The 46,586-nt window shown below is 66.1% G+C and carries 27 protein-coding genes and 1 pseudogene (1 of these 28 only partly in view); 11 read left to right on the forward strand and 17 right to left on the reverse strand.

Annotation, left to right across the window (positions count from 1 at the left end; genetic code table 11):
• From B0293_RS28705 to B0293_RS43235, 4 genes are all read left to right on the forward strand, one after another.
• Positions 1 to 2,147, forward strand: partial view of an aminotransferase class III-fold pyridoxal phosphate-dependent enzyme gene (locus B0293_RS28705; RefSeq protein ID WP_005164844.1) — the 3' portion only. Its footprint begins 475 nt before the window's first position; 2,147 of the gene's 2,622 nt are visible here — the last part of the coding sequence; the start codon falls outside the window, past its left edge; it ends in the stop codon at positions 2,145 to 2,147.
• 33 nt (positions 2,148 to 2,180) lie between these two features.
• The gene (locus B0293_RS28710) at positions 2,181 to 3,104 is read left to right on the forward strand and encodes an NAD(P)-binding domain-containing protein (protein WP_005164842.1); all 924 of its coding nucleotides are present in this window, start codon (positions 2,181 to 2,183) and stop codon (positions 3,102 to 3,104) included.
• Between the two features lie 68 nt (positions 3,105 to 3,172).
• Complete coding sequence (locus tag B0293_RS28715) at positions 3,173 to 4,000, forward strand: SAM-dependent methyltransferase (protein ID WP_005164840.1); 828 nt, start codon at positions 3,173 to 3,175, stop codon at positions 3,998 to 4,000.
• 424 nt (positions 4,001 to 4,424) lie between these two features.
• The gene (locus B0293_RS43235) at positions 4,425 to 4,955 is read left to right on the forward strand and encodes a hypothetical protein (protein ID WP_143254660.1); all 531 of its coding nucleotides are present in this window, start codon (positions 4,425 to 4,427) and stop codon (positions 4,953 to 4,955) included.
• Between the two features lie 351 nt (positions 4,956 to 5,306).
• Here B0293_RS43235 and B0293_RS28725 read toward each other — a convergent pair whose 3' ends face one another.
• The 3 genes from B0293_RS28725 to B0293_RS28745 all read right to left on the reverse strand — a co-directional run bounded on the left by B0293_RS28725 (position 5,307) and on the right by B0293_RS28745 (position 14,234).
• Positions 5,307 to 12,338: a type I polyketide synthase gene (locus tag B0293_RS28725; RefSeq protein ID WP_005164835.1), complete on the reverse strand. Its 7,032-nt coding sequence runs from the start codon at positions 12,336 to 12,338 to the stop codon at positions 5,307 to 5,309.
• A 1,115-nt stretch (positions 12,339 to 13,453) separates the two neighbouring features.
• The gene (locus tag B0293_RS28740; protein WP_039919300.1) at positions 13,454 to 14,002 is read right to left on the reverse strand and encodes a beta-ketoacyl synthase N-terminal-like domain-containing protein; all 549 of its coding nucleotides are present in this window, start codon (positions 14,000 to 14,002) and stop codon (positions 13,454 to 13,456) included.
• 31 nt (positions 14,003 to 14,033) lie between these two features.
• The gene (locus tag B0293_RS28745) at positions 14,034 to 14,234 is read right to left on the reverse strand and encodes a DUF5988 family protein (protein WP_005164829.1); all 201 of its coding nucleotides are present in this window, start codon (positions 14,232 to 14,234) and stop codon (positions 14,034 to 14,036) included.
• A 261-nt stretch (positions 14,235 to 14,495) separates the two neighbouring features.
• Here B0293_RS28745 and B0293_RS28750 point away from each other — a divergent pair, with 261 nt between their 5' ends.
• A complete protein-coding gene (locus B0293_RS28750; RefSeq protein ID WP_005164828.1) occupies positions 14,496 to 15,836 on the forward strand; it encodes a tetratricopeptide repeat protein in 1,341 nt (446 codons plus the stop codon).
• Here B0293_RS28750 and B0293_RS28755 read toward each other — a convergent pair.
• The 3 genes from B0293_RS28755 to B0293_RS43575 form a co-directional block, all read right to left on the reverse strand.
• On the reverse strand, positions 15,773 to 16,873 hold the full coding sequence (locus B0293_RS28755; RefSeq protein ID WP_052014561.1) for a hypothetical protein: 1,101 nt from the start codon (positions 16,871 to 16,873) through the stop codon (positions 15,773 to 15,775). The two genes, B0293_RS28750 and B0293_RS28755, sit on opposite strands and share 64 nt — an antisense overlap.
• A 1,411-nt stretch (positions 16,874 to 18,284) precedes the next feature.
• Positions 18,285 to 19,088, reverse strand: coding sequence for a class I SAM-dependent methyltransferase (locus B0293_RS28760; RefSeq protein WP_245192068.1), 804 nt, complete (start codon positions 19,086 to 19,088; stop codon positions 18,285 to 18,287).
• Positions 19,089 to 20,110: 1,022 nt separating this feature from the next.
• The gene (locus B0293_RS43575; protein WP_005164826.1) at positions 20,111 to 20,281 is read right to left on the reverse strand and encodes a hypothetical protein; all 171 of its coding nucleotides are present in this window, start codon (positions 20,279 to 20,281) and stop codon (positions 20,111 to 20,113) included.
• Between the two features lie 603 nt (positions 20,282 to 20,884).
• Here B0293_RS43575 and B0293_RS28765 point away from each other — a divergent pair.
• Positions 20,885 to 21,936, forward strand: a pseudogene (locus B0293_RS28765) (LLM class flavin-dependent oxidoreductase).
• A gap of 322 nt (positions 21,937 to 22,258) precedes the next feature.
• On the opposite strand, the gene B0293_RS28770 reads toward B0293_RS28765, so the two are convergent.
• From B0293_RS28770 to B0293_RS28785, 4 genes are all read right to left on the reverse strand, one after another.
• Entirely contained in the window at positions 22,259 to 23,566 is a 1,308-nt protein-coding gene (locus B0293_RS28770; RefSeq protein WP_052014560.1) for a lytic transglycosylase domain-containing protein, read from the reverse strand.
• Between the two features lie 112 nt (positions 23,567 to 23,678).
• A complete protein-coding gene (locus B0293_RS28775; RefSeq protein ID WP_143254661.1) occupies positions 23,679 to 27,305 on the reverse strand; it encodes a SpaA isopeptide-forming pilin-related protein in 3,627 nt (1,208 codons plus the stop codon).
• Between the two features lie 390 nt (positions 27,306 to 27,695).
• The gene (locus B0293_RS28780) at positions 27,696 to 28,421 is read right to left on the reverse strand and encodes a hypothetical protein (RefSeq protein WP_005164822.1); all 726 of its coding nucleotides are present in this window, start codon (positions 28,419 to 28,421) and stop codon (positions 27,696 to 27,698) included.
• A 28-nt stretch (positions 28,422 to 28,449) separates the two neighbouring features.
• Positions 28,450 to 29,616 carry a right-handed parallel beta-helix repeat-containing protein gene (locus tag B0293_RS28785; protein WP_143254662.1) on the reverse strand — a complete coding sequence of 389 codons (1,167 nt, stop codon included), beginning with the start codon at positions 29,614 to 29,616 and terminating at the stop codon, positions 28,450 to 28,452.
• A gap of 372 nt (positions 29,617 to 29,988) precedes the next feature.
• On the opposite strand from B0293_RS28785, the gene B0293_RS28790 reads away from it, so the two are divergent.
• On the forward strand, positions 29,989 to 31,044 hold the full coding sequence (locus tag B0293_RS28790; protein WP_077241413.1) for a Dyp-type peroxidase: 1,056 nt from the start codon (positions 29,989 to 29,991) through the stop codon (positions 31,042 to 31,044).
• A gap of 30 nt (positions 31,045 to 31,074) precedes the next feature.
• Here B0293_RS28790 and B0293_RS28795 read toward each other — a convergent pair whose 3' ends face one another.
• From B0293_RS28795 to fni, 4 genes are all read right to left on the reverse strand, one after another.
• Positions 31,075 to 32,196 (reverse strand): phosphomevalonate kinase, encoded by a 1,122-nt coding sequence (locus B0293_RS28795; protein ID WP_005164816.1) that lies wholly within the window; start codon positions 32,194 to 32,196, stop codon positions 31,075 to 31,077.
• Positions 32,193 to 33,164, reverse strand: a complete 972-nt coding sequence (gene mvaD / locus B0293_RS28800) for a diphosphomevalonate decarboxylase (RefSeq protein ID WP_005164814.1) — start codon at positions 33,162 to 33,164, stop codon at positions 32,193 to 32,195. The genes B0293_RS28795 and mvaD overlap by 4 nt, the downstream gene beginning before the upstream one ends.
• 7 nt (positions 33,165 to 33,171) lie before the next feature.
• A complete protein-coding gene (gene mvk / locus B0293_RS28805) occupies positions 33,172 to 34,176 on the reverse strand; it encodes a mevalonate kinase (RefSeq protein WP_209437340.1) in 1,005 nt (334 codons plus the stop codon).
• Positions 34,177 to 34,563: 387 nt separating this feature from the next.
• Positions 34,564 to 35,646, reverse strand: coding sequence for a type 2 isopentenyl-diphosphate Delta-isomerase (gene fni / locus B0293_RS28810; protein ID WP_005164810.1), 1,083 nt, complete (start codon positions 35,644 to 35,646; stop codon positions 34,564 to 34,566).
• A gap of 897 nt (positions 35,647 to 36,543) precedes the next feature.
• On the opposite strand from fni, the gene B0293_RS28815 reads away from it, so the two are divergent.
• The 4 genes from B0293_RS28815 (at position 36,544) to B0293_RS28830 (ending at position 40,793) form a co-directional block, all read left to right on the forward strand.
• Positions 36,544 to 37,422 carry a methyltransferase domain-containing protein gene (locus B0293_RS28815; protein WP_005164808.1) on the forward strand — a complete coding sequence of 293 codons (879 nt, stop codon included), beginning with the start codon at positions 36,544 to 36,546 and terminating at the stop codon, positions 37,420 to 37,422.
• Positions 37,423 to 37,637: 215 nt separating this feature from the next.
• Entirely contained in the window at positions 37,638 to 38,636 is a 999-nt protein-coding gene (locus B0293_RS28820; protein ID WP_157376435.1) for a terpene synthase family protein, read from the forward strand.
• Positions 38,637 to 38,671: 35 nt separating this feature from the next.
• Positions 38,672 to 39,739, forward strand: a complete 1,068-nt coding sequence (locus B0293_RS28825; protein WP_077241415.1) for a polyprenyl synthetase family protein — start codon at positions 38,672 to 38,674, stop codon at positions 39,737 to 39,739.
• The gene (locus tag B0293_RS28830; RefSeq protein WP_005164804.1) at positions 39,729 to 40,793 is read left to right on the forward strand and encodes a polyprenyl synthetase family protein; all 1,065 of its coding nucleotides are present in this window, start codon (positions 39,729 to 39,731) and stop codon (positions 40,791 to 40,793) included. The genes B0293_RS28825 and B0293_RS28830 overlap by 11 nt, the downstream gene beginning before the upstream one ends.
• A gap of 901 nt (positions 40,794 to 41,694) precedes the next feature.
• Here the strand turns inward: B0293_RS28830 and B0293_RS28835 are convergent.
• The 3 genes from B0293_RS28835 to B0293_RS28845 all read right to left on the reverse strand — a co-directional run bounded on the left by B0293_RS28835 (position 41,695) and on the right by B0293_RS28845 (position 45,720).
• Positions 41,695 to 43,044, reverse strand: coding sequence for a hypothetical protein (locus tag B0293_RS28835; protein WP_039919315.1), 1,350 nt, complete (start codon positions 43,042 to 43,044; stop codon positions 41,695 to 41,697).
• Positions 43,045 to 43,482: 438 nt separating this feature from the next.
• Entirely contained in the window at positions 43,483 to 44,655 is a 1,173-nt protein-coding gene (locus tag B0293_RS28840) for a hydroxymethylglutaryl-CoA synthase (protein WP_005164799.1), read from the reverse strand.
• A gap of 3 nt (positions 44,656 to 44,658) precedes the next feature.
• Positions 44,659 to 45,720: a hydroxymethylglutaryl-CoA reductase gene (locus B0293_RS28845; RefSeq protein WP_077241416.1), complete on the reverse strand. Its 1,062-nt coding sequence runs from the start codon at positions 45,718 to 45,720 to the stop codon at positions 44,659 to 44,661.
• Positions 45,721 to 46,586 lie beyond the last annotated feature (866 nt).

Here is a 46,586-nt window from a genome sequence, read left to right on the forward strand (position 1 = left end):
ACCTCGGAGTGCCATCGTCACGCGGCCTGGACCTGCCTCGGCGTTTCGATGAGCTGGCCCGGCTGCTCCGGCCCCAGGCCGACATGAAGCAGGAGGCCGGCCAGCAGCAGCGTTTCCACGCCACCTTCGCCGCGCATCCTTATGTGCGGGTCCCCGCAGTGCTGGCGGAGCTGGTCACCGACCGCATGCTGGTCATGGAGTTCATGGACGGCATCCCCGGCAAGCGCGCCGACGAGGTCGCCCTGCCGCGCCCACGACTGGCGCAACGGCTGCAGGACACCATCTACACCATGCTGTACATGCATGGGATCAGTCACGGTGACCCCCACCCGGGCAACATCATGTTCACCCCCGCCGGCGAGCTGATCCTTCTCGACTTCGGCATCACCGTGGAGCTGAGCGAGGACGAGAAGTGGGGCCTGTCCTCCTTCTACTACGCCTGCAGCCGCAAGCAGTGGGACACCGCGGTCGATCGCTTCACCCGCCACTTCGTGCTGGCCGGACCAGAACTCGATGCCCGTCGCGCCGAATACACCACTCAGATGACCCAGGTGCTGCGGCACCACTTCGACCTCAACTCCAGCCGGTGGTCCACCGTCGCCTACTTCAACGACGTGAACAAGGTCCTGCGCCGGTTCAATGCCCAGTACACCACCAACTTCACCAAGGTCGAGCTGGTGTTCCTGTCCGGCGAAGGCTTCGCGGCCCAGCTGGACCCCGACATGGACATCTGGAGCAACGCCCGGAAGTTCACCGACCGGTACTCGCCGTACATGAGCGAGGAGGTGGAGGACCAGTTCACCAAAGCGTTCACCCAGCAGATGCCCGCCTCACTGAAGATGCGTGACCGCGCCCGCGGAACTCTGGTGGCACCCACGCACATCGACCGCTATTTCTTTCCCAGTGTGTTCCCCGCCTTCGTCCGGGAGGCCTCCGGCGGCCGGCTGCGCGACTTCGATGGCAACGAATACATCGACCTCCACGGCGGATACGGCCCTCACCTGCTGGGCTACGCACACCCGGTGATCACGGCCGCGATCCACGATGCCGCCGACCGCGGTCTGGTCAACGGCATCGGCAATCACCACGAGGTGGAACTCGCCGAACGGCTCGTCGCCGCGTTCCCTGCCGCCGACAAGGCCGTGCTGTGCAACTCGGGCACCGAAGCCATCCTGCTCGCCCTTCGGATGTGCCGCGGCCGCCGACGCCGAGCCACGGTCGCGAAGTTCGAAGGCCACTACCACGGTTTCTCCGACCAAGGAATGGTCAGCTCCTGGTACCGCTTCTCCGGCGGGCGAGACCGTCCGACGCCCATCGCCGGAAGCCTCGGCGCCGACCCCGCCACGGTCGACGGCACGCTGGTGCTGCAATACGGCGACATCCCCGGCCTCGTACGACTGCGCGAGCACGCCGACGACCTGGCCTGCGTCCTGCTCGAACCGATGCCCACCTCCGTCGTCTCCCTCGACGTGCCCTTCCTGACCGAACTGCGGGCACTGTGCACCGAACTCGGAATACCCCTCGTCTTCGACGAAGTCGTCAGCGGATTCCGCGTCGCCTACGGCGGCGCCCAGATCACGGCCGCGGTCCACCCCGACCTCACCTGCCTGGGAAAAGTGATCGGCGGAGGCCTGCCCTGCGGCGCGATCGTGGGACGCGGCGAGCTGATCGACATGGCGAAGAGCACCCAGGACCCGTTCAGTGACTACGAGAACCGAGTCTTCGCCGGCGGAACCTTCAGTGGCAACTCCCTGACCTGCGCTGCAGGCGCGGCCACCCTACGACACCTGGACGAGAACCGGCACATTTACACCCAGCTGGACAACCACACCCAGCAGCTCGCCGACGTGATGCGCGCAGCGACCCGCAAGCGCGACATCGCCTGCCGGCTCAGCGCCAGCAACACGTTCTTCTCCCTCAACTTCAGCCATCGCGAGGCGGGGCTCTACCGCGACCGCATGGCAGGCAGCAACTTCAAAGCCACCATCGCACTCGCGTACTACATGCGCAGGCACAAGGTGTACCTGCCAGAGCTACACGGGTTCCTTCTCAGCGCCGCGCACACCCCTGAGGACCTGGACCAGATCGCGCACGCCTTCGAAGCCAGCCTCGACGACATGCTTGCCGACGGCCTCTTCGTCACCTGACCCGGCACACCACGCACCGAACGGCGGTTTGACGTGACACACACCAGCGACTCAGCCGGCAGCCACGACGTCGCGGTCATCGGCTGCGGTCTGATGGGCTCAGCCCTCATCCGCACCCTGGCCGCCCACGGGCACCCGGTCACGATCTGGAACCGCACTCCCCGACGTGCGCGCGACCTCGCCGGAGACTCCATCAGCCCGGTCTCCTCCGCCGACCAGGCCGTATGCTCCGCTCCCCTGGTCATCGCCTGCTTGGCCACCTACGAGGCCACCTTGCAAGTCCTCGAAACCGCCACCGACTGGAGCGGAACCACGCTCGTCGTCCTCGGCAGCGGCACCCCGGATCAAGCCACCCAGGCACAACAATGGGCTGCCGAACGCGGCGCCACATACCTCGACGGCGTCATCCTGTGCCACCCGCGGAGCATCGGCACGGCCGAGGCGGCCCTGGTCTATTCCGGCCCGGCCGACACCTGGGCGAAACACCGACAGACGCTCATGAGCCTGGCCGAAGCCTCATACCACGTGTCGGACCAGGCGGCCGCCGCGAACCTGCTCGACGTCGGACTGGCCGGCGGATTCTTCATCACCGCGCTGGCCGCCTACACCGAAGCAGCTGCCTACGTCCTGCAGAACGGAGTATCCGCCACCGTCGTGGACGATCTCACCGACCTGGCCATCGAAGTCCTCCGCAACGACACCAAGGCGATCACCAAGGCGATCACCACCGGAGAACACGAAACAGACCAGGCGACGCTCTCCACCCACGTCGCAGGAGCGCGCATCGCCCTGGCCGTGCTGCAAAAAGACGGATACCGCGGCACCATCCTCGCCGCCGCGGTCGACACCATGACAGCCGCCGAACAGGCAGGCCTGGGACACCTCGGGTTCGCCGCCCAAGCCGAGATCGTACGCCCCGCCGCCTCACCTGAAAGATCACCGTACTCAGCTGGATAGACCACCAGACCGCTGGAGAGAACACAAGAAGTTCAAAGAACACAGAGAAGAACAGCAGAAAGGCCCACATGGCAGACAACACCGATCACGCTACCGATGCGCTCGAACCGTTCTACGACGGCGCCGAAGCACTGCGCACCCTCGTCGGCGACAACTTCCACTTCGGCTACTGGGACGAGGATCAGCAGAGCCTGCCTCTCGACCAGGCCCAGAACCAGCTCACCGACCAGGTCGCCGCCGCCACCGGTCTGCACGAAGGACAACGGCTTCTCGACGTGGGATGCGGCACCGGCGCCCCCGGCTTTCACATCCTCTACAGCACCGGAGCCTCCGTAACGGGAATCGCGATCAGCGAGGAAGAAGTCCGGCTCGCCAACGCCGCCAGCCACACACAAGGCCTCGGCCGGCGCGCCGAGTTCCACGTCGCCGACGCGATCGACCTCCCCTTCCCGGACAAATCATTCGACGCGGCGATCGCCATCGAGAGCTTGCTGCACATCCCCGACAAACTCAAAGCCTTCAAAGAGATCCAGCGCGTACTCCGCCCCGGAGCACTACTGGTCATCTCCGATGGCGTCGCACGCGAGGACGCAGTGAACACCGGATCCGACATCAAGGCACTCGAAGCCGCCATGATCACCCGGGAGACCTACAAACAACTCGCCGCGGACGCGGGTTTCCACATCATCGACTTCGCAGACATAACTGAAAGGGTCAAGCCCACCTTCGGGCATGTCCTCCAACGCATCGACACCCACCGCGCCGACCTGATCGCCAAGGGAGCACAAGAACAAGTCGATGCCCTGGAGGAAATCCTCCGCTTCTACCAGGACGCACTCGAATCGGGCAGCCGAAGCTACCTCCACATCACCCTCCGCAAACCCACAGAAGAATAGTCCCCGAAACGCAATTCAACACCCCTGACATCAGTCGCTTGAAAAACTCTATATACGCTACCCTCCGTTCGCCGGAAACTGTGAGCGTTACCCTCAGATGACGGACTCGAGTATGCAAAGCCGGCGGCTTTTCGCCTGAAAGACTGTCGATCGTCTCGAAGGTTTATCCCGCGCATTCCGGGCTGTCGCGCTAGCCCGGGGCCAGCAAGACGGCCTGAGAGACCGCCAGGAGCTCGAAGTCAGCGAATCCTGCCCGCCTGCTGGATGGCCCAGGCCGACACGAACGAGAAGGGCTCGACAACGAAGCTGACCAGCACAGAGAAAAGGGAGCTTCCGAGCAGTGACAGACGCCAGGTGAAGCCAGGCCTGCCTCAACAGTGTCATCCCGCGTGCGACTCGGTCGTCTCCAGTGAACAATTACGGCGTGCTTGACACACTCGACGACATGCCCTCGGCGCTTACCAGACTCTCGATCTCCTTGCCAGGCGTCACCCCTTCACCGCATCCGATACTCGATGCCCTCTGGGACGGCCTCGGCCTGGCCCGAGCCTGCGGACTGGCCGCAGCGAGCGCCGATCCATCCGAATGGGTCAGCAGACAACGAAATGCCGACACCATCGAATACCTCCTCGCCAGGGAATTGATCCGGACCAACGCCGCCTGCGACCAGTCCCTGACACTCCGGCCCGTCACCTCGCCCGGTGAAGCCCGCAGTACCGCATGGGCCGCGACAGTCATCCAGACGATCCTCGACTTCACCAACACGGCACAGCCCATGGCACACGCCACCGCCGACACGGCCACACACCACGACGACCAGCACCATTTCAGAACGTCCGCGAACCTACTCGGAGAACTCGGCGCATGCTGGCGCGGTGAACGCCCCGCCTACCAGCTACACACCACCGACCGAACTTCCTCCCCCTGGTGGAATCACCACCCACACAACCTCTGAACGTGCCCTCACTGTCCTGGTCACACGAACCCGCAGCCGAGCCGCAGTCATTCGCGCCCGTTGATCACCGTGCCGCCGAGATTCCGCGTCGCCGTTTAAGTCATCCGTCCGAGAGGGCGGCCTGAGATCCTGATCTTCGAGCACGTCGGCGCCCTGACACGGGATGTCCTCCTGGCGTGATCGGCGGAGCCGGTCCACTGGCCCTCGTCTTGATCTACCCAAGCGAAGCGATCTCGCAGAATGTCACCACCTCGAAGGCACCGGGCGGTCATCCCTGGCCGGTGGCTGCTGGACGACGCGAGCCCCCACCCCCGGCCGTGTCCGGGGTGGGGGCGGTGACCACGTTTCCGGTTACGAGTCAGCACGAACGGTAGAGGGCAGGAGCTGTCCGTTCCGGCTCGCCGGTCGGGGCGTCCGCACGTCCGCCTCCGGGAGGTCGAGCCAGTCCCGGATTGACCGGACGGTTTCGGCGGCGTGTTCTTCGAGCATCGACAGGTGGGTGCCGGACACCTCCCGCATTTCGAGCCGACCCGACCAGAGTTCGTGGAGGCGACTGTCTTGGGGGTGCAGGAACAGCACCGGCACGTCCGGCCGTGGGTCCCTCTCGGCGTCAAGCAGTAGCTCGTATCTGCGGAACGCGGTTATCGCGGCCAGACTCACCGTGGCCGACGCCTGCGCCAGTCGGTCGAGGACCGTCCTGGCCACGTGCTCCGGCAGCGTGCTCGGAGTCGCGGCGTCGAGCAGGACCAGTCCCCGTACCGCCCTGCCCTGTCGACGCAGAGTTTCGGCGAGGTGGTGGGCAGGCAGGCATCCTGACGAGTGCCCGAGCAGGCACACCTCGCCATCGGGCACGGACTTCGCCCAAGCCTCGGCCAACTCGTCCAGGCTGTGCGGCACGGGCTCGCCTTCGACGGACCCGGGCAGCCGGGTCGTCCACACCTCGCACGAGCCCTCAAGCCCGTCTGCCAACGTGGCATACGGCGACACGGCGTCGGAGGCGATGATCGGCGGCACGCAGAGCAACCGGAGAGGTGCCGGAGTCGTGGTGAGCCGGTGCCATGTAGGCCTCGGCAGACCACCGGCAGCCCTGTCTCGTGCGGCTTCATCGAGCATGAGGCGTGCCCGCTGTGCGTCGCCGTCGCGCCAGGTGGTCAGGACTTCGGTCACGAACGACTGGGCTGCGTCCACCCCGGCATCGCCGTCGTCCACCGCGCCGTCGTCCACCGCGCCGTCGTCCACCGCGCCGTCGTCCACCGCGTCATCGAGCAGGGTGTCGACGTACCGGGCCAGCGCGACCGGAGTGGGGTGGTCGAGCAATACCGTGGCGGCGAGCGTGGTGCCGGTCGCGGCGGCGACCCTCGTGCGGAGTTCGACGGTGGACAGCGAGTCGAAGCCCGCACGTCGGAAGGGCTGATCGTGCGGGACGTCCTCGGGCCCCGAGTGACCGAGGACCGCCGCGGCGTGCCTGCGCACCAGGCTGGTGATCGCGTCGAGCCGCTGCCCCGCCGGACGGGCCAGCAGAGCCGCGCGCTCTCCGTCCCCGGCTGCCCTGTCGGGACCGCTCGGGCGGTGAGGAAGGTCGGCGAACAGGTCGGACGACTGGTCGTCGAGCACGGCCAGCGCGGTGACGGCCACGCTCGGCCGACCCAGTTCCAGAGCGGTGTCGAAGGCGCTCAGGGCCTGGGAGGTGGGTACGGGGAGGAATCCCTGCCGAGCGGCACGGGCCCGGTCCGCGCGGCCCATCCGCGCGGTCAGCGCACTGTCCTCCTGCCAGTACCCCCAGGCGACGGAGACCGCCGGCAAGCCGAGCCGGCACCGGTGGTGGGCCAGCGCGTCGAGGTAGGCGTTGGCAGCGGAGTAAGCGGCCTGCCCAGGAGAGCCGACCAGGCCGATCACGCTGGAGTAGAGGACGAACGCCCGCAGGTCCAGATCCGAGGTGAGGTCGTGCAGGTTGACCGCGGAGTCCACTTTGGACCGCAGCACGGTGTCCAGCCGTTCGGGTGTCAGGTCGGCGACCAGGCCGTCGTCCAGGACACCGGCGGCGTGCACGACGGCGGTCAACGGGTGTGTCTCGGGGACATCGGCGAGGACGGTCGCCAACGCGTCCCGGTCGGCGACGTCGCAGGCCGTCATCGTGACCGAGGCGCCGATGTCGGCCAGCCGCTTCCGCAACCGCGTCGCGCCAGGGGCCTGTTCGCCCTGTCGGCTCACCAGAAGCAGGTGGCGCACGCGGTGCGCGGTGGCGAGGTGGACGGCCAACAGCCCACCGAGGGTGCCGGTACCCCCGGTGATCAGGACCGTGCCCTCGGGGTCGAGCTCGCGAGGTGGTGTGAGCACGGCCTTGCCCGTGGTGTGCCCCTGGCCGAGCCGGCGCAGCACCTGGCGCGCCTGCCGGACACCCGACCACCGCACGGGCAACGGCCGGACCGTCCCGTCCTCGAACATCGGCAGGAGCGCGTCGAACGCCCGCCGGAACGTTCCCGCCGGCTCTTCGACCAGATTGAAGGCATGATAGGTGGTGCCGGGATACCGGGCGGCGACCTCCTCCGGATCGCGGACGTCCCGCAAGCCCAGCTCCAGGTAGCGGCCTCCTGGCCGCAGCAGCCGCAACGACGCGTCCACGAACTCCCCGGTGAGGCTGCCCAGGACGACGTCGAACCCGGTCCCGTCGGTGGCTTCGAGCAGACGGGGCTCGAAGGACGTTGACCGCGAATCGGCAATGTGCCCCGGTGGCACGCCCAGGTTCACGACCGTCGGGTGTTTTGTCGTGCCGGCGGTCGCGTAGACGTCCGCACCCCATGCCCGCAGGAGTTGAACCGCCGCCGTGCCGACCCCGCCTGCCGCGGCGTGCACGAGGACCTTTTCCCCCGGTCGCACGCGGCCGAGGACGTGCAGCGCGTGATAGGCGGTCACGAACGGGATGGTGATACCGGCGGCTTGGGCAGAGGTCCACCCGCGTGGCATCGGGAACACGTGCTCATGGTCGAGGTCCGCCATCGATGCGAAGCCACCGCCGTCCCCGGCGAAAGCCACCACCCGGTCGCCGGCCCGCGGTGCGGAGACCCCGGGGCCGGTCGCCACGACGGTGCCCGCCACCTCCCAGCCGATCCGGTCGCTTTCGAGCAGTCCGAGACAGATCATGGTGTCCCGGAAGTTCACGCCGGTCGCCTCGACCCTCAGCCGGACCCTGCCTTCCCCGACCGGTATGCGCAGGTCCTGCGCGACGCCGGCGGAGACATCCTCGAACGTTCCCGATGACCCGGGCGCCAGCCGCCACGGCGTTTCGCCTGCCGGCAGTTCCAGCGCCTCGTCACTCGAGCGGACGAGACGAGGTGCCAGGCATCTGCCGTCACGCAACGCGGCGTCCGGCTCACCCGCGGAAGCGGCGGCGGCGAGAACGGCGAGATCCGGCACGTCGTCGTCCAGGTCGACCACCCGCACCCGGTCGGGATACTCCTTGTGCACGGAACGGAGCAGCCCCGCGCAGGCAGCACCGGACAGGTCGTCGACGGGCTCGCCGAACGCGGTGCTCTGAGCGTGACGGGTGAGCAGCACGAGCCGGGATTGCCCCAGCTGGGTCTCGGCCAGGAACGCCTGCGTGTCGGCGAGCACGCGGTGCAGCCGTTCGCGGAGTCGCCCGGTTTCCGTGCCCTGGTTGACGCGCGGACGCTCCCGGCAGTCCAGCGCTACCACGTCGGGCGCCGGCCCGGCTGCCGACAACGTGGCGATCAGCTTCGCCATGCTGTCGTGGTTCGTCTCCACCGGCAGGTCGTCACAGTGGCTCACCGCGCTCCATCGGCCCGGCGGCGGGGTGGCCGGTTCGACGGCGCGCCACGCGGTGTCGAACGTGCTGGCGTCCCCTGCCGTGCGGGTGGCGCGCAGCGCGCGGGCGGTCGTGGGACGCAACCAGAGCCCTCGGATGTCGACCACAGGCCTCTCGGACGCGTCGGTGGCGTGCAGGTCCACCCGATCGGAGTCGCCGGTGATGGCCGCGCGCAACGTCGTTGCGCCCCGGCTGTGCACGGTGACGGAGTCGATCGCGCAAGGCAACAGGATCCGCCTGTCTTCCCCATCGAGCGGTACGCCGTGCAGGGCCGCGTCCAGCAGCGCCGGATGGACGCTGAAGCCCTGGTCCGCGGGCCGCGGTTCGATCACCGCCTCGAGATGGGAAATCCGTCCGTCCGTCCGCCAGGCGGCTTTCATGTTGCGGAACGCCGGCCCGTACAAGTACCCCTTCCCGGCCAGCTCTCGGTACCGCTCCTCGACGTCGACCGGTTCCGCGCCGGGAGGAGGCCACTCGACGGCGTTCACCGGTTCGGCGTCGTGGGGCTCGGTGACGACGGCGTCCGCGTGGTGCGTCCACGGAGCACCGGGCAGGCGGGCACGCGAGTACAACCTGACCGTGCGACGGCCGTTCTCGGCCGGTGGATCCGTATGCACTTGGACGTCCGCGCCGCTCTCGGTCAACGCGAGCGGCGAGTGCAGCATCACGTCCTCCAAGCGACCGGTTCCGGTGTCCGCGATACCGTGCAGCATGAGTTCCAGCATCCCGGTTGCCGGCAGCATCGCCGAGCCGAACACGGAGTGGTCGGCCAGCCACGGCTGAGCGATCGACGACAGGTGGGCGGTCCGCACCGTGACGCCGCCCGGCAGATCGGTCGACACGGCGAGCCACGGGTGCTGCACTTCCCGCACGCCTGCCGAAGACAGGTCGCGCAACCGCGACATGCCCGGGATCCAGTAGCGGTTGTGTTCGAACGAGTAGGTCGGCAGGTCGACCTGGACCGCGTGCGGGTACTGCCGGGACCAGTCCACCTCGATCCCGGCCACGTGTGCGCCGGCCAGCACGCGGGCGAACTCGCCGCGCCTGCGCCGCAACGTCGCCACGGCGAGTGCGTCGACCCCCAGGTCGGCCGCGATGTCCCGCACCGAGCCCGTCAGGACCGGGTGCGGTGAGACTTCGACGAACCGCCGGTACCCCTGCCCCATCGCCCGGCGCACGGCCTGTTCGAACAGGACCGACTGGCGGATTCCCTGGTACCAGTGGTCCGCGTCCAGGACGTCGCCGTCCACATTTCGCCCGGTCAGGGTGGAGAACATCGGGATGACCGGCGCGGTCGGCCGCAATCCCGCGAGCAGCATCGGGAATTCGTCGCGGACCGCCTCCATGTGGAAGCAGTGTGAGGCGTAGTCGACAGGCACCTTCCGGGACCAGATGCCCTCGGCCTCGCAGTGCCGGAGCAGTTCGTCCACGGCCTCGGTGTCCCCGGCGGCCGTGGTGGCGGCAGGACCGTTGACGGCGGCCACGTCGAGCCTGCCGCGCCAGCGGTCGATCAGTGCCCTGGCCCGCTCCTCGGACAGCCCCAGCGCCGCCATCGCGCCGTCCCGGGTGACCTTCCGGAGCGCTCGACAACGCCCCACCACCACCTGAGCCGCTTCCGGCAGGGTCAAGGCGCCGGCAACGTACGCGGCGGCGATCTCGCCCTGGCTGTGCCCGATCACCGCCGCAGGTCGCACGCCGTGCGACCGCCATACCTCGGCCAGGGACACATACATCGCGAACAGCGCGGGCTGGACCACCTCCGACTCTTCCAGCGGCGGCGTGCCGCTGACGCCCCGCACCACGTCGGCCACGTCGAAGTCGAGCCATTGCCCCAAGGCATGGGAACAGCGGCGCAACGCCTCGGCGAAGACCGGGGACTCGTCCCACAGGGCGGCACCCATGCCCGCCCACTGCGGGCCTTGCCCGGGGAAGACGAACACCGGCTGCGCCGAGAAGTCCGTCCGTGCCCGAGCGCCTGCCTCCTCGGACAACGTCCCGGTGTCGGCAAGGGTGTCCAGCCCGGTCAGCAGGGTCTCGACGTCCGCGCCCACCACGACGGCGCGTTCGGGCAACGAAGCGCGGGTGGTCGCCAGGGACCAGCCGATGTCCCCGGGATCGACGTCGGGGCGGTCACGCACCCAGTCGGCCATCGCCGCGGCCTGCCCGCGCAGCGACGGCACCGAGGCCGCGGACAACGGCCACAGCTTCAGCCCGGGCCTCTTCGCAGCCGGGCGGGCGCGGCGCGGGGCCGGCTCGGGCGGCTCTTCCAGCAGCACGTGCGCGTTCGTCCCGCTGATCCCGTAGGCCAGCACACCAGCGCGGCGCACCCGGTCGCCGCGCGGCCAATCCCGTGCCTCCCGCAGCAGCCGCACATTACCTGTCGACCAGTCCACTTCCGGAGTCGGATTGGCCACATGCAGCGTGGCGGGCATCCGTTCGCCCGCGAACGCCATGACGACCTTGGCCACCCCGGCGAGACCCGCGACCTCCTGCGTGTGGCCGAGATTGGACTTGACCGACCCCAGCCACACCGGCGACGCGGGATCCCTGGTGCCATAGGCGGCCTGGATCGACCGGGCCTCGATCGGGTCGCCGACCCTGGTCCCGGTGCCGTGCGCCTCCACCAGGTCGACCTGGTCCGGCCGCAGTGCGGCGTCGGCTAGCCCGTCCGCGATCAACGCCTCTTGAGCCGCACCGGACGGCACAGTCAACCCCGCCCCGGTACCGTCGTGGTTGACGGCGGTACCACGTACCACGGCCCAGACTGGCCGCCCGGTCTCCAATGCCCGGTCCAGCGGCATCAGCACCACCGACACGACGCCTTCCCCCGGAGCGAACCCGTCGGCTTCGGCGGCGAACGACTTACACCGGCCATCACTGGTCAACGCCCCCGCACGGCCGAACTCCACCAACAACTCCGGTGTGGACAACACGCACACCGCGGCAGCGATCGCCATGTCGCACTCGCCCATCCTCAGCGCCCGCACCGCCAAGTGCAGCGCCACCAAACCCGACGAGCACGCAGTGTCCGCCGACACGGCGGGACCGCTCAGGTTCAGCAAATACGAAAGCCGACCAGACGCCACGCTCATCGCGTCTCCGGTCAACAGGTCGGCTTCCGCGCCACTCCCCGCCTGCGGCGGCGTGCCCGCGGAGTGGTAGTTGGAATCACGGAGCCCAACGTAGACTCCGGTGCGCGACCCGCTCAGGGAATCAGCGGGGATGCGCGCACGTTCGATGGCCCGCCACGTGCTCTCCAACAGCAGCCGTTGTTGCGGGTCCATCAACGTCGCCTCACGCGGGCTGACGCGAAAGAGCCCGGCGTCGAAGGTGCTCACGTCGGCGAAGAAACTCCCTTGCCGCACAACGGTTTCACCCGTGGCCTTCGCGTTCGGGTCGCACAGCCATGCGAGATCCCATCCCCGGTCAGTGGGCAATGATGTAGAAAAGTGGCGTCCCGAGTCGAGCAGCCGCCAGTAATCCTCAGGAGTTTCCACCCCTCCAGGAAAACGGCATTCCATGCCGACGATCGCGATAGGCTGGTGTCGTTGTTCAGTCACAGTTCACCCTTCTTCGTACTCAATCGGAGGACGGGCTTCGAGAGCGGTGCAAACCCCAGCGGCCCGGGCTGTGTGGCACGCGATGGACCGTAGCGAGGGTTGGACATCGAGGACGTCGATCGTCCCGTGCGACGGAAACGGCGATCGACATCACCACCCGGCTGCGGAGCTGGGTGGTGAGCGCTGCCAAGTCGGTGAGCGGACCGCGTTGGATCTTCGTGTAGACGGCGAAGGCTGTCTCGTTGGCGAACACCCAGTCGGATCGGGGTTTCAGCGGCGCGTAGTCGATGGATGCCAATGCTCTCGGCTAGGTGTAAGCGAAGACGCTGTCGAAGAGCGGGCTCGCCGTCCACTCGACCAGATCGCTCATGGACACCACACTGCCGGACAGCCGGAGTCGGCCCAGGATGCCGATCGTGAGTGGATCGCAGAGTGCTTCCCGGCACCCACAAGCGCCGCTCGTCCGCGCTGAGTGGCCCCGCCGCACGGGATGTCGGCTGAGCTGCCGCGGGGCAACGATGTCCAGGCTTATTTGGTTCTGTGCCAGGTCAGCAAAAACTGCACGGGCCTGTCAGGGGCGCCGCTTAGCCGCAGCACATCGGCCGAACCGTCGCCCGGAATCAACGTGGCCCATCGCGTTTGCCTGCTTCCCGCGCCGAACGGCCAGGTCGCGACCAGCGTGTGATGAGTGATCACTCCTCGCTCCACCGTGTAGGAACCGGTGTAGCCCAAGGATTTGCCGAGCCTGGGCATTCCTCGGGAGGCGACGTGGACAATCGCCGAGAAGTGCCCGCTAGGCGTGTAGAGTAGCGTGCCCCGGCAGCGAGGACGCGCGCTCCTATCCCCGCACGAGAGGAACACCTCGTCCAATAGCCAAGCACCTACCAGATCTGCTGGTGTTACGGAGTGAGGACCATGGTCCAGTTCAGGGTCGACGGTTTTCATGAGTTACTCCTCCTGGTCGCACAGGCGAGCCGCTGACGGATGCTTCGGGGCGGTTTCCGGCGCGTGTTCTTCGATCATGGACAGGTGCGTACCGCCCACGGCGCTGGTGTCGTGCCTTCCTGGCCAGAGTTCGGGCAACCGGCTGTCACGCGGATGGATGAAGAGCGTGGTCACCTCCGGCACGGCGGGAATCCAGTCGCTGAGCAGCCGTTCATAGCGTAGGAAATACGTCCGGAGGCCACACTGATCGAACCGCGGGTCGCCAGATCCGTATTCGTCCCGCCGGGCCGGTGTTCCGGTTCTCCGATCGCGTGATAGTTGGAGTCGCTGATCCCCACATAGACACCGGTCGGCATCCCGCGCGGCGAGCACGGCGAAATCCGCGCGGATCCGGCTGCCCGCCACGCGAATTCCAGGAGAAGGCGTTGCCGAGGATCCAGCATCGTCGCTTCACGAGGCCCCATTCCGAAGAATCCGGCGTCGAAACCGCTCAGGTCTTCGAAAAGACCACCTCGGGATACCGGCGAATCGCCCGTGGCCGAGGATTCGGGGTCACGCAGCCATTCCAGATCCCAGCCGCGATTCGCGGGCAGGGGTGCGGAAAAATGAATTCCGGTGTCCAAGAGCGTCCAGTAGTCCTCGACGGATTTCACTCCTCCGGCGAATCGGCAGCCCACCCCGATGACGGCGATCGGGTCATGCCGTGGTTGATTCGCCACAGCGGCTCACTCCTCCTTGTGTCGGTGAAAACTATTCGGCGATCGCGGTGCGGTAGCTCCAGCGGAACACGCGGACCAGACCGCCTTTGGCGACGTCACGCACGTCGGTGCGTTCGAAATGCTCGTGCCACCTGCCGTGGTCCACGGACAACCGCTCCGGAAGGTGTTCCTCGGGCAGTTCGCGGACCGGGTCAAGCGAAGCCGGTCCCCCGGCCAACAGGATCGTCGTCATGAGACCTCCTCAGCTGCTGTGTGTAGTGCGGCAACGACTTGTCTATGAGTCGCGCCTCTTTCAAGTAAGCCCGCACCGGCCTCGCCAGCCAAGGTGTGTGCGACGTCCGAGTTGTTGCGGACCGGGGCACTGTTGAAAGCGACGGTCCGCTTCCGCGGCGGCTGATACCGCTTCGACGACGCACACCCGATTGGCGCAATTCAACCGGCGCGCCAGTGGGTAGTTCTCTTTGACGAGAGTCCGCCGAGGAAGGGGATCCGAGTGCCGCCGAACCACTTGCTGCGGAACCTGCTCGCCGAATCCGGCTGGACCGGCCAGAAACTGGCGGACCACACCAACAGGCTGGGCGCCGAGGCGGGACTGCGACTGCGTTACGACCGCACCAGCGTCGCGCACTGGATGTCCGGCACCCGCCCGCTCCCGCCGGTCCCGGAGCTAGTCGCCGAAGCGCTCACCCGCCGGCTGGGCCGTCGAGTCACGGCGGCGGCCACTGGGCTGGAGCGTGGCGCGACCGCCGCAGCCCCGCCATGGTGGCGGACTGACGCCACCGCCGAACTGACGAACCTATGCCGCGACGGCGCCGCCACCCGGCGCACGCTCTCCGGATGCGTCTTCAGCCTGGCGGCCTTGTCCGTTCCCGGCTGGGCCGATCTGGCGAGCGTCGTGGGCGCGGTACGCCCGGCAGAGAACGAGGGCAAGGTCGAACGCGCCGAACTCGACGCCGCCAAGGCGATGCTCGAACTGTTCTCCACCGCGGACCTGACCTTCGGCGGCGGGCACGTCCGCCCGGCGCTCGCCCGCTACCTGCACACCACGATCGCGCCGCAGCTGCGCTTGGAGGCGGCACCCGCCGTGCGGACCGACATGTTCAGCACGGCGGCACAGCTGTGCTACCTCTGCGGTTTCCTGTGCTTCGACGACGAACTGCACGGTGCCGCGCAACGGTACTACCTCATCGCTGCCCGCCTGTCCCGTGCCGCCGGGGACGCCGTGCACTACGCCATCTCGTTGCGGGCCTTGAGTGTGCAGGCCCGGATGCTCGGACACCGGATGGCGGCGGTCGATCTGGCCACCACGGCGGCCCGCGCGCTTCCCCGAAGCGCGCCCGCGCTCACTCGCGCGTTCCTGGTCGGTCAGGTCGCCGCCGCCGAAGCCGCCGCAGACGACCACCGCCACGCCGTGACCCACCTGCGCGCCGCCGAAAACTACCTCGATCACGCCCGCGATACCGCGTCCCCGGTGGGTACCTACCATCCTGCCGCCCTGTCCCACCACCACGCGGCCGTCCGCGCCTGCCTCGGCGAACGCCCCGCCGCAGTCTCCGCACTGACCCGCTCGTTGCGCCACCGGCCCCCGACCGAGCGCCGGGCCCGCACGATCACCCTGGCCCGGCTGGCCGAACTACACCTCGACGGCGGTGAGCTTGACCGCGCGTGCCAGACGTGGAACCAGTTCCTCGACGACTACCCCCACCTGCGTTCCCAGCGCGCCGACACCGCGCTGGAAACACTACGAGCACGTCTGCGGCCACACGTCGCCTATCCCCCCGCGCGCTCAGTGACACACAAGGCCGCCGAGGTATCCCTCGCCAAGGCGGCATGAAATGCCACGTCGTGAAACACGATCGTGTCGGTACCGTTCCGTGTCGTCCGAAATTGCCGGTACGGCTCGGTGACGACCCTGCGATGCAAGACCGCGAGCGGCCCCAGACCGGCCAAAACCGTCATCACGTCCTCGGCCACCGACGTCCCGGCCGGGCCGGACACGGCCAACCCCACGGTGGCAGCCCCAGCCAGCCACTCGACACGTAAGTCCGCGAGCCTGCCGACCCGATGTGACGGACAGGCTGTCACGCGGGCCCAGCCGAGCAGTTCCTCACCGGCACTCTCACCCTCGGGACCACAGACCAGCAGCACGTCGGCGGCCGCGGCCACCGACCACAACGCCTCACGCCGGTCCGAAGCCTCGTAACCGAACTCACGGGGATGCGGTCCCCGCAACCGGGGGAACCGGTGCCGCAGCACCTTCACCACCTCGGCGGCGTCCTCGACCGGTGTATCCGGCGCCACCACATACGAGACCCGGTCAGGATCGATTCCTTCCACAGGAAAAGCCTGGTCCGGCGCCACCACCCGCACTGCGGCTCGCCCGGCACAGGCAGCGACCGCCTCCGCCGGCCCCACCGAACCGATCACCAGCACGGTGTCACCTCGCCGGACGAAATCCAGCACCCTCGCCGCCACCGCCGGAGCCGCCTCCCCGCTGCCGACCCTGGTCTCGGACGCCGCGACGAGAACGCGCCGGGTGCGGACCGCGGACGACCACCCCTCGATCAGCTCCCGCGCCAGCACAGCCGCGGGCTCGTCGGCGATTCCGATCGCCACTCCCACTCCCATCGACCTGCCGTCGTGATCCAGATACGACATCGTGTGGGCGACGGATTCCCCCGCCGCCGAGGCTCGCAGGTCTGCGATGCGTACCCGGAAACCCAGTTCCTGGGCGAGTTCGGCGATCAGCGGCGCCGCCGGGCAACTCACCATGCCCCGGGCTGGATGGTCGAACCGGCCTGCCACGACGATTTCACCGGTCTCGGCACCGCCGGTGCTGAAGGACGTTCTTTCCAAAGATCTGCCAACCATGACAACTCCGAAATTCGTATCCGGCCACTCCTTTTGGCGCGGCCATGGTGATCTTCAAGCGAGACGACTATGGCAAGCGCCGGACACGGGCCACAACGAAATGAACGGAACACCACTCTTCCGATGTGCACCTGCACGAGCAAATGCACGACAAGAACCATGCATCAGCCACTATAGCGCCGAATAAGGAGGCGGAATTCACGAAGAGTTACGCGATATTCACCGAATCCGTGAGCATCAGACGGGGACCGGGCACGATGGTCACCCCGCGTCGTCACACTGCTTTACGCGTCCCACCTAGCTGCTGGCGTGGCGAGCGTCCGGACACCCGCCACGCCGACAGCTCGTGCTTCGCCGTAGAAGCCAGCGATACAAACGACGCCGCCGCTCCACCAAGCTTCGACAACGCGCCAGCGGACACCGAACTGGAGTTGGACACGCCTGGACCCACACAAACGTGGAGAATTTCGCCCCTAGAAGTCTCGGGCGTCGAGCCCGATCGTCGCCTCTGTTCCGCCGTCACAGTGCCGGTAAATACATCCCCATCGGGCAGTAGCCGAACGCGTCCCTCAGCTCAGACCCCGGCTCAGCAGAGACGGCTACCTCCTTGTTCTGCGCCGTAACAGCTTCGACTCCGCCCAGGCTGATCCGAGCGTCAGCATCGCAACACACGTGTTCTCTCCTTCTGTTCCGCGCCTTCCAGCGAAAACGAACCATGCCTATCGCGACGCTTTTCAGTGTGAGCATGGTAAATTCCTGGCGAGCCCCTCCTCACCGGGCCTGATTGACCCGTTTGATCGCTGGTCTTGCGACCGAGAACTTCACGCACTAGTGCAGCAGTCTCGTCGTCGAAGTCGACATCCAGGGCGGCAGCGAGTTCGGCCAGCTTGTCCGCGGTGTTCTTCACTGCGCTGAGGTCGCCTGCCCGGTACTCCACACGCAGCAGGTCGCGGTACAGCAGTTCGCTGCCTGGTTCGGCGACGAGCCCGCGGAGGACGGTTCGGCGGGCACCGGGGAGATCGCCGGCTTTCTGGCAGGTGTCGGCCAGTGTGGGCCACGTCGACGATGGCGTCGATCATCTTGCGCTGGAACCCTGAGCTCCAGGCATACCGGCCATTAGTGATATTGCCGAAGAGCATGCCCGTGACCAGGGCGAGGGCTGCTTCCAGTTGGTGCCGGCGGTTGGCAAGATCCTGGTCGAGGCCGGGCGAACGAGCTGTTGAAAGCGTTGCCACTCGCTGCTCATCGAGCCGGTAGCCACCGCCGTCGGCCTCGACGTTGGGCAAGCAGAGGCCGACGTTCTGGTCACGGCCGAGCCAGGTCCGCAGGCGTGAGATGTACCCCTGCCGGGTTCAGCAAGGGATCACAAAGGCCGATCTTTCGCTGGACACGGCCTCGCCTGCCGATGCCGTCAAGAGGTTGAGCGGCCCCAGGCGCACACGAAGGCCATTGTGAAGTCGCGGTAGTCGGGGTCGTTGAGCCGGTCGAGGGCGTGTCGCAGCGTCATGTGGTCGGTGAGGCCGGCGTCGACCATGTCGGCACCCAGGTGAGCGAGGGTGACTCGCCAGAACTCGTTGATGGCGCCGCCGCCGCTGGTGACGGCCAACGCTCCGGAGACGTCGACCTCGACCAGGCCTGCGGTGCGCAACGCGGCAGGCATGTTCCGCGCCCATTGGAAATCGCTGCCCAGAGCGTCGGCCATGAGGTGCTCGAACGCGGTCAGCGCGGCACCGACCGCAGGATCCAGCAACATTCCCGTGGGAAGCAGGATCGGTTCTTCGACGACCAGCCATCCGCCCGGCGCCAGCCACCCGGCGACCCGGGACAGCACCGCATCACGATCGGGCAAATGCGTGAACAAAGCCCGGCTGTGGATGAGACCGAATGACCCCGGCCGGAACTCGGGCCCGTCGACCACGTCGTGCCGGACGACCGTGAGGTTCGGCTCGTGCACCCGTCGGAGATGGTGGATGTCGGTGTCCGTGGCCAGCACCGACCCGTGCAAACACTGAGTGGCCGGCCATCTCGCGATGGAACCGCGGCCGGCACCCAGTTCGAGGCAGTCGCACCGCCGGGGCAGCCGGAGCCGACTCAGGATGCCGATCGTGAGCGGATCGCAGAGCGCTTCCAACGCCCACAAGCGCCGCTCGTCCGCACTAAGAGGCCCGATCGGACAGGATGTCGGCTGAGCGGCCGGGGCGGCAACGATGTCCATGACGTCCTCTCGCAAAGGGACTGACCCGGCCACGCCATCTCGGCCGGGAACCAATCTGAAGTGGTGCCGCCGCCCGTCCGCGACGGTATCTCACGCTGATGTCGAGGTCAGGCTTTTAATTCCCCCACAAAAAAAGGCTGTAAAACGCGCGATCTTCACGAGTCACTTATTTGTCGCAGCCAAACACCTCGACCCACCGAAGCCGATCTTGGCAGCATGCGACGAAAGACTGACCGGTGTTCTGAGATCGTACACTTTCTTCGCCGAAGACACGGGCAAGAATAAGACAGAGCCTCGGGCTGGTGTCGACAGCCCGGCTGAGTTCCTGAAGCAACCGCAGCGACTAGGCGGGTTCAGCAGCAGCCGTGAAAGTCCGCTTCTTGACGCTGCCTGCACGAACGCCGCCCGAAGCTGAGTCCCACCCGCTACCCGATGCTCGGAAAAACTGTCGGGCGTTCAGGCCGGTGAACCACGATCGCCGGCCTCTGCTTTCCCGGTCTCACGAGAACTTTGTTGCTTCGACGACACTCGCGGACAAATGGCGTCGCCAAGGAAAGCCGTCAGGAGCACGGCAGTTCGAGGTCGACGTGCGGCCCTGCCGGAACTCCACGACCGCCATCATGTCTGTTTCACTGATCCTGGTGCCGAGGTTCCCGGCTGCCTTCTACAGAAGATCGAGCATTCCGCAGGCGGCGCATTCCGCACTGCCTCGACACCTTGCCGCTCGCCGCGCGCCGCGTGCCGCGTGCCGCGTGCCGCGTGCCGAATACTGTCCAGCCCGACTCTTCAAAGGCACCGTACTCCTGACTGGCTACGACGACGCCAGCTCATCCCCACACCATCGAGCGGCGACGTTGAGATGAACCAGCGCCGGAAGGTCTTCGACACCTTCACCCTCGCGCTCTGATCGAACGGCGAGAACCCGCTCTGTTCACAACTCATCGCGACCAGGTGCGAGAAGTCACCGCCTCACCGCCTTGCGAAAGAGGTGAGCTATCCGGACGGAGTCTGCCCGGACCGGCTCACCGCTTCTGCTGGTCGACAGCGTCCGTCAGCCGGCTGATCGCCTTGGAGATGGCCAAGTTGGAGTAAACCATGGCATCGTCTGGCTTGTTGTGGTCTACCGCGCGAATGGCGGCCTCCTCGCATTCCTCGGGAGTTTCGGGTGTGACCTTGAGCGTGGAGTTCTTCATGACATTTCCTCACTTTCCAGCGTCGACATTCATCATCTCAAACCACTCGCGCGCATGCGACGTGGAATCCACGATCTATTCAGGGTGAATGACATCGGACTCCTTCGCGATGTTCTCGTGAGGCCCTGATTCGTCGGCGGCCCCTCTCCCTGATTGCCTTTCGTCTGCCGAGCCACCTATGTGGTATTCCCCAGCGGGTGGCGAACAACACTGGACAAGACCGGATTGAGCCGACTCGACGAGAAGACCACACGCGTGGGTGTCATGCCGGGAAGCGACCCACCAGGTGTGACGATGAAATTCGGCAAGTGGGTGACACGGTGACCCTCGTATACCGGGCTGCCGGTTCGCCTCGCCCGATCTCAGATCTTCTGAGCACGGACTCACCGCGCTCGCGCATCCGGCGTACCACCGCGCCGCCCCTTGGACGCCCGGTGTTCGACCGGCCAGGACTCGATGATGGTGAGTACTGCATACGTGCGAGATGCTTGCGGGGGGTTCCCGGCGTCGGGGGCTCGCCGTTCAGTTTCGTCAGGTCGCCGTCAAAACTGGATCGCTCCTGAGTCTTCGGGTGCTCGTTCCAGCCGCCTCGGTAGGGGTGTCATGCGGCTCGGGCTGAATCTGGGTTACTGGGGAGCAGGTTACGGTGTCGAGTACCTCGACCTGGCGATGGTCGCCGACGATCTCGGGTTCTCTTCGGTCTGGGTCTCCGAGGTCTTCAGCTCGGACGCGGTCAGCGTCCTGTCCTGGATCGCGGCCCGCACCCGCCGAGTGGACGTGGGGACCGCGGTGATGCAGGCACCGGCACGGGCGCCGGTGCTGACGGCGATGTCCGCGGCGACGCTGGACAGGTTGTCCTCAGGGCGCTTCCGTTGGGGCTCGGTGTGTCCGGCCCGCAGGTCTCCGAGGGGTGGTACGGCGTCGGCTTCGATCAGCCACTGGCACGGACCAGAGAGTATGTGGCGGTCGTCCGGGCGACGCTGGATCATGCCCCGTCCATCCACGCCGGTCCGCACTATCGGCTGCCGCTGCCCGGCGGTGCGGGCGTGCCGTTCGTGCTAGGCGTGCCCTCGACGCGGGAATGCATCCCGGTGTACCTAGCCGCGATCGGACCCCGAAGCCTGGAGTTGGCCGGGGAGATCGCCGACGGCTGGCTGGGGTTGTTCACGTCCCCGGAGTTCGTCAGCAAGCAGGTCGATCGCGTCCTGGAGGGTCGCGCGCGAGTCAGCCGGACGCTCGAGGGATTCGACGTCGCGGCCACCACGCCGCTGGTCGCCGGCGATGATGTCCGGGCGTGCGTGGACGCGGTGCCCCCGTTCGCCGCGCTCTACCTTGACGGCATGGGCAACCGGAGGGTGAACTTCTACGGCAGGCTGGCCGCCGAGATGGGGTTCGGCGCCGAGGCTGCGCGGGTGCAGGAGCGCGTCCTGGCCGGCCGCCACGACGAGGCGATGGCACTGGTGCCGTCGGAGTTCGTCGACGCGACTTCCCTGCTGGGACCGCGCGACCGGATCGCGGAGCGCATGCAGGCCTTCGCCGAGGCGGGGGTGACCACGCTGAACCTCGCGGTGATGAAGACCGATCAGGGCGTGGCACGGTGTGCTCGCGCGATGCGGACCGCCGTGGAGGCGTTCGAGTCCGCCGGGCTGGCGTGACTACCGGCAGACTCGCTGCCGGGCTGGTCATCCCTCGCCCAGCCGGACCGAGGTGAGGCCGGTGACCCGGCGACGACCCTGCTGCCGACGGCGACGCTCTCGTCGCGATCACGGCGTACGCTGTGTAGGTCGATCCCTCCGGTCACCCGCGCCAGGTCGACGTCCCTGGCCGGTCCGTAAAGTTCGATCCTGCGCACATGCCGCGGTACGCGGATGGTGCCGTCCGCGGCGTCGATGACGAACCGCAGCGGCTGGCCGCCCTGACGACCGCACAGCGGCGATCGAACTGAGCAGCCAGCCGCCGTTCCAGCGGCCGTGCGTCCTAATCCTCTGTCTTCGGCCCATCGCCAAGCGGCTGGTGCGCCGGTGATTCAACGGCTTCGTTCGGGTCCGCGCCCGAGGTTTGAGCGGTAGCACGGCACGACGGAATCGTCTCCGGTTTCACTGGTTTCAACCCGTGATGGCGAAGAACCATGGCCGTGGCACGTTTGAGCGCCCTTTTGGGGGACCCGGGGAGTTTGGCGGCCATCTCGCAGATCGCCGCGTGGATGGTGTCCCCGATGTCCAGAGAAAGCGGCTTGCCGGCGGCAGGCGTGGGTGAGACCGTCGGCGCGGGCGGGACCGCCGTCGTGGGTGCCACCGGCCGTGTCGCGGATGGCGAAGCAGGTCCGGCTTGAGGCGGCGCGGAGGCAACCGCTGGCGGCGACGCGGGCTTCGCGACGGGGCGCGGCGGATCGACGACGGTCACCGAGGCAGGCGGCAGATCCTGGGTTCGATCGGGCTCGGAAACTGTGCCGACGGGGTTCGACGGCAGTTCCGCGGCAACGCCGTGTTCGTAGTCGCGGGCCAGTGACAGCACGGTCGTGACGTAGGACTGGGAGTGGTTGTAGCGGAACACCGCGGCGCGGGCTCCCGCGTCGGTGCGCAGGTCTCCGCTGCCCGAGCACAGGTAACCGGCCGCGGCCAAGGCGGCGTCGTGGATGTTGTTCGGGTCGGCCGCGCCGTCGCCGTTACCGTCGGCACCTGCGGACCGCCAGGTGGAGGGAATGAACTGCATGGGGCCCACGGCGCGCTCGAACACGGGGTCGCCGGTCCACTTGCCACCGTCGGTGGCCCGGATCAGCGCGACGCCGGGCCTGCCGTCCAGGGGGATGCCCCGGATGGGCGGGCTGGGATAGCCGTCGGCCCCCAGTGTCGCCCCGCCGAACCGGCCGTGATTGGACTCGACCCGGCCGATGCCCGCCAGCATCGACCACGGCAGGCCACAGGATGGATCACGCCGGGCCAGTACCGAGGCGGCGTTGGTGTAGGCGGCCAGTGCGGTGGTGGGGATGCCCGTCGCCGACACGGCCGAGGGCGCGGACGACCCTGCCTGGTATGCCGCGACCAGCTGGATCCGCGGTGCGATGGGTTCGGGCATCCCGGGAACCGGCGGTGGCGTGGCGACCTCGGGTTTCGGAGCGAGCGGCGCTCGGTCCGCGCGCGCCGGGAGGCGGGGAACGACACTGTCTTCGACCTGGGTGGGTGAGCCTGAAGCGACGGTACCGGCAACGAGCAACGCGGCCATCACGCCGGCCCCCGCCGTTCGCCGCCCGTACTTGCCGGCGGTATGCGACCGCGTGCTTGTCATCGACGATCTCTCCGTTTCGGTAGGAAGCCTTTGCCGTTGAAGCTTTTTGACCGTGCAGGGAGTCGAGGGTGTTCTCCCCGCCCCCGAAAGCGGGGAGAACACCCTCGACTGATCAGCTACGCCGCCGTCGGCGCCGGGCCGCGATCAGCATCAGCGCACCTCCGCCGAGGAGCCACAGGCACACTCCGGCGAGGCTGTAGACCGACATGGACAGCCCGGTGTTGGCCAGCGGCGGGGTGGGCGGAGCCGGCGGCGTCACCGGAGGTTTCGGCGGCGTCGGCGGCGTCGGCGGTTTCTTCTGATTCACCCGGATCACTTCCAAGGCCTGGCCGGCATTGACGCCGGTCAGCGAGTGCGGGCCGCTGATCGCCTCAGCGGGCAGGAGGTAGCCGTCCGGCGCGGCGGTCTCCTGGAGGTAGTAGGACCCCAGCCGCAGACCCGGGTAGTCGCAGACGCCCTCGGCGTTCGTCGTGCACGGGTCACCGATCTTGGTGTCGGGGGTCGCGCCGTCAGGCTGGAGACCCGGCTTGTCGTTGGTCTCTCGCCAGAGCTGGAATATCGCGCCGGCCAACGGCTTGCCGTCCCCGTCGCTCTTCTTCAGGAGGCGGATCTCGCCACCCTTCGGCTTGTTGACGACGGTGACGCCGACGCCCTGGGCGAAGTTGTCCTTGGTCAGCTCGAGCGGTCCGAAGATCGCCGGGTCCGGTAGGACGTATCCCTCGGGTGTCTTGGTCTCCTGCCAGTAGTAGACGCCCAGCGAAACGGTCTCGGTGCAGATACCGCTTGCCGGTGTCGTGCACGGGTCACCGATCTTGGTATCCGCGTCCGGACCGTCGATCTTGAGCCCGCCGCCATCACCGTTGGTCTTCTTCCACAACTGGAACACCGCACCGGCCAACGGCTTGCCGTCACTGTCGTGCTTCAGCACCCTGACCGTTCCGGTGGCAGGCGTGTTGACCGCTGTCACCCGTGCACCCTGGGTGTAGTTGTCCTTGGTCAGGGTCAGCGGTCCGAAGATCGCCGGATCCGGCAGCAGGTATCCGTCCGGTGCTTTGGTCTCCTGCCAGAAGTACTCGCCGAGTGGTTGGTGCGAGGTGCAGACACCGTCCGCGGGCGTGGTGCACGGGTCACCGATCTTGGTGTCCGGGTTCGGACCGTCGATCTTGAGCCCGCCACCGTCACCGTTGGTCTTCTTCCACAACTGGAACACCGCGCCAGCCAACGGTTTGCCGTCCTTGTCCTGCTTCAGGACACTGACGTCGCCTGCCATCATCTGGTTGACGGCGGTCGCTTTGACCCCGTCGGCGTGGTTGGCGGCGGTCAGGTCGAGTGGCCCGAAGACCGCCGGGTCCGGCAGCAGATATCCGTCCGGTGCCGCGGTCTCCTGCCAGTAGTACGTGCCGAGCGGGACGGTCGCGCCGCACATACCGTCCGGACCTGTCGTGCAGGCCGAGCCGACCTTCGTGTCGGGTGTCGTGCCGTCGGACTGGAGGCCTGGGGTGTCGTTGGTCTCTCGCCACAGCTGGAACACCGCGCCGGGCAGAGGTTTGCCGTCTTGGTCCTGCTTCAGCACGCTGACCTTGCCTTCAGGCTGATTGAACCCGAAGTCGTAGGTGTGGTTGTTCTCCCCGGGGCCGCCCGTCGTGACGGTTTTCTCGGGGAATTGGCCCCCAGCGGGCACTACGCCGTCACTGTCGATGAACCGGTTCGGGCCGGCGTCGTTCTTGGTGACGTTCCACTGGTAAAGGGGACCGCCGGGCTGGTAGTCCTCCGGCTTGTCCACCTTGATCGTGTACTGGGTCCGTGGCAGGAGGCCGCCGGGAACGTTGGTGTTGTCGAAGTAGTACTCGCCGCGGCTGGTCGTCACGGTGGTGCTGACGAGCTTGCCTGTCGCGTCGTAGAGCCGCACCGTCGCCCCGGGCACCGGTGGCTCACCGGGATCCTGGATGCCGTCCTTGTCGATGTCGTACCAGACCCGGTTGCCGATCTGCAGCGGCGCCTCGTCGCACAGCACCTCCAGGTCGGCCATCGAGGCGCCCTTGCCGAAGCTGGCGCTCACCTCGTTGCCCGACCGGGCCTCCGGGGGACGGGTGCCGTCCCGGTTGGTCCAGGCCGTGCCGCCGGTGAACGTGGTGCCGATCGGGTCGATGGCCGAACTGGCGATCGTGGTCTCGACCTTGGACAGTGCGATACCGGCGAACAGAGCGTTGAAGTGGAAACCCGTGCGCTGCTGGTTGTAGAAGCCGGCCCCGCGAGTGGTCTTTCCACACCCCATGTTCTCCGCCATCACGAACATGCCGGTCGAGTCGGGGCACGCCCGGCTCAGCGCGCCACCCGCGGACGGAGTGAGCAGGCCGCCACCCGCGACCGCGCGCTGGCCCTGCCCGATCTGGTCGCCGTAGCGGTCACGGAAGCCCAGGATCAGCGAACCGTCGGTGTCCACCACGATGTCGGCGAGCATGGGTTCCGGGTTGGAGGAGTAGGTGTTGCCGCAGGTCACGTTTCCCTGCTTCAGCGGAATCGTGTCCGACCACGGGAACCAGGCGTCGCCCTTGCACGGGGCCACGGTGTAGGTGACGGGCCGGGGGTAGTCCAGCTTCTGGTCCATCACGACCGCGCCGAAGGTCTCCGCGGCAGGGTCGAAGGTGCGCACGACCGCCCGCAGGTCCGACTGCTGCTGGCTCGACTCGGCCGAACACACGCCGCCGACGTAGACGACGCCGTCCTGGACGCCGAGACCGTAAGGCCGCCAATCGCCTGCGGCCGCGCACGGGGTGTCCGGACCCGGGATGGCGTAACTGGCCTTCGGCGCGCTCGCGGTCGGCTGAGTCGCGTCGTACCGATACAGCTTGCGGTCGGCCAGATTGACCACGTACAGGTCTTTGCCGTCCTCGCTGACCTCGACGTCACCGAGAGACTCCTTGGCTACGTGGGGCGCGAACGCGAGGTCCATGTCCGTGGCGAAGTCGTGCGGCGAGCCACCGGCGCCGGGGACCGTGGTGAACAGCGACGTGGCGTTGGTTTTCGTGTCGGTGCGATAGATCGCGCCGGCGCCGGACGGCCCGTAGGCCGATCCCCGGTGCGCGGTGGCGCCACTGAAGATCCACTTCTTCTGTTTGCTGTACCCGATCCCGTACAGGGCACCGGTTTCGGCGTGCGTGGAAAGGTTGGTCGTCTGGTTGTTCACCCCGCGCGCGTTGTACGGGAAGGACACCAGTGTCCGTGACGACGACGGCTCGGGGGTCACGTCGTTGCGGATGCAGGCGGTGACCAGCGTCGCGTTCTTCTGGCAGTAGTCGCCCGGGTTCCAGAACGCCGTGGTGTAGGAGACGTTCTTGCCGCCCGAGAGGTCCACGAACTCCTCGGTGCTGCTCAGGTTGCCCGGCGCGTCGTCCAGACCAGGACGGTCGGCGAACGCCGAGAAGAACACGTCCGGTTTCGGGTTGATCACCTGGACGCGGTACTTTCCGCCTGCCAGCGGGCTGCCGGCGGGTGACAGGGTGACCGTGCCGTCCGCGGCGGTCGTCCCCGAGATCGTGGCGCCCGCGTCGTCGGTCAGGTTGACCGTGATCCCTGACATTCCGGGCTCGAGCACGGGGGTGTACTTGCCGGAGTCGTCCACGGCCCGGACCACCCGCACCGTCACGGTGCCGTCGCCGTCCGCCCTCGGGGCCGCCTGGGCGGCGGTGACTCCGCCGACCAGACCGGGCGAGGCGGCCGACGCTAGGGACAGAGTCACGATCGCCAGCCGCTGAAGCCACGAGAGCTTGCGCGGTTTTCTGCGCGATCCCGTGATTCGCGACGCAGGAACAGAGTGGGTCATCGCATCACATCCGATGTCGGGTCAGAGGTCTGACTTCGGCAAAGACAAAGCCGGCGCATCCGCAGGCTTCGACAGCTGCCTGGACGTATGCCACGCGTAGCGAGCATGCCCCGAACCAAGATCAACACGCCAACCGAAACGGCGCCTGAATTGACAAACCCACCCTATCGAGTCAGCTCGAACACCATTTCGAAAGAACCTTTCCACCCGAACTGAGGCGAATTATTTTCGGATCAGGAAACAGAAGATTTTTCATACCCGGAACCGCGAAAAGACTCCATATCCAGAACCGGCACCAGGTCGACGTCACCTGGACTGCCAGGGATTCGCCGGGACCTGCCCCGCCCGCCCACCGGGAAAGTCGATCACCAGCGCACCGTCGAGGTCCGCCAGCTGTCTGGTGACCCGGCGCAGTCCGCCGGTTTCGTCAATCCAATAGGTGAGCGGGGATTGTCCGGAATCGTTCGCCGAACTCGGCCGAGGGCCGGCGAACACCCCGTAGGACTTGCCGTCGATCACTTCGGCCCGCAGCCACCGCGGCCCCTGCTCGGCAAGGACCTGCGCGTTGTCCGGTCGGTCCTGTCCCATGAGCATGGACAGCCGCAGACCGGCGTCCAACGGGTCGGTCGTGTACGAACGCGGCGACCAATCCGTCGGCCGCATGGAGCCCGCGGCGACGAGCGGATCCGCCTGCCTGCCGGGAGCCACCGCCAGCCCCCGGTCGTCCCACGCCACCAGGCCCACCGACGAACCAGCGAACTCGTAGGAGCCGACGGCATGATGCTGGCGGTAGTCCACGACACCCTCGACCACGACGGTGTTCCCCGCCATCGGGGCTTCCACTCGCACACGCACGGGGCTGTTCTGGAACGTGGTGTACCGTGCCATCGCCAGCCGCGCGGCCTCGTCGAGAGTGACCGGCCGCGGCGCCGGTTCCGCCCTCGATGTCAGCACCCACACGCCGCCTCCCACGGCAGCGACGACCACCAGCGCACCGGCCAGCCACCGGACTCCTCGGGACCGCCAGTTCATGCGCAGCTCATTCCTGTCGGCGCGGCTGTCACGGCGCGGCGGGCAACGGATAGGTGCCAGGATCCACCGGCCCGGGCAGCCCCACCGCCGCCCGCCACGGGGCATCGGGACCACCAGGCAAGCGCGGCTGCGCAGGCGGCTGCGGCAGGCCACGGAAATCGGCACCCGGTGGCGCGGTGACCGCGGCCGGCGTCGTGCCGGGCGAACCACCGAGCCGGTTCTCCTTGCCCGCGGCGGTGAGGACCAGATCCGTACCGTTGCCGGTCACCACGCTGTCGGTGACAGTGTTGCCGTCGGCGGCGTAGCCCTGGACGTCGCTGACGATGATCCCCGCCGCCGCGTTGTCCTTGACCAGGTTGCGGGCGACGGTGTTCGCGCTACCCCCGCCGATCCCGATACCGATCCCGAACCCGCCGTCGGCCTGCGCCGGACTGTGCGGATCGTTGTTGCCGACGACGGTGTTGCCCGCCAGCACCGCGCCGTGCTGCGGAGCCAGGGACTCGAAGTCGTTCGAGTTGACGGTCACCCCGACCCGGTTCCGCACCGCGCGATTGCCGAGGAACCACAGATTCTCGGACGCGTTGGTGACCTCGATGCCCACCGCGTTGTGCTCGACCAGGTTGTCGCGCACGACGGTGTTGCAGGGACGGCACTGGCCGACGTAGATCCCCGAGTCGGCTTGGCCGGAGGCATAGGAGTTCTCGATGACCCCGTCGCGGGCGTCAAAAGAGTAAATCCCGTACAGCGCGTTGTTGTAGGCCGTTACGAAGGAAGCGCGAAACCCCTGCAGCGGCGGAAACCGCTGGGAGTCGAGCGGGTCGTAGTGGGAGCCGCCGCCACCGGGTCCCTGCAGCTTCTGGTCGGTCACGCCGGTGAACAGCACCCCGTTGGCCAGGAACCTCCGCACCGTCAGGTTCTCCACCACCGACTGCGCTCCGGTGACGGTGATTCCGTTGACCTTCGTGAAGTCCCCGTCCACGACGACCGTGTTGCGATCGACCCCGCGCAGGACCACCCGCGGCTTGGTCATGGTGATGCTCTCGTGGTACTCCCCCGGCCCGACCAGGACCAGGTCACCCGGCTGGGCGGCGTCCAGCCCCTGCTGGATCGTCTTGGCATCCTCCGGGACACGGATGACTCCCGGGCTCGAATGCGCCACAGGCGCGTCGCCGCCGGTGCACCCCCCGGACGACACCGCGACCAGTGCGGCGAGAACAATCGCCGCCGGACGTCGACATCGTCGACCGCACCTGAACATGCCGCCCCAAGACTTCCCGTCGGTCACATCACGAATTCGAACAAAGGCACCCGAAAGGAGCCGATGTACGGCTGTCAACTCCCAAATCGGCCCACGGCGGTTCCGGGTTGAGGTGAAGCGGGACAGAACACCCGAATGGGTATGGCCGGTCGACCGATGCGGCAGGCGCTCCCCTGCAGGATAATGTTCGATCGGCGCGATTCCCCCGGTCCGATTTCAGGAAATTCCTTCATGTCAGATGCTTCACCAGGTAGGGCGACCACCGGACGCCGGGCTTTTCTGCTCGGCGCGACAGGGTCCGTCGCGGGAATGGGCTTGAGCGCCTGCACCTCGGCGGAGTCGCGTACTCCGCAACCCACGCCGCCTTCTTTCCGGGGCGCACATCAGGCCGGCATCATCGAACCGGCTCCACGCAGCCTCCTATTCGTGGCGCTCGACCTGGTCGACGGGACAGACCGGCAGGCCCTCGACCACGTACTCGCGGACTGGTCGCGCGCCATCGAGCCCACGACGCGGGGCAAGCCGAACGCACCGGAACTAGCCGGTCTGGACACCACCGGGCTGACCGTGACGATCGGCGTAGGGCCGGGCCTGCCCAGCCGGATCGGCCTGACCGCGCCCCCGGAACTCGTGCCGATCCCCGCCCTGCCGGGTGACCGGCTGCAGCCCGCCTTCTGCGGCGGCGACCTCGCTGTCCAGATCTGCTCGAACGACCCTCTGGTGTCACTGCAGACCGCGCAGGTCCTGGCCCGGCTGAGCCAGGGCCTGCTGACCACCCGATGGCGGCTGCCCGGATTCACCCAGCCCGGCCCCGCGACACCGCGCAACGCCTTCGGCTTCAAAGACGGAACAGGGAATCCGCGCACCGCCGCCGACATCGACAACGCCGTGTGGATAACCGAAGGCCCCTGGCGGCACGGCACCTTCCTGGTCCTGCGCCGGATCCCGATGGACGTCCAGGGGTTCGCCGCGTTGCCGACATCACGCCAGGAAGCCGTGATCGGGAGCAGGCGGGACACCGGCGCCCCCCTGACCGGGCACACCGAATTCGACGAGATCGACCTGTTCGGCAAGCACCCCGACGGCACCTACGTCCTACCGGTCGACGCACACAGCCGACGCGCGCACGCGCGGTTCGACGGCGGCCGCCAGATGCTGCGACGCGGTTTCACCTACACGTCCGGGAACGACGAAACCGGACTGCTGTTCCTCGCCTTCATGAAAGACCCCGCACTGTTCACCAGAGTCCAGACAAGGCTCGCCGAACAAGACGCCCTCAACGACTTCATCAAGCACACCGGATCAGCGGTGTTCCTGATGCTGCCAGGCACCGGCGACAACACCGTCCTGCGCCTGCCCGGCTGAGCGGAGCCTCCGAGCTGGCTGCCGCATCGGTCATCGCGGCTCCCGGGCCACGAGCGGCACGCGCATCGGAACGGGCCACACGTTCGCCGAGGTCCACTTTTCGCGTAACCGCGCGATATTCGGAAGCGCGTCGGCCTTCACAAGCGCGATGCCGCAATCACCACCTCCCGCACCTGAGGGCTTGCCCGCGCCGCCGACGGACTCGGCGGCGTCGCACAAGGCCGTCAACCGTGGCGTGAAAATGCCAAGGCCGAGTTGGCGGTCCAACCGGGCCAGCAGATTCCGGGCGCAGCGGATCTGCCGCAGGAGTTCACGATCCTCACCCAGGACGAGAGCGCGCATCAACGCGCGGACGCACTCGGCGGTGTCTGCCAGGAATCCTTTGTAGGCCTGGTGATCCGCCCAGCCCCGTTGGGTTTTGAGTGCCGAGACCAGCGACGTGGTGCTCGCCGGTTCACCGGTCCAGCCCACCTCCAGCGCCAGCGTTTCGGGTGGCGGCAGACGCCGCAGTCCGAAACCCGGCCATGGCGCGCGCAGGGCTTCCTCGATCCCTCGTCGTCGCGCCAGGTCGAGCACCGCGACCCGATCCGGCGCATAGTAGGCCAGCCAGCCACCCCAGATGCCGGCAGCGAGGTCAGCACCGGACGGACCGGTGTCGATTCGCGCTGTCGCGAGCAGGGCCAGCCGGAACCAGTCGCTGTCGGACAGGGCCAAGCCGTGATGGTCAGCCACGGCCGCGATGGTCGCCACCGTCACCGCGCCGCTGGAACCGAGCCCGAGTTTCGTTCCTGCCTCGTGCAGGCCGCTGCTGATCGATACCCGGATCGGAAGGGCGGATACACCACGCGCACCCAGCAACTCGTCCATCACGTCGATCGCGGACACCACATATGCCAGTTCCCGGCGAGCGCGTCGCTCGTCGTCCGGGGTGCACCCCGCCAGCCCCCCGCCCTGTCGCCGCAGCCGAACGTCGTCCAGGATCAGATCCGAGGCAAGGGTGACGTCATCGGATGAGGATCCGGACACAGCGACGCTCACCTGCCGGTCGACGCCGACCACGACCGCTGGATAACCCGGTTCGACCACGGCGTACTCACCGGCGATGAACAGCTTGCCCGGCGCCTGCCGGACTGTCGTCCGTGCGGAGTTCATCGTTCCTCCTCGATTCGCAAGGTCACGCCAGGGCCTCGCCGCGCGATGACCGTCGAGCAGCAGGGCACCGTCTCACGCATTCTCAAGGCCACTTGGTCGGCATCGCCGGGACGGCACAGCACCTTGACGTTCGGCCCCGCGTCCATCGTCGCGTAGGCGGGTACGTTCTCGCTTCGCAGCACCGCGACGCTGTCGAGCACGCCGAGCGTCGGTGCAGTCAGGTAGCGCACCGCCGGACGGGCAGCCAGCATGGTGGCGTGCATGCCCAGCGCGTTACGCTCGGCGATCTCGCCGACCACGGCGAGGTCGTTTCGTGCCAGCGCTTCCGTCATCTCGGCCAGGTCCGCGCGGCTGGACTCGATCCACGATCGGTACAGCGGTGAGGTCTCGACGGTGCGCCGCATGGCCGCCCGGCTGGAGATCCTCTTCGGCGCACCGTCGACCAGCGCGATCACCACCGCGGGATCGAACTCGACGTCGACTCGCTCGGCGTAGGAGCTGTGATCGTCTTCACCGGCGTGCCAAAGCGCGAAACCCCCGAAAATCGATCGTGCCGCCGACCCTGACCCACGCCGGGCAAGGCGCGACAGGTCAGCGGCGTCGAGTTCCAAGCCGTAGGCGGCCACGGCGGCGCGGGCCAGCGCGGCGAAGCCGCTCGCCGACGACGCCAGTCCCGCGCCCGTCGGGCCTGCGTTGCGCGTGCTCACCACCGCCGATTCGGAGCGCCCGGCATGTTTTCGCACCAGGTCCAGGAACGCGGCCACACGCCGTGACGCGGCTCCCCGGGCGGGAGTGCCGCCGAACGTCACCCGGTCGGCCTCTGCCGCGGAGTCCAGGCAGACGGTCGTGGTAGTCGGAAAAACGTCCAGGGTGATCGAGAGGCTGTCCGCCCACGGGATGGCTTGATGCTCGTCGCGTTTGCCCCAGTACTTGATCAGCGCGATATTCGGATACGCGACCGCCGTCACTCCAGGGTCAGCCACCATCGTCCACACACCTTCGCAGCGGCGCGCTCCAGGTACGCACAGCACCTGCCTCCTCCAAGCGCCTCGCGATCATCCCCGCCGTCTCCAGCCCACGGGCCAGCGCGATCGCGCACCCTCCCAGACCACCACCGGTGATCTTCGCTCCGAGACTTCCGGCATCGAGGGCGACGTCGACCAGCCTGTCGATGAGGTCCGTGCTCAGTCCCATACCGCGCAGAAGCTCATGGGCCGCCGTCAGGCTCGAACCGAAGTCTCGCGCTCTCCCCTCTGTCAATTCCTTCACGGCAGCGTATGTCAGGTCTGCGGAGCGGCCCATGAAGTCCATTCGGGACTCCGGTGCGCGCTCGAACCTTTGGCGTAGCAGTTCGACGGCGTCCTTGGTCTTTCCCGCGACTCCGCTGTCGGCAACGACCACCACACCGTCGAATCCAACGGACAATCGCTCGGCGACACGGTCGGAAAACAGGATCGGAACCGGAGAGCCCACCGCGGCGGCGTCCACTCCGCTCGCGTTCCCGTGCGCCACGTTCTCCGCGATCTGCACCAGATCGAATATCGCCCTGTCATCCAGTTGCCTGCCGAAAAGTTCGCCCAACGCGAGAACGACCGCCCTCGCGTGCGCCGCACTGGAGCCGAGCCCCCGGCCGAAGGGGATCTCACAGTCGACGCACACGTCCACCCAAGCGGTTTCCCGGACACCGGCAATCTTCCTGAAGGCGGAGATCAGCCGGTGAAGGCCGTCCGTCCCCAGCGTCAGCACCGATGTGTCCACAACCGCTGTCGTCAAGAGAGAAATCTCATCCTGCCGAGCGAGGGAACCCGACCATGCCGCGCTTGCCTCGACCGGCAGAGCCGGAACAGGTATGGCTACCGCGGGGGCGCCGTACACGACCGCATGCTCCCCCAGCAGTATCACTTTGCCGCAAGCACGCCCCTCTCCGACCAGGTCGGTCTCGGCGTGTGCCCGCCAGGGCACCGGCATCGGCGCAGGCACCGAACTCACCTCCAGGCTTTGCGGAGAAAACGACTTTCGGTCAACGCGCCGACCACGACCAACCGAAGTGGTCGTTCGCGGTTCCAGTCGACACTGTCCGCGGACGCGCGGCAAGTGCATATGGTGGGCACCCCGTTGAATCTGAGGTCGCGTTGAAAGCCGCTCTCGCCATCACCCGGTTCACCATGACGGTGATTTCAACAGGCAAGGGTCCGGCATTTTCATCAGCCAAGCTGCCCATCGATTTGAATAAGCCGGAGAGTCCGAACGAATCTCGTCACCGCCGCCGACCGTTCCCCTCGATCAGGTGATAAACCTTGCTCCGGTCACCGTAGGAATTTGCTACGGGCCGGTCAAGGCGGTTCGCCGGCCAACGTATGCACGTCCCTACTCATCCACCGTTGGCGAGACGACCCCCGAAGTGCTGCGAGTGGCCAAGCGACGAGTATCGACACCACGATCGACACAAAATGCCCGCAAGTCACCTTGGATCATGACATCGCAACGGGTCAAGGTTTCAATGTCGCGCGCGCCGAGCGCGGTCATGAGTGCGGTGATTTGGTCCAGCCAGACTGTTATTTGGGTGATCAAGGCCGGAGCTCCGCCATCGAGCACAGTGGCGAGGAAGCGCCCAGACACGCCAACAGCTGCTGCACCGAGAGCCAGCGCTTTGACGACGTCGAGGGGGTGCCGCACGCCGCCAGAGGCCAGCACGGTCACACCAAGCCCTTGTACGTCCAGCAGGCACGCTGGCGTGGACTGGCCCCAGGTGTCGAGGAAATCGTAATCGGCTTGAGAACGTCGATGATTCTCTACGCGAGCGAAATTCGTGCCCCCTCGGCCACCGACATCCATTACCCTCACTCCCATCTTCTGGAGGGCCGACACAGTGTCACTGCTAAGACCGAAGCCCACTTCCTTCACGATGACGGGAATGTCGACCCCATGCACGATTTCTTCAATGTTCTTGCTCCAGGATCCAAATGATCGATCCCCCTCTGGCATGACTGTTTCCTGGATAGCGTTAAGGTGAATTTGGAGGGCATCGGCGCGCAGGAGATCGATGACGCGGCGGGCCTGCACGGGCGAGGTCGTCGCGTTGATGTTGGCCATGACGAATCCGTCGGGGTTTTCATTGCGCATCACGCTGAAGGTGTCGGCGGTCGATTCGTCCTTGAGATAGGCGCTCATCGAGCCGGTGGCAATAGGCACACCGGTCTGACGGGCGGCGATGGCCAGGTCGCGGTTGATTGCGCCGGTGTTGACGCTGCCGCCGGTCATAGCGTTGATGTAGAGCGGAAGAGGCCACTCGATACCCGCGACGTGGGTAACCAAGGAAACCTCGGACCGCTCGATTCCTGCCAGAGCGTGATGGACGAACGACACGTCGTCGAACTGGTTGTAGGCGGCAGGCTGCCGTTGCTGTTGTGCGGCGAGCTGCACGTGATCGTCTTTGCGGTTACTGGTCATCGCGCCTCCTGTGGTCGCGGCGGTACGCGCATCGGGACGGGTAGCACCTTCGCCGTTCGCCGAGACTTACTGTTCGTGTAGTCGTGTGATTATTCAGGAACGCGATGCTGGAGCACCGCCTTTCGCGACTGGCGGCTTGCCCGTGCCACCAGTCGATTCCGCAGCATTGGACAGCACGGTCGATCACTCCGGGAAATGCTCAGCCGGAGCCGGTCGTTCAGCTTCCCTACCAGGTTCCGGGTACGACTGATCTGCCGCAAGAATTCGCTAACGTTCCTCAGGATGAGTGCGCGCATTGACGCACCGACGAACTGGGTGCTACCCAAAAGGAATTCCTGGTTGACCTAATGGTCCGACCAGCTTCGACTCTCTTTGAGCTCGGAGACCAGCGAGGTGACGCGGGCGGACTGACGTTGCCGCAAGCCCGTCCATCGCCGGTCGGCTCTTCTCAGCGCCTACGCTCCACGACTCCGGCTCCGGCACAGACAACGAACTCACCTCACAGGATCTGCATCAAGATCAACTTCCGGTCGACGATCGGAGTTCCAGTTGACACCCCCCACACCTCACAAACCCAGACCTGGCGATGATCGCTACGTTGAATAGAAGGGTTTGTTGAAACCACTCCGGGGCAACCGGGAGCGCTTCAACACGACACTACTTTCAACAAGCACATAGCCCGAAGGAGTACCCCCAACGGGAGACTAATGCTTTTATGAATTAGATGATCCACACAAGGGGATTGATTTGAATCCAACGATATCAAGCTGGAGTCGATCACGTAACGTCACCAGAAGCCGCAGATCACCCGTTTCGATCAAACACCGGATTCCCATAGAACCGCCTCGACATAAAATGTTCCGGTCCTTGCTCGGAAACTGACGTAAAGGCAGGGTCATGAATTCCAACAACAGCTCCACGGTGCGCACCGCGCTCGAAAAGCGCGCATTCGACTACTACGACAACAAACGCAACGATGCGCTCAACCTCGACCTTGGCACTACCGATGGCTACTATCATCACCACTTCGCTGTGGGAGACTTCGATCGCGCCGTCCTCGACCTGGACGGCGAGGACCGCGAACAGGCCATCAACACCGAAATGCACCGCATGGAGACACGCCAGGTCGACATCCTCATCGAGGCCCTGGGCACGGTGCCTGCTACGGCTCGCATCCTCGACGGCGGCTCCGGCCGCGGCGGTACCGCCTTACTGCTCCACAAAGCATTCGGCTGCCGTGTGGAGGGTCTCAACATCTCGACCTACCAAAACTCCTTCGCCCGCCAGCAGGCCGAAGTGCACGGCTGCGCGGACAGCGTTCAGTTCCACGACCGCAGCATGGTGTCAACTGGCTTCCCGGACGCTTCCTTCGACTATGTCGTCACCAACGAAACCACGATGTACGTCGACGTACACGAGACGTTCGCGGAATTCGCACGCATCCTTAAACCAGGCGGCCGCTACATCATGACCACCTGGTGCAACAACGACATTGTCGACCCGAACCCGCCGGAAGCGGGTGCTATCGACGAGCACTACCAGTGCCATACCCATCGCCGCACCACTTATCTGCGGGCGTTGCTTGACAAAAACCTGATTCCCTACCAGGTAGATGACCTCACTCAGCCAGCCATCCCTTATTGGGAACTAAGGTCACACTCCAAACTTGCCACAGGAATCGAAAAACCCTACCTCGACGGATATCGCAACGACCGCGTCAACTACATCCGGATCGCCTCCCGTCGTGCACTCACCTCGCCGAACACCGATCGCTGACGGAACCTGCCGCTGTTCTCGTACTTGATCAGGCAGGGACGCACATTCGCGCCTACCAAACGGCAGGGAAACCGTCAAAGAATGAATGAATTACCGCAGCAGCCGTCATCCCGGACCGAACACGCACCTTGTGCAAACTCGGCCACAAGCCGTCCATGCCGATGATCGCATCGATGCCGGCGAAGCGCCCTGCGGCACAGACCCTAGGAGCGTTCGTGAGCAGAAAAGACCCGCCCAAAGGCAACAATACGACAGCACCACAACTCGCTCCGCCCGCTGCGCCTCTTTCGGCGCGACCGGCGCCGTCTGAGATGGACGGGGTCCGAGACACGCATCTGGAGTGGCTCCACCGCCACGGGCTTCTCGAGACGACTGAATCCACCAGGCGATACAGGCAATCACAGGTAGCCGACCTCGCCGCCTACTGTGACCCGGAGAGCAAAGACCTACTGCTGTCCTACAACGTGATCGGCTGGATCTTCCTACACGACGACTGGATGGACACTTCGGCCGACCGAATGGCCGACCATGCGGTGACCGCGGAACTGATCACGATCTTGCATCGCCCTCTCCTGCCAACATATCCGCTCGCATCGGCCTTCGCTGACATCTGGGGAACGTTACAGACCGGCATGTCCGAAGCATGGCGCCAGCGCATGGCCTGGCTATGGCAGCAATACTTTTATGGCAATCTCGCCGAGGCAGTCGATCGCCGTGAACGCCGGAAACTCACCAGCAGTGAACATATACGGGTCAAAGAAGCGTCCGTCGCCATCGCAGTGATGTACGCCGTAGCCGAGCGTACCGGCGGGTTCGAGATTCCAGCCGAATTATGGCACGCGACCTTCTTGAACACACTCCGGCACCACGTCACCCGCTACATCATCTTCATGAACGACATTGAATCCTTCAAGCAAGACGAAGCAGCTGAACGTACCAATCTCATATCGCTCACAATGGCAGAAATGGGCCTGAGTTCACGCCAGTCACTGCAACATATTTCAGCACAGGCCTCCGAGCATCTCCAGAACTTCTACACCCTCGAGGCCGGGATCGATCAATTCTGCAGAGCCCTTCACCTTCCGGCCAACGTGCGCCACAGTGTAGGTGCGCATATAGCCGGATTACACAATTGGGTTCATGGGTCATCCGACTGGTATCGGATCACCTCGCGCTATTCCTTAGAGGACACTAGCGCCGACTCCCTTACATAACTTTGAACGCAAGACGAAAGAGTGACTGCTGACCTATGACTAAAACTCTGACCCCTTCAGCGTTACAGCAATCGACCGCTTATGTCCGTCCACACCTGGTGGCGGTCCTTGACCGGATTCATCCTGACTTGCGGGAAGTGTGCAAGTACCACCTGGGTTTGATCGACGAGAAAGGGAACCCCACCAACGGCCGGAGTGGGAAGATGATCCGGGCCTGCGTAGCTGTGCTGGCAGCGGAGGTCGTCGACGCGGACCCGGCTCAGGCGCTTCCCGCAGCCATCGCCATCGAGCTCGTCCACAACTTCACCCTGTTGCACGACGACATCTTGGATGGCGACGAGTTACGACGCGGCTGTCCAACAGCTTGGCGGGCATTCAGTACCGGCGCTGCGATACTAGCCGGCGACTCGCTCTTCGCGGCCGCTCTCGAGCTCCTGGCCCAGGCACCGGACAGCTCACTGGCCGTAGCGGAACTCTTGTCCTCCAGCAACCGCGTTATCCGCGCCTGGGCGAACGAGGCGGTCCTCGACCGCACCCCTGCGAACGAAATCGCCATCGACGACTACATCGCCAACTGCGCCGCAAAAGCAGACTTGCTGCCCTCAGCCGCCGCGATCGCGATCTTGCTCGTCGGCGGGGATTCAACGATCGCCCATGGGCTACGGACCGTTGTTTCGCACGCCAGTGCGGCACTGCAGATCGCCAACGATCTCGAGGACCTCTGGGGCGATCCCATTCTTGTCGGCAAACCAGGACTTCAAGACCTGCGACAACACAAGCACACGCTTCCGGTCATCGCGTCATTGCAAAGCCGGCACCCACTCGCCTCCGAGCTCATCTCGCTGCTGACGAAACCCAACCTGTCCGAAACAGACCTCGCCGTAGCTGCTCGGCTCATTCACGACACGGGCGGCAGGGAACAGGCCGAACGCGCTGCCTCCGAGCAACTTCGCGAGGCTTTGACGGCACTCGCCAGGCTGGACATTTCCGATCGGCACCGTGACAAGTTCAGGGAGGTCATTCTCTACGCCGTCACGCGCGAGCCCGAAATCTGGATCTGGCACAAACCCGAGACCTTGACCGGGACCAACCATGGACTCTGAGAATGCTCCTGCGACGCGTGACTCGGCCGATTCTCCCCCAATTCCCGAAGCCAACCTTCGCGCTCGCGACTTCACCAGGGCCGGTCTGACCGAGGTTCTCCACCGCCTCCCGACCGAAGCGGCTCTGATCTGCCGGTACTACTTCGGCTGGTGTGAAGCGGACGGCACGCCTGCCCGACGGCGTGGCAGCAGGGCGCTCCAGGCCACCATGGTCATGTTGGCCGCCGAGGCCACCGGAGAAGATCCCGAGCCCGCCGCGCCGGGGGCAGTGGCGATAGAGCTTGCTCACAACTTTACTTGCCTGCACGACGACATCGCCGACGGCGACGACGTACGACGTGGCCGACCGACCGCCTGGAAGGAGTTCGGCACCGGCCCCACACTCGTCGCGGGTGATGCCCTGCTGAACGAGGCGATCCGCGTACTGGCTGCAAGCTCGAACCCGTCGGCCGCCATTGACGCCTTCACCGAAGGTATGTCCGCCGTGTTTCATGCGTGGTTCGGGGAACCGGCGATGGACCGCGCCCGGCCCCAGGACATTCGGCTCGACGATTACCTCGAGGTCTGCGAAGGCAAGGGCGGTGCCCTGCTCGGGACCGCGGCGGTGCTGGGGACTGTACTGGTGAACAAACCGACTCGATACGCGCAGCCTCTCAGCCAGGCCGCTCGCTATGCCGGTACAGCTTGGCAGGCCGTCAATGACCTGGAGAACATCTGGGGAGACGCAGACCTGGTCGGTAAGCCAGGCTTTCAAGATCTCCGCACGCGTAAGAACACCTTGCCGGTGATCACGGCGGTACAATCCGACCATCCGGATACCCCTTACCTCCTCGAGCTTCTCAATCGGCCTTCTCGCTGCGAGGCGGACCTGACGCGGATCGCCGAACTCCTCGAGGTTTGCGGCGGAAGATCCGCCACCGAGAACATCGCCCACACCTATCTCGAGCAAGCTCAGTCCACGCTGCGAAGATTGGATCTTCCCGACTTCGTGCACGAAAGCCTGGCCTCGCTCCTGCACTTCACAGTCACCCGGTGCCCGCTTCCGATCCAGTGACCCCCGGCCTGCGGGACTCGGACGATCATGACGAGTCCGGCATTCGGCTCGGACGTGAACCACTGACGGGCAGTCCCGACGCACTCAGGATCGCGGTTTCGCTGAGGCCTGATTCTTCGCCTTACCGCACGATACTCGGAAGCGCACGCGCTCGACGCCGTTACCTGCTGTACTGGGCTGTCCTGATCCCCTCCTACTATGATCATCGAGACTGCGCCGCGTGCCCGTCCTAGTCCATGAGTTGATCATGGTTGGCAGATCTCTGGAGCACAGATCCGCTCACACCGAAGGTCTCGTTGCCGGGGAGGTCGTCGCCGCAAGCCGATTCTGCCTTCCTCACCGGAGTGAGGTGCATTGCCCGGCGTCCGCCTTGCTTGCCGATCATGTACGTTAGGACGAACTTCGGGTAAGACCGCCGATATCTTCGAGGAGACTTCAGGCAGGTACCGTCGCCCCTTCCTCGGTTCTCCATCGTCCTCCTACCTCGGCTACGACGGTCAGGCAGTGGGTGTGGACGTGGCGTCACGGTCTCTTATGTGGTTGCATCGGGCACGCTGATGGAAGACGCCGCCGTGATCGTGAAAGTCGCGCGCATAGTGTGTGCGCCGCCAGCAACGTACTGCTGGTCTGCGGTCCGCACGACGCGGCTATCGGGGCGGAGCTGACGGCATGGGCCGGACAGTTGCGATCCGGCCCGGTCCATCGGATCAGCAGGCGCGGCCACTGTCGGCGTCGCGGCCGCAGGCCAGGCGGGAGCCAGGATCGCCGACACAACGGTGACCGCACCGTCCGGACTCGGACCGCTCGCGGTGCTGCATCGTCGTGCCGTCACCGAGCTCTAACGGAGTGCTCAGTCCATGCACCACTCGAAACCAAAGGCACGATGACGGACACGTCGCGGTCACGGCCGGGTGGTAGCCCGGCGACGACGGAGCGCGGCGCTCCGCTGGAGCACGGCGAGCGCCGGATGACTTCTTGCGTGCGGACGTAGCCTGGCCCTCATAGTGGCCAATGCCGCGTCCGCTCGTCCGGAGGACAGGTGGGGATAGTCGTCGAGGAACTGGTTCCAGTTATGGCAGGCGCGGTCCAGTTCGCCGCCGGCCAGGTGTAGCTCGGCGAGCCGGGCCAGCGTGATCGCACGGGCTCGGCGTTCCGTGCTGGGCCGATGGCGCAGGGAGCGGGTCAAGGCGCTGATGGCGGCAGGCCGCTCCCCCAGACAAGCCCGCACCGCCGCATGGTGGTGCGACAGGGCCGCGCAATGGTAGGTTCCGACGGGGGCTGAAGCACCACCGGCGTTGTCGAGATAGCTCTCCGCGGCCAGCAAATGCGTCACCGCCTCACGCTGATCATCAGCGGCGGCCTCGGCGACGGCGAGCTGCCCGGTCAAGAACGCGCGGGTCCGCGCGGAAGCATGTTCCGGCAGCGCCCGGGTCGCGGCGGTCGCGAGATTCACCGCTTGCCTCCGATGACCCAGCATCCGGGCCTGAACACTCAATGCCCGCAACGAGATGGCGAACTGCGTGGCATCGCCCGCGGCGTGAGCCAGGCGGACAGCGGCCAGGTAGTACCGTTGGGCGGCGCCATGCAGCTCGTCGTCGAAGCACAGGAATCCGCACAGATAGCACAGTTGTGCCGCGGTGCCGAGCAAATCCGTGCGCACCGCTGGCGTCGCGTCCGAGCGCAGCCACGGCGAGATCGTCGTGCGCAGGTAGCGCGCCAACGCCGAACGAGCATGCCCACCGCCGAACGTCAGATCAGCGGCCGAGAACAGTTCCAGCATCGCACGAGCCGCCTCGACCTCGACACGCTCGATCTTCTTCCCACGTTCCGCCGGGCACACCACAGCCGCTGTGCCGGCCAGCTCGGCCCAGCCCGGCACGGACAAGGCCGCGAGACTATAGACACAACCGAACATCGCGCTACGGCTCACCGGGCCGTCACCACACAGCTCGGTGAGTTCGGCGGCGATACTGGTGCGCCACAACGGCGGGGCGGCCGGGGCGGCGGCGACTCCGAACCCCGTGTCGGCAGTCGTGACCCGGCGGCCCAACCCTCGGGTGAACACCTCGGCCACCAACTCGGGGACCGGCGGCCGGGCCCGCGTCCCGGACAGCCAGTGAGCTACCGCCGTCCGGTCGTAGTGCAGCTGCAGCCCTATCTCCGCACCCAGTTCATTCGTACGGTTCGCCAGCTCCTGGCCGGTCCAACCAGACTCAGTGAGCAGGTCCCGCAACAACGGGTTCGGCACCATCCGCACTCCCCTCATCCATGTCGAATCCCTCGCTACCCGGTGCTCGGAACACCGGCGCCGACTAAGCCATACAGTTCTACCTACCCAGCCGACACTCGGGCCACTCGACGCCAATCAGGTGGACAGCACAGACACACTCGTCACTCGCGGTAGAGCTCGAGAAAATCCTTTGCTGCAAACTGGCGGAGGTTTGAGAGCTTTGCCCCCTGACAACCCGATCTCCCTATCGCGCACTGCTGGCTCCATTCACTCCACGCCGCACCGGTAACATCGCAACGGGACGAAAACAGGCCCACACCAAGGCTCGGACCATCGATAACGCGACCAAACCGTCCCCGCGCTCCGGTGCGGCACGCACGGTGACGGTCGGCAGTGCGCGCGGCTAGAGTGTAAAGCATTCGATGCGCCGATCGGAGCAAGCCGATAAGGACAGAACTCCTACCGTGGCTGATACACGCGTTTGTGATCGGCAATTCCGGCGAGCCGGAAGCTGCCGGCGGTCTGCCTCGGCAGGGCGCGCTCTTCACCACTGACGGGCAAGTCGTATTCATGTAGTTCTCGGTAGGCAGCGTAGTCGATTTCGGTGCGCCGGGAGATCACATCGCGGTTTTCGTTCCTCCGACGGTGATCACGATAATCCGCTGCGACTACACCGGTAAAGAACTCGGCGACGCTGCCGGATCCATAGCTGAGGAAACCGACGGTCTGGTCCATGATGTCGTCGGTGCTGTCGAGCAGGGAGGCCAGGCCAAGGTACATCGAGGCGGTATAGCTGTTGCCGATCACGGCGTTGTAGGCCGTGGTGCGACCGACTGCCTCGGCACTGTTCCGCCGGTCAGACGGCTGACCGCAATAGCTGAGGAGGTGACGATGCGCCTTGTGGGCCATCGTCGTGAAAGGCTGGTGGTAGCACACCGCAGCGATCTCATTCAACGACAAGCCGCCCCGCTCGGTGTAGTCCTTCCACGTACCCTCCACCGCCTGCAGGTATGCGTCGACGGACAGCCGCCCGTCGACGATGGCGGTAGACCGATAGTTCGGTCGCCAGAAGTCCATGACGTCGTTGGTGAACAGGCCAGACGGCTCGACGACCCGAACCAGCGCGGGATCGGCTGCGACCAGCATGGCGACCGCCGCAGCGCCTTGGGTCGGTTCACCCGGGCTGTCCAGCGGGTACTTCGAGACGTCGCCGGCGATGACGAGGACCTGCTGCCGCCGGTCCCGCTGGACCAGAGCGACAGCGAGCTGCAGGGCGGCCGTTCCGCTGTAACAAGCCTGCTTGAGCTCCACCACTCTGGTGGACTCGGGCAGCCCCAGCAACCGATGGACGAACACCCCCGCGGCCTTCGACTGGTCGACGGACGTCTCGGTCGCGAACAAGATGGTGCGGATCCGGTCGTGCCCATGCCGCTCGAGAATGGGAGCGGCCGCGGCCGCTCCCATGGTCACGATGTCCTCGTCTATCGCCGGCACGCTCATCGCCACCTGGCCGAGCCCGACGTGGTACTTGTCGACATCGGTGCCGTTGTGCCTGGCCGATTCGGCGTGCGGGAGAACGAATTGACCGGTGGAGAAGGAGAGATCGTGGATCCCGATGGCAGCTGTCAGCATGGTCTAGGCCTCACCTTTCGTCCGTTGGTCGCCACGTTCCAGTTGGACGTGGGCGTGCATGAGTTCGCCGGGGTTGGTCTGGGCCGCTAACAGTGAGAGTTCACCGCAGAGCACGGTCGCCGCCGCGATGACGGCGAGGCGGCGGGCGTTGTCGCCGGGTGGCCGCTCGGTACGGCAGCCCAGCCGGGTCAGGTTGGTCTCGACGAAGCCGAGGGTCTTCCCGTTCCCGACGGTGCCCACGATCAAATTGGGCACCGTGCACGAGAAGTAGAGATCGCCGTCTCGGTCTTCGGCGACCGTGATGCCTTGCGAGCCCTCGACGATGTTCGCGGCGTCCTGGCCGGTCGCGAGGTAGAAGCCGAGCAGCATGTTCGCGTAATGCGCGTTCGCGGAGCGGATTCCCCCGGCGAGCAGAGTCCCGAGCAGGTTCTTACGCACGTTCAACTGCGCGATCCTAGCCGCCGTGGTGTGCAACTGGTCGGCGACGATCTGCCGCGGCACGACCAGTTCGGTGACGATGTTCTTGCCACGTCCGAGAATTCCGTTGACCGCGGTCGCCTTCTTGTCGGTGCAGTAATTGCCCGAGATCGACCCATAGGAGATTCCCGGCACAGTGTGCAGGAGATGACTCAGGAGCGCGTCGGCGGCCAGCGTCACCATGTTGTGCCCGGCCGCGTCGCCCGTGGTGAACTCGAACCGGACGAACAAAAGGTCGGCCGTGATCTCGTGCCGGACGCCGATCAGTTCGATGAACCTGCTCACGGTGCGAGATATTTCGGCCAGTTCGCCGATCCGCTCCTGGATCTGTTGCGCGGCGGCGTAGGCGGTCTGCGCGTCGGCGGCCTCCACGAGCACGGACCGGGTCATGCGCTCTCCGATGAGGGTGGCGACGATTCCCCGCTCGGTCAGCATCGAAATCTTCGCACCTCGACCGACGGAAGGCCACAGCGGGGATTCGAAAGTAGCGATGGGAACTTTGGTCTCCGTGCTCGCGACATTGCCCGATATCTTTAACGGACCCACCCATTTCATCGGGATTCCAGCGATACCATGCGCGTTGGACATCGTGTGGCCCCCTTCGTTTCACTGACGTCGACGGAACCACCTCATGGCCTCAAGCTGGATCGTCGGATGACACGCGCTGTGGACAGCGAGTACCGCACTGAGCACTTCCTGCCCATCCTGCTTGTTTCCTGTTTCCAGTAGACCTGTCGCAGAACGACGCTGGCCAGCTTGAGCGGGAACCGCATCGTTGAAAGCGGAACCATGTTGAAAGCGCTGCGACACAACGGAACGCACATACGAGCTCCCGATGGCGCGCGACGCATTGAGTACGAAAGAATTCAAACCGCATAACCGTAACTGACCTGAAATCAACGATTCCGCCACTCTCGCAAGCGACACTTGCTACGAGTTACCCTCGGCCAGAGATTGATGCGATCTGGTAAGCTGACCGCCTTCCTGCCGGCGACACACAGGACGTCCTGAGCCGGGCGTGGTTCCGTTGACGCATCACGTGAGAACTCAATGAAGCAGGGGCGTCAGACCTTGAGACTGCTGGCAGCGCTACCGCTTTGGGAATCGAGGAGCATGAGGCGAGTGTTGAAGGACCAGCCCTGTTGAACGCGGATAATCACAACCGGCCATCCGGCGTTCCCTGCATTTGTCCCGGGCACTGCGAAGCGAGACCGGCGACACGGGAGCCAGCTGGTGCATCAGGTCGGATACGGCCCGCGTAACGCATCACCGTCCTGCTGGTGAGATCAGCAGAACGGTCACGTCTTACATCTCGGTCAGCGTCACCTTGGCTCAGATCGGAGAAACCGCGATTCAGCAGGACCACCTTTTGCTCGGGGAATGTGATCCCTCAATGGCCGTAGATCATCGCGCTGTTCTACTGGGCAGCCGGGGCTTGCTCGACTGGAGTCGCG

The organism is Amycolatopsis azurea DSM 43854 (genome assembly GCF_001995215.1).
Classification (GTDB): domain Bacteria; phylum Actinomycetota; class Actinomycetes; order Mycobacteriales; family Pseudonocardiaceae; genus Amycolatopsis; species Amycolatopsis azurea.

What these genes read in the sequence shown, in the direction of transcription:
- B0293_RS28715 (WP_005164840.1), top strand. Translation starts at nt 3,173, where the DNA reads ATGGCAGACAACACCGATCACGCTACCGATGCGCTCGAACCGTTCTAC.
- B0293_RS28745 (WP_005164829.1), bottom strand. Translation starts at nt 14,234, where the DNA reads ATGACGACGATCCTGTTGGCCGGGGGACCGGCTTCGCTTGACCCGGTC.
- B0293_RS28755 (WP_052014561.1), bottom strand. Translation starts at nt 16,873, where the DNA reads ATGGTTGGCAGATCTTTGGAAAGAACGTCCTTCAGCACCGGCGGTGCC.
- B0293_RS28760 (WP_245192068.1), bottom strand. Translation starts at nt 19,088, where the DNA reads ATGGACATCGTTGCCGCCCCGGCCGCTCAGCCGACATCCTGTCCGATC.
- B0293_RS43575 (WP_005164826.1), bottom strand. Translation starts at nt 20,281, where the DNA reads ATGAAGAACTCCACGCTCAAGGTCACACCCGAAACTCCCGAGGAATGC.
- B0293_RS28770 (WP_052014560.1), bottom strand. Translation starts at nt 23,566, where the DNA reads ATGACAAGCACGCGGTCGCATACCGCCGGCAAGTACGGGCGGCGAACG.
- B0293_RS28780 (WP_005164822.1), bottom strand. Translation starts at nt 28,421, where the DNA reads ATGAACTGGCGGTCCCGAGGAGTCCGGTGGCTGGCCGGTGCGCTGGTG.
- B0293_RS28790 (WP_077241413.1), top strand. Translation starts at nt 29,989, where the DNA reads ATGGGCTTGAGCGCCTGCACCTCGGCGGAGTCGCGTACTCCGCAACCC.
- B0293_RS28795 (WP_005164816.1), bottom strand. Translation starts at nt 32,196, where the DNA reads ATGAACTCCGCACGGACGACAGTCCGGCAGGCGCCGGGCAAGCTGTTC.
- fni (WP_005164810.1), bottom strand. Translation starts at nt 35,646, where the DNA reads ATGACCAGTAACCGCAAAGACGATCACGTGCAGCTCGCCGCACAACAG.
- B0293_RS28815 (WP_005164808.1), top strand. Translation starts at nt 36,544, where the DNA reads ATGAATTCCAACAACAGCTCCACGGTGCGCACCGCGCTCGAAAAGCGC.
- B0293_RS28825 (WP_077241415.1), top strand. Translation starts at nt 38,672, where the DNA reads ATGACTAAAACTCTGACCCCTTCAGCGTTACAGCAATCGACCGCTTAT.
- B0293_RS28830 (WP_005164804.1), top strand. Translation starts at nt 39,729, where the DNA reads ATGGACTCTGAGAATGCTCCTGCGACGCGTGACTCGGCCGATTCTCCC.
- B0293_RS28835 (WP_039919315.1), bottom strand. Translation starts at nt 43,044, where the DNA reads ATGGTGCCGAACCCGTTGTTGCGGGACCTGCTCACTGAGTCTGGTTGG.
- B0293_RS28840 (WP_005164799.1), bottom strand. Translation starts at nt 44,655, where the DNA reads ATGCTGACAGCTGCCATCGGGATCCACGATCTCTCCTTCTCCACCGGT.
- B0293_RS28845 (WP_077241416.1), bottom strand. Translation starts at nt 45,720, where the DNA reads ATGTCCAACGCGCATGGTATCGCTGGAATCCCGATGAAATGGGTGGGT.